This is a genomic window from Aeromonas bivalvium, assembly GCF_046078285.1.
GTDB lineage: Bacteria > Pseudomonadota > Gammaproteobacteria > Enterobacterales > Aeromonadaceae > Aeromonas > Aeromonas bivalvium.
Genome location: NZ_JBGXBV010000004.1, coordinates 1 through 57,671, shown reverse-complemented (window position 1 = coordinate 57,671; position 57,671 = coordinate 1). Strand labels below are relative to the sequence as shown.

The 57,671-nt window shown below is 62.7% G+C and carries 55 protein-coding genes (1 of these 55 running past the window's edge); 8 read left to right on the top strand and 47 right to left on the bottom strand.

Annotated elements, in window-relative coordinates; translation table 11 throughout:
* Nucleotides 1–492: the beginning of a reprolysin-like metallopeptidase gene (locus ACEUCR_RS11290; RefSeq protein WP_408790178.1), read on the bottom strand. Its footprint begins 1,518 nt before the window's first position; the window shows 492 of its 2,010 coding nt (coding positions 1–492); the start codon lies at nt 490–492; its stop codon lies off the left edge, out of view.
* Nucleotides 493–670: 178 nt separating this feature from the next.
* Here ACEUCR_RS11290 and ACEUCR_RS11285 point away from each other — a divergent pair, with 178 nt between their 5' ends.
* A complete protein-coding gene (locus ACEUCR_RS11285; protein WP_041993917.1) occupies nt 671–1,882 on the top strand; it encodes an RsmB/NOP family class I SAM-dependent RNA methyltransferase in 1,212 nt (403 codons plus the stop codon).
* Between the two features lie 114 nt (nt 1,883–1,996).
* On the opposite strand, the gene ACEUCR_RS11280 is transcribed toward ACEUCR_RS11285, so the two are convergent.
* Nucleotides 1,997–2,338 carry a Grx4 family monothiol glutaredoxin gene (locus ACEUCR_RS11280; protein ID WP_041993920.1) on the bottom strand — a complete coding sequence of 114 codons (342 nt, stop codon included), beginning with the start codon at nt 2,336–2,338 and terminating at the stop codon, nt 1,997–1,999.
* A 307-nt stretch (nt 2,339–2,645) separates the two neighbouring features.
* Between ACEUCR_RS11280 and sodB the strand changes: the two genes are divergently transcribed.
* Complete coding sequence (gene sodB, locus ACEUCR_RS11275; RefSeq protein WP_041993924.1) at nt 2,646–3,230, top strand: superoxide dismutase [Fe]; 585 nt, start codon at nt 2,646–2,648, stop codon at nt 3,228–3,230.
* Between the two features lie 120 nt (nt 3,231–3,350).
* On the opposite strand, the gene ACEUCR_RS11270 is transcribed toward sodB, so the two are convergent.
* The 41 genes from ACEUCR_RS11270 to befA form a co-directional block, all read right to left on the bottom strand.
* Nucleotides 3,351–4,175 (bottom strand): MlaA family lipoprotein, encoded by an 825-nt coding sequence (locus tag ACEUCR_RS11270; RefSeq protein ID WP_408790177.1) that lies wholly within the window; start codon nt 4,173–4,175, stop codon nt 3,351–3,353.
* A gap of 84 nt (nt 4,176–4,259) precedes the next feature.
* Nucleotides 4,260–5,507 carry a c-type cytochrome biogenesis protein CcmI gene (gene ccmI, locus ACEUCR_RS11265; RefSeq protein WP_408774468.1) on the bottom strand — a complete coding sequence of 416 codons (1,248 nt, stop codon included), beginning with the start codon at nt 5,505–5,507 and terminating at the stop codon, nt 4,260–4,262.
* Entirely contained in the window at nt 5,504–5,983 is a 480-nt protein-coding gene (locus ACEUCR_RS11260) for a cytochrome c-type biogenesis protein (RefSeq protein ID WP_111873053.1), read from the bottom strand. The genes ccmI and ACEUCR_RS11260 overlap by 4 nt, the downstream gene beginning before the upstream one ends.
* A complete protein-coding gene (locus ACEUCR_RS11255) occupies nt 5,983–6,513 on the bottom strand; it encodes a DsbE family thiol:disulfide interchange protein (RefSeq protein ID WP_111872858.1) in 531 nt (176 codons plus the stop codon). Before ACEUCR_RS11255 ends, ACEUCR_RS11260 begins: the two co-directional genes overlap by 1 nt.
* Nucleotides 6,510–8,465 (bottom strand): heme lyase CcmF/NrfE family subunit, encoded by a 1,956-nt coding sequence (locus ACEUCR_RS11250; protein WP_111872857.1) that lies wholly within the window; start codon nt 8,463–8,465, stop codon nt 6,510–6,512. Before ACEUCR_RS11250 ends, ACEUCR_RS11255 begins: the two co-directional genes overlap by 4 nt.
* 55 nt (nt 8,466–8,520) lie before the next feature.
* The gene (gene ccmE / locus ACEUCR_RS11245) at nt 8,521–9,015 is read right to left on the bottom strand and encodes a cytochrome c maturation protein CcmE (RefSeq protein WP_041993939.1); all 495 of its coding nucleotides are present in this window, start codon (nt 9,013–9,015) and stop codon (nt 8,521–8,523) included.
* A 46-nt stretch (nt 9,016–9,061) separates the two neighbouring features.
* Nucleotides 9,062–9,268 (bottom strand): heme exporter protein CcmD, encoded by a 207-nt coding sequence (gene ccmD, locus ACEUCR_RS11240; protein WP_408790174.1) that lies wholly within the window; start codon nt 9,266–9,268, stop codon nt 9,062–9,064.
* Nucleotide 9,269: 1 nt separating this feature from the next.
* Nucleotides 9,270–10,010: a heme ABC transporter permease gene (locus ACEUCR_RS11235; RefSeq protein ID WP_041993945.1), complete on the bottom strand. Its 741-nt coding sequence runs from the start codon at nt 10,008–10,010 to the stop codon at nt 9,270–9,272.
* 229 nt (nt 10,011–10,239) lie between these two features.
* Nucleotides 10,240–10,908: a heme exporter protein CcmB gene (gene ccmB / locus ACEUCR_RS11230; RefSeq protein ID WP_041993947.1), complete on the bottom strand. Its 669-nt coding sequence runs from the start codon at nt 10,906–10,908 to the stop codon at nt 10,240–10,242.
* Entirely contained in the window at nt 10,902–11,546 is a 645-nt protein-coding gene (ccmA, locus tag ACEUCR_RS11225) for a cytochrome c biogenesis heme-transporting ATPase CcmA (protein ID WP_111872856.1), read from the bottom strand. Before ccmA ends, ccmB begins: the two co-directional genes overlap by 7 nt.
* A gap of 192 nt (nt 11,547–11,738) precedes the next feature.
* Nucleotides 11,739–12,125: a DUF2802 domain-containing protein gene (locus tag ACEUCR_RS11220; protein WP_084205269.1), complete on the bottom strand. Its 387-nt coding sequence runs from the start codon at nt 12,123–12,125 to the stop codon at nt 11,739–11,741.
* A 102-nt stretch (nt 12,126–12,227) separates the two neighbouring features.
* Nucleotides 12,228–12,716, bottom strand: a complete 489-nt coding sequence (locus ACEUCR_RS11215) for a chemotaxis protein CheW (protein ID WP_041993956.1) — start codon at nt 12,714–12,716, stop codon at nt 12,228–12,230.
* Between the two features lie 47 nt (nt 12,717–12,763).
* The gene (locus tag ACEUCR_RS11210) at nt 12,764–13,663 is read right to left on the bottom strand and encodes a chemotaxis protein CheW (RefSeq protein WP_408790171.1); all 900 of its coding nucleotides are present in this window, start codon (nt 13,661–13,663) and stop codon (nt 12,764–12,766) included.
* Nucleotides 13,660–14,454: a ParA family protein gene (locus ACEUCR_RS11205; RefSeq protein ID WP_111872854.1), complete on the bottom strand. Its 795-nt coding sequence runs from the start codon at nt 14,452–14,454 to the stop codon at nt 13,660–13,662. The genes ACEUCR_RS11210 and ACEUCR_RS11205 overlap by 4 nt, the downstream gene beginning before the upstream one ends.
* 4 nt (nt 14,455–14,458) lie before the next feature.
* On the bottom strand, nt 14,459–15,376 hold the full coding sequence (locus tag ACEUCR_RS11200; RefSeq protein ID WP_408790169.1) for an OmpA family protein: 918 nt from the start codon (nt 15,374–15,376) through the stop codon (nt 14,459–14,461).
* Nucleotides 15,377–15,378: 2 nt separating this feature from the next.
* Complete coding sequence (locus ACEUCR_RS11195) at nt 15,379–16,116, bottom strand: flagellar motor protein (protein ID WP_041993967.1); 738 nt, start codon at nt 16,114–16,116, stop codon at nt 15,379–15,381.
* Nucleotides 16,117–17,244 (bottom strand): protein-glutamate methylesterase/protein-glutamine glutaminase, encoded by a 1,128-nt coding sequence (locus ACEUCR_RS11190; RefSeq protein WP_408790166.1) that lies wholly within the window; start codon nt 17,242–17,244, stop codon nt 16,117–16,119. It lies immediately after the preceding gene.
* Between the two features lie 32 nt (nt 17,245–17,276).
* Entirely contained in the window at nt 17,277–19,463 is a 2,187-nt protein-coding gene (locus ACEUCR_RS11185; RefSeq protein WP_408790163.1) for a chemotaxis protein CheA, read from the bottom strand.
* 148 nt (nt 19,464–19,611) lie between these two features.
* A complete protein-coding gene (locus ACEUCR_RS11180) occupies nt 19,612–20,352 on the bottom strand; it encodes a protein phosphatase CheZ (RefSeq protein ID WP_111872850.1) in 741 nt (246 codons plus the stop codon).
* A 10-nt stretch (nt 20,353–20,362) separates the two neighbouring features.
* Complete coding sequence (cheY, locus tag ACEUCR_RS11175; RefSeq protein WP_425320766.1) at nt 20,363–20,734, bottom strand: chemotaxis response regulator CheY; 372 nt, start codon at nt 20,732–20,734, stop codon at nt 20,363–20,365.
* A gap of 122 nt (nt 20,735–20,856) precedes the next feature.
* Nucleotides 20,857–21,573, bottom strand: a complete 717-nt coding sequence (locus ACEUCR_RS11170) for an RNA polymerase sigma factor FliA (RefSeq protein ID WP_041993981.1) — start codon at nt 21,571–21,573, stop codon at nt 20,857–20,859.
* Nucleotides 21,566–22,450: a MinD/ParA family protein gene (locus ACEUCR_RS11165; RefSeq protein ID WP_041993984.1), complete on the bottom strand. Its 885-nt coding sequence runs from the start codon at nt 22,448–22,450 to the stop codon at nt 21,566–21,568. Before ACEUCR_RS11165 ends, ACEUCR_RS11170 begins: the two co-directional genes overlap by 8 nt.
* Entirely contained in the window at nt 22,443–23,870 is a 1,428-nt protein-coding gene (flhF, locus tag ACEUCR_RS11160; protein WP_041993987.1) for a flagellar biosynthesis protein FlhF, read from the bottom strand. Before flhF ends, ACEUCR_RS11165 begins: the two co-directional genes overlap by 8 nt.
* 16 nt (nt 23,871–23,886) lie before the next feature.
* Entirely contained in the window at nt 23,887–25,989 is a 2,103-nt protein-coding gene (flhA, locus tag ACEUCR_RS11155) for a flagellar biosynthesis protein FlhA (RefSeq protein WP_408790160.1), read from the bottom strand.
* 239 nt (nt 25,990–26,228) lie between these two features.
* Complete coding sequence (flhB, locus tag ACEUCR_RS11150) at nt 26,229–27,359, bottom strand: flagellar biosynthesis protein FlhB (protein ID WP_041993993.1); 1,131 nt, start codon at nt 27,357–27,359, stop codon at nt 26,229–26,231.
* Between the two features lie 56 nt (nt 27,360–27,415).
* Entirely contained in the window at nt 27,416–28,213 is a 798-nt protein-coding gene (gene fliR, locus ACEUCR_RS11145; protein WP_111872847.1) for a flagellar biosynthetic protein FliR, read from the bottom strand.
* A 19-nt stretch (nt 28,214–28,232) separates the two neighbouring features.
* Nucleotides 28,233–28,502, bottom strand: coding sequence for a flagellar biosynthesis protein FliQ (gene fliQ / locus ACEUCR_RS11140; protein ID WP_041993999.1), 270 nt, complete (start codon nt 28,500–28,502; stop codon nt 28,233–28,235).
* 10 nt (nt 28,503–28,512) lie between these two features.
* Nucleotides 28,513–29,286 (bottom strand): flagellar type III secretion system pore protein FliP, encoded by a 774-nt coding sequence (gene fliP, locus ACEUCR_RS11135; protein WP_041994004.1) that lies wholly within the window; start codon nt 29,284–29,286, stop codon nt 28,513–28,515.
* Nucleotides 29,273–29,650, bottom strand: a complete 378-nt coding sequence (fliO, locus tag ACEUCR_RS11130) for a flagellar biosynthetic protein FliO (RefSeq protein WP_041994007.1) — start codon at nt 29,648–29,650, stop codon at nt 29,273–29,275. Before fliO ends, fliP begins: the two co-directional genes overlap by 14 nt.
* Nucleotides 29,647–30,042 (bottom strand): flagellar motor switch protein FliN, encoded by a 396-nt coding sequence (fliN, locus tag ACEUCR_RS11125; protein ID WP_041994010.1) that lies wholly within the window; start codon nt 30,040–30,042, stop codon nt 29,647–29,649. The genes fliO and fliN overlap by 4 nt, the downstream gene beginning before the upstream one ends.
* A 42-nt stretch (nt 30,043–30,084) precedes the next feature.
* Nucleotides 30,085–31,155: a flagellar motor switch protein FliM gene (gene fliM, locus ACEUCR_RS11120; protein ID WP_041994013.1), complete on the bottom strand. Its 1,071-nt coding sequence runs from the start codon at nt 31,153–31,155 to the stop codon at nt 30,085–30,087.
* Nucleotides 31,156–31,162: 7 nt separating this feature from the next.
* Nucleotides 31,163–31,681: a flagellar basal body-associated protein FliL gene (gene fliL, locus ACEUCR_RS11115; RefSeq protein ID WP_111872846.1), complete on the bottom strand. Its 519-nt coding sequence runs from the start codon at nt 31,679–31,681 to the stop codon at nt 31,163–31,165.
* 56 nt (nt 31,682–31,737) lie between these two features.
* The gene (locus ACEUCR_RS11110) at nt 31,738–33,522 is read right to left on the bottom strand and encodes a flagellar hook-length control protein FliK (RefSeq protein WP_408790157.1); all 1,785 of its coding nucleotides are present in this window, start codon (nt 33,520–33,522) and stop codon (nt 31,738–31,740) included.
* 89 nt (nt 33,523–33,611) lie between these two features.
* On the bottom strand, nt 33,612–34,052 hold the full coding sequence (gene fliJ / locus ACEUCR_RS11105; protein WP_111872844.1) for a flagellar export protein FliJ: 441 nt from the start codon (nt 34,050–34,052) through the stop codon (nt 33,612–33,614).
* 40 nt (nt 34,053–34,092) lie between these two features.
* The gene (fliI, locus tag ACEUCR_RS11100; protein ID WP_392444400.1) at nt 34,093–35,424 is read right to left on the bottom strand and encodes a flagellar protein export ATPase FliI; all 1,332 of its coding nucleotides are present in this window, start codon (nt 35,422–35,424) and stop codon (nt 34,093–34,095) included.
* Nucleotides 35,425–35,451: 27 nt separating this feature from the next.
* A complete protein-coding gene (gene fliH, locus ACEUCR_RS11095; RefSeq protein WP_408790154.1) occupies nt 35,452–36,252 on the bottom strand; it encodes a flagellar assembly protein FliH in 801 nt (266 codons plus the stop codon).
* 119 nt (nt 36,253–36,371) lie between these two features.
* Nucleotides 36,372–37,433 carry a flagellar motor switch protein FliG gene (gene fliG / locus ACEUCR_RS11090; protein WP_111872842.1) on the bottom strand — a complete coding sequence of 354 codons (1,062 nt, stop codon included), beginning with the start codon at nt 37,431–37,433 and terminating at the stop codon, nt 36,372–36,374.
* The gene (gene fliF, locus ACEUCR_RS11085; protein WP_408790151.1) at nt 37,426–39,126 is read right to left on the bottom strand and encodes a flagellar basal-body MS-ring/collar protein FliF; all 1,701 of its coding nucleotides are present in this window, start codon (nt 39,124–39,126) and stop codon (nt 37,426–37,428) included. Before fliF ends, fliG begins: the two co-directional genes overlap by 8 nt.
* A gap of 44 nt (nt 39,127–39,170) precedes the next feature.
* Nucleotides 39,171–39,488, bottom strand: a complete 318-nt coding sequence (gene fliE, locus ACEUCR_RS11080) for a flagellar hook-basal body complex protein FliE (RefSeq protein WP_041997821.1) — start codon at nt 39,486–39,488, stop codon at nt 39,171–39,173.
* Between the two features lie 158 nt (nt 39,489–39,646).
* Nucleotides 39,647–40,021, bottom strand: coding sequence for a hypothetical protein (locus tag ACEUCR_RS11075; RefSeq protein ID WP_041997809.1), 375 nt, complete (start codon nt 40,019–40,021; stop codon nt 39,647–39,649).
* Nucleotides 40,022–40,154: 133 nt separating this feature from the next.
* Nucleotides 40,155–40,934: a beta cell expansion factor BefA gene (befA, locus tag ACEUCR_RS11070; RefSeq protein ID WP_408790148.1), complete on the bottom strand. Its 780-nt coding sequence runs from the start codon at nt 40,932–40,934 to the stop codon at nt 40,155–40,157.
* 224 nt (nt 40,935–41,158) lie between these two features.
* Here befA and rimO point away from each other — a divergent pair, with 224 nt between their 5' ends.
* Entirely contained in the window at nt 41,159–42,487 is a 1,329-nt protein-coding gene (rimO, locus tag ACEUCR_RS11065; RefSeq protein ID WP_392444398.1) for a 30S ribosomal protein S12 methylthiotransferase RimO, read from the top strand.
* Nucleotides 42,488–42,643: 156 nt separating this feature from the next.
* Here the strand turns inward: rimO and ACEUCR_RS11060 are convergent, their stop codons facing one another.
* Together ACEUCR_RS11060 and ACEUCR_RS11055 are read right to left on the bottom strand one after the other, a co-directional pair.
* A complete protein-coding gene (locus tag ACEUCR_RS11060; protein ID WP_111873876.1) occupies nt 42,644–43,135 on the bottom strand; it encodes a TIGR00645 family protein in 492 nt (163 codons plus the stop codon).
* A gap of 66 nt (nt 43,136–43,201) precedes the next feature.
* Entirely contained in the window at nt 43,202–44,224 is a 1,023-nt protein-coding gene (locus ACEUCR_RS11055) for a CNNM domain-containing protein (protein ID WP_392444396.1), read from the bottom strand.
* 297 nt (nt 44,225–44,521) lie between these two features.
* Between ACEUCR_RS11055 and ACEUCR_RS11050 the strand changes: the two genes are divergently transcribed.
* Complete coding sequence (locus ACEUCR_RS11050) at nt 44,522–45,319, top strand: undecaprenyl-diphosphate phosphatase (RefSeq protein ID WP_392444394.1); 798 nt, start codon at nt 44,522–44,524, stop codon at nt 45,317–45,319.
* A gap of 15 nt (nt 45,320–45,334) precedes the next feature.
* Nucleotides 45,335–46,408, top strand: coding sequence for an AI-2E family transporter (locus ACEUCR_RS11045; protein ID WP_408790143.1), 1,074 nt, complete (start codon nt 45,335–45,337; stop codon nt 46,406–46,408).
* A gap of 363 nt (nt 46,409–46,771) precedes the next feature.
* Here ACEUCR_RS11045 and ACEUCR_RS11040 read toward each other — a convergent pair whose 3' ends face one another.
* Together ACEUCR_RS11040 and ACEUCR_RS11035 are read right to left on the bottom strand one after the other, a co-directional pair.
* On the bottom strand, nt 46,772–46,990 hold the full coding sequence (locus tag ACEUCR_RS11040; protein WP_041997794.1) for a DUF6500 family protein: 219 nt from the start codon (nt 46,988–46,990) through the stop codon (nt 46,772–46,774).
* A 95-nt stretch (nt 46,991–47,085) separates the two neighbouring features.
* Complete coding sequence (locus ACEUCR_RS11035) at nt 47,086–47,628, bottom strand: AAA family ATPase (RefSeq protein ID WP_408790140.1); 543 nt, start codon at nt 47,626–47,628, stop codon at nt 47,086–47,088.
* A gap of 532 nt (nt 47,629–48,160) precedes the next feature.
* On the opposite strand from ACEUCR_RS11035, the gene ACEUCR_RS11030 reads away from it, so the two are divergent.
* From ACEUCR_RS11030 to ACEUCR_RS11020, 3 genes are all read left to right on the top strand, one after another.
* Nucleotides 48,161–48,835, top strand: coding sequence for a response regulator transcription factor (locus tag ACEUCR_RS11030; RefSeq protein WP_041997790.1), 675 nt, complete (start codon nt 48,161–48,163; stop codon nt 48,833–48,835).
* Nucleotides 48,836–48,879: 44 nt separating this feature from the next.
* Nucleotides 48,880–50,241, top strand: coding sequence for an ATP-binding protein (locus ACEUCR_RS11025; RefSeq protein WP_392444391.1), 1,362 nt, complete (start codon nt 48,880–48,882; stop codon nt 50,239–50,241).
* 139 nt (nt 50,242–50,380) lie between these two features.
* The coding region (locus ACEUCR_RS11020; RefSeq protein ID WP_408790138.1) for a DUF4347 domain-containing protein at nt 50,381–57,671 on the top strand (7,291 nt) is incomplete at its 3' end.

The window sequence follows — 57,671 nt, the reverse complement described above, 5'->3', positions numbered from 1 at the left end:
GGCGGCCAGGGGCTGGCCCAGCACCTCGTCGGCCTGCTGATCCAGCGGGGTCAGGGCATCGCGCTGATCGTACACCACATAGCCAGCACCATCGGCCAGGGGGTCGACGAAGATGAGCCGGCCCTGGTGCCGGAACATGCCGTGAAAGCCGAGGGGGCCCAGCTCGAAGCGGCCGGTATCGCGCCCATCCTGCAGGCTCTGGCCGCTGAAGGTGAGGATCTCGGGATACTTGGCCGCCAGCGCCGCCGGCAGCAGATCATTGGCCGTCAGGGTGAAACCGACCTCTCCCCCCTCCGGCAGAGGCAACATCAGGGTGCGGGCGCCATCGGCCAGCGCCGTCAGCTGACCGCCGATCTCGTCAACCTGGCGAAAGGCTCGGGCCCGTACCTGCACGCCGGCGTCCTCCTGACCCCTGGCCGCCAGGGTATGCCAATGAGGCGTCGACTGGGCCCAGGCCTGCCCACCGAGCAGGGGCATGCATAACAGAAGCATTCGCATCGACATCATCTGGATATCCTTATCGTCTGTGCCATGGGCGGTCGCCAAAGGCGGTTGCGCCGACAAATAACGGGATCATGGCCGTTTATCAGGGGGGCGGCAAGCACCGCGGTTGCGCCAATCTGGTCTAACCCCTATCATTGCGCGGATTTCTTCGGCCAAGGTTAATCTCATGCTCAAGTCCCCACTGTTGCCCCGTTTCGGGGATCTGGTTGATGCCATTCTTGACGACGTTCTGACTCAGGGACTCACCCTGGACAGAGCCTACGCCCGTCATTTTTCCGGCATCGAACTCAAACCCCAAGAACAGGCAAGGATTGCCCTGGTCACCGGCGATCTGCTGCGTCGCCTCAGCCTCTACTGCAACCTGTCCGGCATTCAGGTGCGGCAGGCGGCGAAGAACGTCTGGCCGCTGCTGCTGGCCTGGCATGCGTTTCACAAGATTAGTATGCCCAACCACCCCAGTCTGGATCGCTTCAATGAAGAGGCATTTCGTCGCCGTCTGACCGAGGCCAAGAAGAATCCTGTGCTGATGGATGGTTGCCCCAGCTGGCTGGAGAAGCTGGGCAGCGAGCAGCTGGGAGAGAGCTGGCCCGCCGAGCGCGCCGCCCTCGCCTGGATGCCCAAGCGCTACCTGAGGGTCAATACCCTCAAGTGCACCCGGGAGCAACTGCAAGCCGCCCTGGCCAAGGAGCAGGTCAGCACCATCCCGGTCGAGGGGGTAGCCTCCGCTCTGCAGGTCACCTCTGACGCCGCCCTGTTTCGTACCAAGGCCTTCGCCGATGGCTGGTTCGAGCAGCAGGATGCCGGCTCCCAGCTGGTGGCCGCGGCCCTCGACGTCAAGCCCGGGATGCGGGTCATCGACGCCTGTGCCGGTGCCGGCGGCAAGACGCTGCACATCAGCGCCCTGATGGAGGGCAAGGGTCGCCTGCTCGCCATGGACGTGGAAGAGTGGAAACTGGAGAACCTCAAGCAGCGCGCCCGCCGCGCCGGTGCCCACAACGTGGAGACCCGGGTCATCACCAGCAGCAAGACGGTCAAGCGCCTGAAAGAGAGTGCGGATCGGGTGCTGCTTGACGTGCCCTGCTCAGGCCTGGGCGTGCTCAAGCGCAACCCGGACGCCAAGTGGCGCGACACCGCCGAGCGTCTGCCCGTGCTGATGGCGCTGCAAGAAGAGATTCTGCAACGCTACAGCCAGATGACCAAGGTCGGCGGCATGCTGGTCTATGCCACCTGCTCCATACTGCCGGCGGAAAACCGTCAGCAGGTAGACAAGTTCCTGGCTGCCAACGAGCACTTCCGCCTGCTGGATGACCATAACGTCAGCCCGAGCCAGACCGGCTTCGACGGCTTCTATATGGCCCGCCTGGAGCGCATCGCCTGAGGCTGAGCCCAGGGCGCAGCAACAGCCGCAAAAAAGGAGGGGAGCCACTGGCTCCCCTCCTTTTTTATGCTGGCAAACTGCGCCGCCTGACGGCCGCGCCAGGGATCGTCTCCCTTATTCGGCCGCGTCGTCCTGCTTGTGCTTCGCCGCCACTTCCTTGATCAGGGTCTGCAGCTCGCCCGCCTGGAACATCTCGATCATGATGTCACAGCCGCCGACCAGCTCGCCTTCGACCCACAGTTGGGGGAAGGTGGGCCAGTTGGCAAACTTGGGCAGCTCGGCGCGGATGTCCGGGTTCTGCAAGATGTCCACATAGGCGAACGGCTCGCCGCAGGACATCATGGCCTGGGAGGCCTGGGCAGAGAAACCGCAGCTCGGAAGCTTGGGGGACCCTTTCATGTAGAGAATGATGGGGTTCTCGGCCAGCTGCTGTTTAATCTTTTCAATAGTTTCCATAGGTGCCTCACTAGAGCGATTTCGGCGCTCATTCTACTGCAAAGTCCGCCGACCACAAACCGGCAAACCGCAAAGCCGCTGTTTATCTCTCCCTCAATACCGGGCGATTTGATCTCGATCATGGCAAGAATCAAGAGTTGTGACGCCATCTTTGATGCTGTTACAATCGTTCGGCCCATTGGGCGCCCGTCCTGGTCATGCGAGGACGCTTGCCCAATTACGTAAAATGATGCTTTTCGCCTGAGAAAAGCCGATGCAATGTCTTGCAACCGTCGCTTTCGCACGGCCAGCCAATGGAGAGTAGAAAATGGCTTTCGAACTTCCCGCTCTGCCCTACGCAATCAATGCTCTGGAACCGCACATCTCCCAGGAAACCCTGGAATACCACCACGGCAAGCACCACAACACCTATGTGGTCAACCTGAACAACCTGGTGCCGGGTACCGAGTTTGAAGGCAAGTCTCTGGAAGAGATCATCAAGACCTCCACTGGCGGCATCTTCAACAACGCCGCCCAGATCTGGAACCACACCTTCTACTGGCACTGCCTCTCCCCGAACGGTGGCAACGAGCCGACTGGCGCCCTGGCCGACGCCATCGCCAAGCAATTCGGCTCCTTCGCCGAATTCAAGGATGCGTTCACCAAGTCTGCCATCGGCAACTTCGGTTCCAGCTGGACCTGGTTGGTGAAGAAAGCCGACGGCTCCCTGGCCATCGTCAACACCTCCAACGCCGGCTGCCCGCTGACCGAAGCCGGTACCACGCCGCTGCTGACCGTCGACCTGTGGGAGCACGCCTACTACATCGATTTCCGCAACCTGCGTCCCAAGTACATGGAAACCTTCTGGGCCCTGGTCAACTGGGAATTCGTGGCCAAGAACCTGGCTGCCTGAGTCGCCGAGTCTTGCTGACAACACCCCGCACTGCGGGGTGTTTTGTTATGGCAGGCCGGCACCCTAAGCTGAAAGAGGCGCCCGCGGGCGCCTCTTTCTATTTCTGGATGAAGGGGACAATCACTGGTCGATCTCGTCCAGATACTCATCCAGGTTGCCCTCGTCCTGACGGCCGGTCTGGGGTCTGGCACCATCGCCAAACGGCACGTTACGCCCCTCGATCTTGCTCTGATCGTATTGCAGGTAGAGACCCTTGGTGAAGGCGTAGGGGTCGAGGGAGTTGTCCACCACCCGCTCCTGATCGATGAGCTTGGAGCGAGTCCCCACTCCGTCCAGGGCCCAGTGCACCACCTTCATCGGGAAGGTCAGCAGGGCATAGGGGAAGTAGAGGGTGTCGATGGTGTCACCAATCAAGTCACGGGTGGTGGTGGGACCATAGACGGGGAACATCAGATAGCCCCCCTCGCCGATGTCGGCACGGCCGATAAGGGTGCTCATCTCCAGCATGTTGCGCTCCAGCCCCAGGTGCTTTGCCACGTCGAAGATGCCGAGCAGACCCAGGGTGGTGTTGAGAGTGAAACGGCCCAGGTTGTTGCCGGCACCGGACAGATCGCCACTGATCAGGTGGTTGACCATGCTGCTCGGCTCATCGAAGTTGTTGACGAAGTTGTCTACCCCCTCCTTGACGCTGTCCGGCACATAGTCCGCATAGCTGTGGATCACGGGACGGGCGACATAGGGCTCCAGCACGTCGAAGTTGACCGCCCACATGGCGCGGTTGACGCCCTGGAAGGGATCCAGGGGATCATCGGCCGTGCTGGTTGCCCCGGGGGCGCTGTGGTTGCTGAGCCCCAGATCCAGGCTCTTTGGACCCGGTTTGGGAGGGCCGCCGGCGCAGCCACCGAGCAGCAGTGCCAGGATCCAGGCTCCAAATCGTATTGGCATACTGATTTACCTTGAAAAAATCACTTTGGACAGTGTGATGATTATAAGCGGCTCGGCCCCATGGGGGCCGAGCAAAGATGACTATTAGAGGGCGCGATCGATACGGATGTCAATCGGCACTGTCGGAATTGTCGCTGTTGATACCGGGGTCGATAAGCCTTCGAAGGCCCCCTCCCGGTTCATGACGTTGCCCCCCTCGGAGAGCCGCGCCTTGAACTGCAGCTCAGGATTGGCCCCCAGCTTGCTGCCTTCGATCATGGCATCCCCATCCCCGAGGGAGAGGGTGAGCGGCAGCCTGGGATCCTGAATGCGTTTGACCGCGATCGGCATGGGTGAGCCATTGGGCACCACGGCAAACACGAACAGATAGGGATCCTTGGGCATCTGGATGCCGGGCGCCAGTGTGATATGGAGGGGAAACTCACCCGGTTTCACCGCCGGTGCCGCTTCATCCTGAGCGCGGGTCGCACTCGGCGCACGCTTGGCCAGCTGCTGCTGCGCATACTCGATGGAGCGCTGGATCATCACCTCGCGGTTCGATCCCTTCTCCATCAGAGGCAGCATGGCCTGCCAGCGGGCGATGGCCGTCTCGAAGTCCTCTTTTTGCAGCGCCATGAAGGCATAGGTGGAGCGCGCCTCCAGATCCTGGGGGTCGCTGGCGATGGCCTGCTGCAACAGGGTATCGGCCTTGGCCTCGTCGCCGCTCATCATCAGCGCCTGGGCATAGGGTACCGTCACCAGGTGTTTGTCCGGCGCCATCTTGTAGGCGCGCTCAAGGGCACCGAGGGCCGTGTCGGGATCATTGCCATCCAGGGCCAGACGCCCCAGCAACAGCCAGCCGCGGTAGTCACCCGGCTCCTCGGCAAGCCGGGTACGCAGCCCCAGCATGAACTCCTGCAGATCCTGCTCGGTCACCTCGCTGTCCCGCTCGATCAGGATGCGGTTGCTGAGCTCGGGCAGGCGGGCACTGACCGACTGCCAGTGCTGCACCTCCTGCCAGGCGCCGAGCTTGGCGTAGAGCCCGAGGCTCACCACCACCAATACCAGAACGCCGGGGATCCAGAGCAGGCTGCGCCCGGCGCGGGCGGTCTGCTCCACATCCGGGATGTCGTCGAGCAGGCTGCGCTGCAGCTCCACCAGGGACTCTCCCTCCTCGGCCAGGATCCCCTGCTCCCGCTCCTCGCCAATTTCCAGCACCCGCTGGCGATAGAGCGCCTTGTTGAGGTCGGAGCGGCTGATGGTGTGATGGCTGCTCGTTTGCAGCAGCGGCAGGGCCAGGGTCAGGCTCACCAGTGCCAGCAGGGCAATGATGGCAATCCAGAATGCGATCATGGTTTCTCTTCCTCTTTGAGCAGCGCCGCCAGACGGTTGCGCTCCTCCTCATTCAATCCTTGCGGGGCGGCCTGTCTGGCCCTGGGCACCTTGCGGGCCCGCGCCAGCATCACCCCGAGGCCAATCACTATCACGCCGAGCGGACCCAGCCAGAGGATCAGGGTGGAGGCCATCATGGGCGGGTCATAGAGGATGAAGTTGCCGTAGCGCGCCACCATGTAATCGATGACCTCCTGCTTCTCCTTGCCCTGATGCACCATCTGGTAGGTCTTGTCCCGCAGATCCTTGGCCAGCCCCGCATTGGAGTCGGCGATGTCCTGGTTCTGACACTTGGGGCAGCGCAGCTCGCGGGTCAGCTCGCGAAAGGTCTGCTCCTGCTGTTCATTGTCGAACTGGTAGACGTCGATGGCCGCCAGGCTCAAGGCAGGGGTGAGCAGCGCCAGGGCCAGCAGCAGGGGAGTCAGGGTGGATCGCATCATTTCATCGCCTCATAGATGGGCTTGAGGGTGGACTGCCACACCTGGGGGTTGACGTCCCCCACGTGGCGATAGCGAATGATGCCACGGGAGTCGATGAAGAAGGTCTCGGGGGCGCCGTAGACCCCGAGATCCAGCCCCAGCATGCCGTCCGGATCGTAGAGGTTGACCTGATAGGGGTCCCCCAGCTCGGCGAGCCATTTCAGGGCCTTGTCGCGCTCGTCCTTGTAGTTCATGCCGACGATGGCCACCCCCTGCCCCGCCAGCTCCTTGAGATAGGTGTGCTCGGCGTAACAGGTGGGACACCAGGTGGCCCAGACGTTGAGCAGCATGGGGCGCCCCTTGAACAGCTTGCTGTCATGCTGCTTGTCGAGATCCTGCAGATCCTGCAGGGTGAACAGGGGTACCTCCTTGCCGACCATCACGGACTCCAGCTTGCGAGGGTCGGAATAGAGCCCCTTGAACAGAAACAGGGCCCCCAGCATGAAGATGATGAAGGGGATCAGAAACAACCAGGTCTTCTTGCTCATGGCTTGGCCTCCTCCTCGCGACGGCCGAAACGATAGCGCTTGTCCAGCATGGCGAGCACGCCGCCGATGGCCATGAAGACGCCGCCAAACCAGATCCAGCGCACGAACGGCTTGTAGTAGATGCGGACCGCCCAGGCACCGTTATCCAGAGGCTCCCCCAGCGCCGCATAGAGATCCCGGGTGAAGCCGGCATCGATGGCCGCCTCCGTCATCGGCATGCGACTGACGATATAGTTGCGCTTCTCCGGCTTGAGCAGGGCCACCTGCTTGCCGCCGCGATGGACCTCCAATATGCCCTTGAAGCCTTCGTAGTTGGGGCCGTTCTTCTCCTGGATGCCGGCGAAGACGAACTCGTAATCGGCGAAGTGCACCCGATCGCCAGCCTGCATGCGCAGGTCCTTCTCGATGCTGTAGTTCTGGGTGCAGGCGATGCCTATGATGCTGACCGCCAGCCCCACGTGCCCCAGGATCATGGCCCAGTGGCTGTTGCCAAGGCGGCGCACCCCGGTGGCGAAGCCGTGCTTGTGGGTGGCCCGCACCCAGGTCTCCTGCAGGCTGGTGATGATGATCCAGCTGCCAAGACCGATGCCGAGCGCGGCCCAGGGCTTGAACGCCTCGGCGAAGAGCCAGGGTAGCAGCAGGGCGGCGGCCAGACTCAGCACCAGGGCGAGGATCACCTTGCCCTTGAGCTCCCCCAGGGCCTGACGGCGCCAGCGGAACAGGGGTCCCAGCCCCAGCAGGGCGGCAAACGGGATGATGAGCCAGCTGTAGATGTGGTTGAAGAAGGGGGTACCGATGGAGATGCTGCCCAGCCCCAGCTCCTTGTGCACCAGGGGCAGCAGGGTGCCCAGCAGCACGGCGAGCAGGCCCGCCACCAGCAGGACGTTGTTGCCAAGGAGCAGGGTCTCCCTGCTCCACAGCTCGTGCTTGCCGTGGCTCTTGACCTGGGAACCCTTGAAGGCAAACAGCAGCAAGGAGCTGCCTATCACCGCCAGCAGGAAGCCCAGGATGAAGAGGCCCCGGGTCGGGTCCGAGGCAAACGCATGGACCGAGACCAGCACCCCGGAGCGCACCAGGAAGGTACCGAGCAGGCTCAGGGAAAACGCCGAGAGCGCCAGCAGCACTGTCCAGGCCTTGAAGGTGGCCCGCTTCTCGCTCACCGCCAGGGAGTGGAGCAGGGCCGTGCCCGCCAGCCAGGGCATGAAGGAGGCGTTTTCCACCGGATCCCAGAACCACCAGCCACCCCAGCCGAGCTCGTAATAGGCCCACCAGGAGCCGAGCACGATTCCCAGGGTCAGGAAGACCCAGGCCGCCATGGTCCAGGGGCGGGACCAGCGCGCCCAGGTGGCGTCCAGACGCCCCGTCATCAGGGAGGCGATGGCAAAGGCGAAGGCCACCGAGAAGCCCACATAGCCCATGTAGAGCATGGGGGGGTGGAAGATGAGACCCGGATCCTGCAACAGGGGGTTGAGGTCACGGCCATCCACCGGGAAGTACGGCAGGGTGCGGGTGAAGGGATCCGAGGTAAACAGCACGAAGGCGGTGAAGCCCACCGCGATGAGACCGAGCACCCCCAGCACCCGCGCCACCGCATCGAGCGGCAGGCTGCGGCTGAACAGGGCCACCGCCGCGGTCCAGCCCCCCAGGGTCAGCACCCAGAGCAGCAGCGAGCCCTCATGGGCACCCCACACCGCCGAAATGCGGTATTGCAGCGGCAGCAGGCTGTTGGAGTTGGTGGCCACATACTGCACTGTGAAGTCGTTGTCGATGAAGGCCCAGGTCAGGCAGAGGAAGGAGAGCAGCAGCAGCAGGAACTGGGCATAGGCGAGCGGACGGGCCGCCTGCATCATGCCAATGCGTCCCCACTTGGCGCCGATCAAGGGGTAGCTGCCGAGCAGCAGCGAGGTGGCGAAGGCCAGGATCAGAGAGAACTGACCCAGTTCCGGGATCATTGACTATTTCCTTTCGATGGCAGAGTGAAACGAGGTGAACACTGGGACGACGGGATCATGACTTGCTCCCCTGCAACTGCGCCTCTGTGTATTCCGGCTTGTAGTGCTGCATCCCCTTGAGGGCATCGGCCACTTCCGGCGGCATATAGTTCTCGTCGTGCTTGGCGAGCACCTCGAACGCCGCCACCGTCCTGGCATCCTCCAGGGTGCCCTGGGCCACTATGCCCTGCCCCTCGCGAAACAGATCCGGCAGTATGCCGTCATAGGTGACGGTGACCCGCTCGCCGCTGGCGTCGATGAGATCGAAGGCGACCCGCAGGCTCTGGGCGTCCCGCTTGACCGAGCCCGGCACCACCATGCCGCCGATGCGCAGCCGCTGGCCCTCCTCGGGTTTGACCTTGTCGGGCCCCTTGCCCTGCACCAGCTCCCCCGGGGTGTAGAAGAGGTCTATGTTCTGGCTCAGGGCATAGAGCATCAGGCCGATGGCGGCGGCAACGCCGGTGCTGATGGCCAGTATGATGGTCAGACGCTTCTTGCGGCGCGGGTTCATATCAGGATCTCCGTCGAAGATGAGGCGGGGAAAGGGGCCGGGAGGCTCACAGGGTATTCTCCATCTGCCGGGCCGCCTGACGGCGGGACTCGCGAGCCTGCTTGTTGCGCAGCTCCTCCAGCAGGCTGCGCCGCTTGAGGAGCGTGCTCACTATGATGCCGATGAGGCTGAGCCAGGAGAGGCCGAAGGAGAGCCAGACATAGAAGCCGTAACCGCCCATAGCCAGAAAATCGCTCAAAGAAGAGAAGTGCATGTCATTGCTCCCGCTCGGCCAGGGCCTTGACCCAGGGTCTGTGCCACTCGCGCATGATCAATTCGTTGCGAAAACGCATCAGGGTCAGGGCACCGAGGAAGGTGGCGAACGCCACTATCATCACCAGCAGGGGCCAGAGCATGCTGGGGGCGATGGAGGGCTTGGCCAGCTTGGTGATGCTGGCGCCCTGATGCAGGGTGTTCCACCACTCCACCGAGTAGTGGATGATGGGCAGATTGATGACGCCGACCAGGGCCAGGATACCGGCGGCGCGGCCCGCCACCACCTTGTCGCTGAAGGCGTTGTAGAGGGCGATGACCCCCAGGTAGAGAAACAGCAGAATGAGCTCGGAGGTGAGCCTGGCATCCCATACCCACCAGGCGCCCCACATGGGCTTGCCCCAGGCGGCGCCGGTGAGCAGGGCGATGAAGGTGAACACGGCGCCGACCGGGGCGATGGCGGCCACCGTCATGTCCGCCATGCGCAGTTGCCACACCATGCCGATGAAGGCGGCGATGGCCATGGTGGAGTAGGCCCCCATGGAGAGAATGGCGGCGGGCACATGGAGATAGATGATCCGGAAGGAGTCACCCTGCTGGTAGTCGGCGGGGGCGAAGGCCAACCCCCAGACGGTGCCTATGATGAAGGCGAGCAGGCTGATCACGGCAAACCAGGGCAGTAGCCGGCCCGCCAGGCGATAGGCCTGCTCCGGTTTGGCATAGGGGTGCAACCATTTCCACATAGCTCACAAAACCTTTCTGTTATTGATATCGTCGGCGCCGCCTACCTTACTCACTGCTCCCGGCGTGCAAATACCCCGAAAGAAATAAGCGGCACTCTCCTTGATCCATCGCAACCTATTGGCCCGCAAAGGGCAGCGTCGGGCCGGGCAGGCGCGCGCATTATCCCCGACCAATGCCAACCCAGGGTGAACAGGGACGGCGAAGGTGGTCAATATTCCCTCACCCCCGTCAGTTCACACTCACCCGCAGCGCCGCCGAGACGGCGAACGGCGTCATGGTCAGGGCCCCCGCCAGCATGGCCCCCAGGATGGCGAGCTGGCCGCTGTAGGGCAACCCCATGCTCGCCGCCTCGATGGCCGAGGTGGCGAAGATGAGCACAGGGATATAGAGCGGCAGTATGAGCAGGCTGAGCAGCACGCCCCCCTTGCGCAGGGCCACCGTCAGGGCAACACCAATCGACCCCAGCAGGCTGAGGATGGGGGTGCCCAGGGCCAGGGTCGCCGCCATGGCGAGCCAGGTGTTCAGGTCCAGGGAGAGCAGCACGGCGATGAGGGGCGAGATGAGCAACAAGGGCAGCCCGGTCAGCAGCCAGTGGGCCGTCACCTTGGCCAGGGCCAGCAGGCCCAGGGGATGGGGCATCAGCATCATCTGCTCCAGGGCGCCGTCGGCAAAATCATCCCGAAACAGCCGCTCCAGGGAGAGCATGGCCGCCAGCAGGGCCGCCACCCAGATGATGCCGGGGGCGATGCGCGCCAGCAGCTGGGGCTCTGGGCCTATCCCCAGGGGGAAGAGGGTGATGACGATGAGGAAGAACCAGAGCGGATTGAGGATGTCGGCCCGCTGGCGAAACGCCATCAGCAGCTCGCGCCGGATCAGGGTCAGCACGGCGTTCAGCATGCGGCCTCCATGGGGCGAGACGCGAGGGAGAGGGTCTTGATCCGCCCCTGCATCAGGCTCATCTCCTGGTGGGTGGTGAGCACCACCATACCGCCGCGATCGGCATGGTCCAGCATCAGCCGCTCCAGCACCTTGACCCCCTGCTTGTCGATGGCGGTGAAGGGTTCATCGAGCACCCAGAGTGCCGGACGCTCGCTCAGCCAGAGCCGGGCCAGGGCCACGCGCCGCTGCTGCCCCGCCGAGAGCTGGGCGCTGGGGTAATCCTCGAAGCCGGCCAGCCCGACCCGGGCCAGGATCTGCCACAGATCCGCGCCGTCGGCATCGCTCTGATGCAGCTTCTGGTAGAAACCGAGGTTCTCGAGGGGGGTGAGCCCCCCCTTGACCCCGGGTTGATGGCCCAGGTAGAGCAACTGATCATGGTAGTCGTCGCGGCAGTGGCGAATGTTCTCGCCATTCCAGCGTACCTCGCCGGCAAAGGGCTGGGAGAGGCCGATGAGCAGACGCAGCAGGCTGGTCTTGCCCACCCCGTTCGGGCCCTCGATTTGCAGCAGATCGCCGGGGGAGACGGAGAAGGAGAGGTGCTCAAACAGGGTGCGATCTTCACGCACGCAGCTCAGATTGTGAACGTCAAGCAGCATGGGGACGGGTTCAGATGAAAAAGGAGCGGCCTGCATCTTAACACAGTATTGGAATGGGTCTTTTCAAAGATGGGCAGCCGGCGTCGGTTTTGTGGGAGAGATCCCGCTGCGGGCTCGTCCGTTGCCGGCAAGCGCCGGCCGAGGGGTCATGGGAGGGAAAATGCAACGGGAAGGCCGCAGCCTTCCCGGGGATCAGGGTCGACCCTTTCGCAATGAGATCAACAACTCGGCTTCCGCCTTTGGCAGTTCGCACTCGTTCATCACCTCGTCCAGATCCGCTCCCAGCTCCACCATCTTGGCGGCGCGGCTGTAGAGCCGGCGATCCGGATCCTGCAGGGTCAGCTCCTGCTGGCGATCCCCCAGCTGCTGCGCCAGGGTCTCGACCCCTTGCAGTCGCTGGCCCATGCCGATGGCCCCGCTGTGCAGCTCCATCATCTGCTTGCGCAGACTCTCGAGCTGCCCCTGCAGGGCCGCCGCCTTCGCCTCGGACTCCTGCCCCGCCCGGCGCGCCTGGCGCCATCCGGCCAGTGCCACCCCCAGCGCCAGCAGGGACAACCCCAAGGCAATCGCTTCAACTATCAATCTGTCATCCTCATCTGCTCGCGCCAGGTTCAACCCGGCGCACGGGCCGGCATCGCCCCGGCAAAGGGGCAAACCCGGCCTCATCCATTGGCCGCAGCCTTAGAGGGAGCCGATATCGTCCCACTCTTCGTCTGACAGCAGCTTGTTGAGATCCACCAGGATCAGCAGTTGGCCATCGCGATTGCTGACCCCCTGAATGAACTTGGCGCTCTCCTCTGTGCCCACGGCGGGCGCCGCGTCTATCTCGGAGGAACGAAGGTAAACCACCTCGGCCACGCTGTCGACCATGATGCCGATCACCTGCTTCTCCGCCTCTATGATGACGATGCGGGAGTTTTCGCTCACCTCACCGCCGGGCAGGCCGAAACGGGAGCGGGTGTCGATGACGGTCACCACGTTGCCGCGCAGGTTGATGATGCCGAGCACATAGTCGGGCGCGCCGGGCACAGGGGCTATCTCGGTGTAGCGCAACACCTCCTGCACCTGCATCACATTGATGCCATATGTCTCGTTCTCGAGCTGGAAGGTGACCCACTGCAACACTTCGTCTTCCGCCAGGTTCTGGGCAATATTGCGCTTTTCTGTCATGTCTTGTTCCTTGTATGAAAACGTCTCGTTCCGGCGAAGGGTGGCGATCAGCGCCCTGTGATATTGACGCCCCGCGCCAGCAGTACCAGCAACTCCCTGACGTGAAGCAGGGCACACATCTTCTCTTTGACCATGCCGGCGAGCCAGGGGCGCTTGCCCTCCTGGTGGCGCCACTTGACCTGATCCCGATGCAACAGTTCGGTCCCTTTCAGGTGGTGGCAGGCCAGTCCCCAGTTGGACTCACCCAGCATGATCAGATATTGATAATCGGTTACCTCGAGCTCCTGATCCGGCATCACCCAGAGGGCAGTATCCACCACGCTCATCTGCTGCTCCCGCTGGGTCATGATGCCACGATACCACTTGGGCTGACCAAACAGGGCGCTGACCTCCCCCAGTTGATGAATGCCGCCAAGCTCCATCAGGGGCACGGCGAAGGTGACCCCGGCCACCTCGAAGAAGAGGGCCTGAAACTCGTTGCCCACCTCGATATTCTGCCAGGCCTCCGGCGCCGGGGCGACGACGGCGGCCTCAAGGCTGGCGGTCTGCACCTCGGGAAGCGCGAGCGGCGCCGCCACCTCGACCTGCGCCTGGGGGAGCACAGTCTCAGTCTCGATCTCCACCCTGAGTTCGGGCTCGGCCGCCAGCGCACTCGGCACTGGGTTGACCTCGCTCGCCAGGGCGAAGGCGTCGCACTGCGGCTCCTGGCCCAGGGCATCCATGTCGACCCGCACCTTGCTCACCTGGGCCAGCAGCTCGCTCAGCTGGGCCCTGCGCTCGGGCTCCACCTCCGCATAGGGGACAGCACGCTGGCGGATCGCCAGGGGCTGACGGGCCGGAACCAGGGTCGGCGCCTCCTCTTGCAGCAGCTCATCTTGCAACAAATCATCGATCAGCAGGGAATGGAAATAGTCATCCATCGCCCGGGTCTGGGTGATCTCACTCATACCACCACCTCCTGCACCCGTTTACGCTCCAGGGCGTCCAGGTGGGTCAATAACGTCTGATAGGCATAACAACCCCGGCTGCCGGGGGCAAAGATCGAGGGCGGCATGTGTTGCAGGCTGGCATCCCGAAACTTGGTGTCGATGGGGATGACGGCATTCCACACCGCCTCGCCATACTGCTCCTTGATGGACTGCAACGTCATCAGGGAGGCCCGGGTCCGCTTGTCAAACATGGTCGGGATCACGGTGAAGCGGAACTTGTCCCGCTTGGAACGCTGCATGATCTCGAAGGTCTTCATCATCCGCTCCAGCCCCTTCAGGGCCAGGAATTCGGTCTGCACCGGCACCAGGATGCGATCGCAGGCGGCCAGGGCGTTGACCATCATGACCCCGAGCACGGGGGGACAATCGATCAGCACATAATCATAGCTGTCCTGGATGCGCAGCAGCGCCCGTTTGAGCACCAACCCCATCCCCTCCCGGTTGCCCATGACCCTGTCCAGGGTGGCGAGGGTGATGGAGGCCGGCAGCAGGCTGATGTTGTCGAACCGGGTCTTGAGGGTCACCTTGTTGACCAGCTCGGCGCTGGGCTTGACCGCCTGGAACAGCTCGTAGAGGGTCCCCTCGAGCCGATCCGAGTCATAGTCGAAATAGGAGGTGAGGGAGGCATGGGGATCCGTGTCGATCAGCAACACCCTGTGCCCCTTCTGGGCGAGGATCCCGGCCAGTGAGACGACTGTGGTGGTTTTACCTACCCCACCCTTTTGATTGGCAACCGCCCAGACAATCACAGTGTTAATCCTGTCTCGTGGTAATTCGTATGCCGCCGCCCGGTAAGGCAATGACGTTGATGTCCTGTGCGTCCGGCCGAGGCGCCGCCGCTTCGCGCCTGGCCATGACGGGCTCGGGGGCCGGGGTGACCGGGGCCACCCAGCGCAGGCGGGAGATGGCGACCACCACCTGACGATTCTTGGCCCTGCCGGCCTCGGTTTCATTGCTGGCGAAGGGGGAAAACTCGCCATACGCCTCGAAGGCCAGCCGCTCAGGCCGCACGCCCTCGGCAATGAGGGCGCCGAGCACCGCCTCTGCCCTGGCCGCAGACAGCGCCCAGTTGGAGCTGAAAATCTCATTATGGATCTGCTGGTTATCGGTATAGCCCCTCACCCTCACATAGTTATCGACCGGTTTGAGAATACTTGAGAGGCTATTGAGCAGGGGCGAGGCATTGGGCCCCATGAAGGCGCTGCCGCTCGAGAACAGCAGCGCCGAATCCAGGGCGATATTGAGCCACTCCTCGTCCCGCTTGATGTCGATGAGACCGGCATCCTGCAAGGGGGCCAGCGCCTTGCGCAATCGATCGTCCAGCTCGGCCAGGGGCTCTCCCTCCTGGGCGATGGGAACCCCAGAGATGGGGGCCAGGGCGCTCGCCTGGGCCTGGGCGGCCTCGGCGAGCAGGGGCTTGCCCGAGGCCCCTGCCGGGGGCAGGATGGCGGGGCCTTCCCGCTCCAGCAGCTCCTCCCCTTGCAGGGGGCGCCCCTCGAACGCCTGGGTCATCCCCTCGATCACCGCCCGGTACTTGTCCTTGTCGACCATGGCCACCGAATAGAGCACCACGAACAGGGCGAAGATCAGGGTCATGTAATCGGCATAGGAGACCAGCCAGCGGTCCAGCTGTTCATGGCCCCTCAGGTGAAGACGATAGCGCCTGCGCATGCTCACTCCCCCTTGAGGTAACTCTTGAGCCGCCGCTCCAGCTGCAGGCTGTTGTCGCCATGGGCGATGGCCAGCAGCCCCTCCAGGGTCATCTCCTGATAGAGGCCATAGTGGTAATGAAAGGCACGCAGTCTGTTGCCCAGGGGCAGGTAGATCAGGTTGGCAAAGCCCACCCCGTAGATGGTCGCCACGAAGGCCACCGCGATGCCGGCGCCGAGCGCCGCCGGATCCTCCAGGTGGAACATGGCCTGGATAAGGCCCAGCACCGCCCCTATGATGCCGATGGTCGGGCTATAGCCCCCCATGGCCTCGAACACCCTTGCCGCGTGCTCGTTGCGCTCCTGACTGAGGTCGATGTCGGACTCGAGCAGCTGGCGGATCTGTTCCACCGGCACTCCGTCCACCAGCATGGCCAGCCCCTGGCGGGTGAAGGGGTCCGTCTCCTCGTCCGCCGACTCCTCCAGGGCCAGCAGCCCCTGCTGGCGAGCCAGCTGGGCCCAGCGTTGCAGCCGCTCCCCCTGACGGGCCAGATCCCAGGCCGGGGGATTGAACACCCAGCCTAGCTGGGCACAGGCCTGCAACAGGTATTGGCGCGGGGTCTGCAATATGACGGCCCCCAGGGTCCCCCCCACCACGATGAGGAAGGCGGGGCCGTCGAGCAGGGTCTGCAAGCTGCCCCCATGCCACCACTGGGCGAGGGCGATGGCCACCAGGGCCAGCAGGAGACCGAGCCATCCCATCTAGCGGCCCAACTCGACCAGAATGCGCTGGGCGACCCTGTCCAGAGGCAGGGATTCGGAGGCGATGCCCGCCTTGGCGACCGCCTGGGGCATGCCGTAGACCACGCAGGAGGCCTCGTCCTGAGCCCAGATGGTGGCCCCCTGCTCCTTGAGCAGGCGAGCCCCGTCACGGCCATCGGCCCCCATGCCGGTCAGCACGATGGCCAGCACCTTGTCGCCATAGGTCTTGGCGGCAGAGGCGAAGGTGATGTCGACACAGGGCTTGTAGTTGACCTTGTCGTTGCCGTCGATGATGCGAAGACGGGCGCCGGCGCCGCGTCCCTCCAGCAGCATCTGCTTGCCCCCCGGCGCCAGATAGGCGTGACCGGGCTTGAGCACGTCGCCATCCTGCGCCTCCTTGACCCCGATCTGACACAGGCCATTGAGGCGAGCCGCAAAGGCGGCAGTGAAGGTGGCCGGCATGTGCTGGATCAGCAGGATCGGATGGGGGAAATCCAGGGGCAGCTTGGTCAGCACGTTTTGCAGTGCCACCGGGCCGCCTGTGGAGGTGCCGATGGCCACCAGCTGATAGCTCTTGCCGCTGCGCTTGAAGCTGGCGACAGGCTGAGGCCGCTCCGCCAGCGCGGGTCGTTCGGCCAGCAGGGGACGCTCGCGCAGGGAGGCGGCCCCGGACGCCGCCTTGGCGACGGGGGCGCTCGCCACCGGTTGCGGGCGGGCGGACATCAGGAAGCGCTTGCGGGCTATCTCCTTGACCCGCTGCTGCAACAGGCGCACCGCCTCGTCCTTGTCACGGGCGATGTCTTCGAATTTCTTGGGTAAAAAGTCCAGGGCCCCGGCGTCCAGGGCATCCAGGGTGGAGCGCGCTCCCTCATGGGTCAGGGAGGAGAACATCAGTATGGGGGTGGGGCACTTGGCCATGATCTCCCGCACCGCACTGATGCCATCGAGCACGGGCATCTCTATGTCCATGGTGATGACATCGGGGCGCAGGGCGATGGCCTTGTCCACCGCCTCACGGCCGTTCTGGGCCGTGTCGATGACGGTCAGCTGGGGATCCTGATTGATGATCTCGCTGACCCGGCGGCGGAAGAAGCTCGAATCGTCGACGACTAATACCTTGACTGCCATTGTTATTTTTCTAACTCCTTGGACCCGAAGGATTATTGTCTGCGCGCATAGGCCTTGAGCAGACTGGGAACATCGAGAATGAGCGCGATGCCGCCATCACTGGTGATGGTGGCGCCCGCCATGCCCGGCGTGCCCTGGAGCAGGTTGTCCAGCGGCTTGATCACCACCTCTTCCTGCCCGATGAGATTGTCGACCACGAAGCCGACCTGCTGGGTCCCGATCTGGACGATGACCACATGACCCGACTCCTGATTGCCCTGGCGTCTGGCGCCGCGCATCAGCCACTTGTGCAGGTAGAACAGGGGGATCGCCTTGTCCCGCACTATGATGGTGAGCTGGCCGTCCACCACATTGGCTTTCTTCAGGTCCAGGTGGAAGATCTCGTTGACGCAGCCGAGCGGCAGCGCGAAGGTCTGCTCCCCCACTTCGACCATCAGGGTCGGCAAGATGGCCAGGGTCAGCGGCACCTTGATCTCGAGGCGGGTGCCCTTGCCGAAGGTGGAATCGATGTGCACCGAGCCATTGAGGCTGACGATGCTGGTCTTCACCACATCCATCCCGACGCCACGGCCGGAGATATCGGAGATCTCTGACTTGGTCGAGAAGCCGGGAGCAAAGATCAGGTTGTAGGCATCGTTGTCGCTCATGCGCGCCGCGCTGTCGGCATCGAGTACGCCACGGCTGATGGCGATGGACTTGAGCTTCTCCGGATCCATGCCGGCGCCGTCATCCTCGATGCAGAGCAGTATGTGATCCCCCTGCTGGGAGGCACTCAGGGTGATGGTGCCCTGACGGGGCTTGCCCGCCTTCTCCCGCACGTCCGGCATCTCGACGCCGTGGTCGCAGGAGTTGCGCACCAGGTGAACCAGGGGATCGGCCAGGGCCTCTACTAGGTTCTTGTCAAGGTCGGTCTCCTCCCCCACCATGACCAGTTCAATCTCTTTTTTCAGGCTGCGGGCGAGGTCGCGCACCACCCGGGGGAAGCGGCCAAACACCTTCTTGATGGGCTGCATCCGGGTCTTCATGACCGCCCCTTGCAGATCCGCCGTCACCACATCCAGGTTGGCGACCGCCTTGGACATCTCTTCGTCGTTGCTGGCGATGCCGAGGCTCACCAGGCGGTTACGCACCAGCACCAGCTCGCCCACCATGTTCATGATGACGTCCAGGGTCTTGGTGTCGACCCGCACCGTGCTGTCGCTCTGGACGGCGGCGGCGGCGTTCTCGGGCGCAGCGGGCTTGGGTGCGGCCTTGCCGGCCACGGGAGCCGAAGCGGCAGGAGACGAGGGCTGGGCGGCAATCTTGCCAGCCAGAGGGGCCGGGGCGGCGGGAGACGATGGTTGCGCCGCCTTGGCGACCACCGGCTCGGCTGGCGTCGGAGTCGGGGCCGATGCCGGGGTGGCCGGCGCCGCCGACTTCATGGTGACGGCGGGGCCCTGGCCACGGCCATGGAGCTCGTCGAGCAGGCGCTCGAACTCGTCATCATCGATGAGGGCATCCACTTCGCTTTGCACCGACTGCAGCGGGTTGGGCGCCGGAGCCCCCAGATGCTGGCCCTGACCATGGAGCTGGTCGAGCAGGGCTTCGAATTCGTCGTCCGTGATGTCGCCACTGGCGGCGGGGGCCGGGGCGGGAGAAGGCGCGGCCTGGGTCGGCGCGCCGCCGGCCCCGTGCAGTTCGTCGAGCAGGCGCTCGAACTCGTCGTCGGAGATCTCGTCTATGGTGCCGCCATTGCCGGCCAGGGGCGCAGGGGCGCTCTCGGGCTCGGGTTCGGGGGCGACCACGGGCTCCGGACTGGTGCTGGAAACGCTCAGCAGCTGCTCCTCCCCCTGGGGCTTGCACAGCTCATGGAGATCGTGCAGCAGCTCGGGGGCGGCGGCGCTGATCGGCTCACGGTTCTGGACCTGGGCGAACATGACATTGATGGCATCGAGGGCCTGCAGGATCACGTCCATCAGCTCGGCGCTGAGGGTTCGCTTGCCGTTGCGCAACATGTCGAACAGGTTCTCGGCCCCATGGCAGACGTCCACCAGCTCGGTCAGCGACAGGAAGCCGGCGCCCCCCTTGACGGTGTGAAAACCGCGAAAGATGGCGTTGAGCAGGTTCTTGTCGTCGGGGCGCTTCTCGAGTTCGACCAGTTGTTCAGACAACTGTTCCAAAATTTCGGATGCTTCGACCAGAAAGTCTTGCAGTATGTCTTCATCAACTTCGAAGGCCATTCGTCACTCCATTAGAATCCGGGGTTGAACAACTGATCCGTCCCTGTCACAGGGGCCCTGGGCAGAGGCTGTCTGCCCGTCTCGCAGCGGGCGCGGCGGCACGACGGAACCACTTATCTCATCGAGCGCGAGCCCGGGCGGCAGACCGTTAAAATCCGAGGCTGGACAGCAGATCGTCCACATCATCCTGACCGTTGACCACGTCGCTGCGGGTATGCGGATTCATGATGGGCCCTTCCGCTTCAATACCCTTGATGGCGGCCTTGGGGGCACTCGGTTCGGCCGAGGCGTCCCCGAACATGGTCAGCATCTCGATCAGCTTGGTCTCGACCTCCTGCACCAGGGTGATCACCCGGCGGATCATTTGGCCGGTCAAATCCTGGAAATCCTGAGCCATCAGGATATCGGTCAGCAGTTGTCGTAATTTATCGGCATCGGATTCGGAAGCCTTAATAAAATCATCCAGTTGATGGCAGAGCGCCTTGAACTGCCCCAGGCCGAGTTCCCGCGACATCAGGGCCTGCCAGTTCGGCAGTACCAACTGGATATTGTCATTGAGGCGATCGGCGATGGGCAGGCTGGCCTCGACGGCATCCATGGTGCGATTGGCCGCCTTGTCCGTCATGTCGATGACATAGTTGAGCCGCTCGCGGGCATCGGGGATCTCCTCATTGGCGAGGGAGGGCAGCCTGGGGTCGAGCTGGAAGTCACGCAGGGAGTCATGCAACTGACGGGTCAGCTGGCCGACCTTGTCGAACAGGGCCGCCGCATTGGGGGCGCAGATGTCGGCGAGCAGATCGTCGGCCGACTCGAACTCGCCCTGTTCCAGGTGGGCGACCAGCCTTCTCGCCTGCTCGAGGGAGATAATGGCACTCGTTTTGGCCGTCATGGCGGGCCCCTTAGCCGATCCGCTCGAAGATCTTGTCGAGTTTCTCTTTGAGGGTGGCGGCGGTGAACGGCTTGACGATGTAACCGTTGACGCCGGCCTGGGCCGCTTCGATGATCTGCTCGCGCTTGGCTTCGGCGGTGACCATCAGCACCGGCAGGTGCTTGAGCTTGTCGTCGAGACGGATCGCCTTGAGCAGGTCGATGCCCTGCATGCCGGGCATGTTCCAGTCGGTGACCACGAACTGGTAGTCGCCATTCTTGAGCATGGGCAGCGCCGTGTTGCCATCGTCCGCCTCATGGGTGTTATTGAAGCCGAGATCGCGCAGCAAGTTCTTGATAATCCGGCGCATTGTCGAGAAGTCATCGACGATGAGGATTTTCATGTTCTTGTCCAAATTTTCCTCCTAGATAGCCGCCAGGGCGGCTCACTCATATGATGCGTTAGCGCAGGTTGCAGGGTGCGGATTATGCCTGAGAGTCGGGGGCCAGTGTAGCCATGACTCGCTTATGCGTGCCAATCTCGCAGGCGAGCACGCAATCTGTGCATCGCCTGGCTGTGGATCTGGCTCACCCGAGACTCACTTACGTTCAATACTTCACCAATCTCGCGCAGGTTCAACTCTTCGTCGTAGTAGAGGGAGAGCACCAGGGCTTCCCGCTCCGGCAGCCGGCCTATGTTCTCGGCCAGGGCCGCCTGGAAGCGTTCCGCCGCCAGCTCGTCGAAACCGAGGTTGTTGCCCGCCTCGGGCCCGCCGATGACGTCTTCACTCACCCCCAGATCCTCGATGCCGATGATCTTGCCGCAGGAGACATCCTGCAGCATGGCGTGATACTCGCCAAGGCCCACCCCCATGTAGGCGGCCACCTCGGTGTCGCGGGCATCGCGGCCATGGGCCTGCTCCACGTTCTCGATGGCATCCGCTATGGTGCGGCTGTTGCGGTGAACCGAACGGGGCACCCAGTCGCCACGGCGGATCTCGTCGAGCATGGCACCGCGAATGCGGATGCCGGCATAGGTCTCGAAACTGGCCCCCTTGCTGCCATCGAAGTTGCGAGAGGCCTCGAGCAGCCCAATCATACCTGCCTGGATCAGGTCATCCAGCAAGACACTGCTCGGCAAACGAGCCAACAGATGCTGGGCGATCCGTTTCACCAGCGGAGCGTGGCGCTCCACCAGCACATAGGCATCCTGATGACGCAGGTAGGCTTGGGCTTTATTCACGAGATCCTTCCTCTGTGATGGCCGGTTTTTGCAGCAGATTTTCCAGGAAGAACTCCAGGTGACCGCCCGGCTGGTGCGGGATGGGCCAGCTGGCCGCCTTGTTGGCCAGGGCGCGGAACGCCAAGGCGGCAGGCGACTTGGGGAAGGCCTCGACGATCAGTTTCTGCTTGCGCACCGCGGCACGCAAGTTGGTGTCATAGGGAATGCAGGCGACCAGCTCGAGGGAGGTATCGAGGAAACGGTCGGTCACCCGGGTCAGCTTGGCATAGAGCTCCTGCCCTTCTCGCAGGGAACGCACCATGTTCGCCACCACCTTGAAGCGGAACACGCCGTGATCCTTGGAGAGGATCTTGATGAGGGCGTAGGCATCCGTGATGGAGGTGGGCTCGTCGCACACCACCACCATGATGTCCTGGGCGGCGCGGGTAAAGCTCAGCACCATGTCGGAGATGCCGGCGGCCGTGTCCACCAGCAGGATGTCGACCTGGGTCTTCATCTCGCTGAAGGCGCGGATCAGCCCCACGTGCTGGGCCGGCGACAGCTCGACCATGGACTGGGTGCCCGAGGTGGCCGGCACTATCATCATGCCGTAGGGCCCCTCGACGATGATGTCGTCCAGGGTGCACTCCCCCGCCAGCACGTGGGAGAGGTTGCGGTGCACCCTCAGTCCCAGCATGACGTCGACGTTGGCCAGCCCCAGGTCGGCATCCAGCACCATCACCCGCTTGCCCTGGGCCGCCATGGCACCGGCCACGTTCAGGGTGACGTTGGTCTTGCCGACGCCCCCCTTGCCACCGGAGACGGCGATCACTTTCACTCGGTTATTTGAACGCATTTTGCGCAGACCACTCGCCTGATCCATAGGTATGTTACTCATAAGAATCTAAATCCTCGCCCTCACCAAACCCAGCGCCCCAGAAATAGGGCTCTTCGCTCTCCCGGTCCAGCGACCCCATGGCCGCGCCGACGAGCTGGGCTGCGTTGGCTATCTGAATATCTTCCGGAACCCGCTGACCATCTGTGATGTAGCTGATGGGCAACGCATTCTGGATGCACACATTGATCACTTCCCCCAGATTGATGCTCTCGTCCAGCTTGGTGAGGATGCAGCCGGAGAGGGGAATGCGACGAAAGTGATCCATGGCCTCCTGCATGACCCGGCGCTGGGATGTCGCCGACATCACCAGGTAGCTGCGGATCTGCACCTTGGCACTCTTGACCAGGGTGTCGAGCTGCTCGGTCAGCCTGACATCCCGCTGCCCCATGCCGGCGGTATCGATCAATACCAGGCGGCGGTGGCGGAATTGATAGAGGGCACTGGCCAGCTCTTCGGCATCGCGCACCTGGCGCACCGGGCAACCCATGATGCGCCCATAGGTTTGCAGCTGTTCGTGGGCGCCGATCCGGTAGTTGTCCGTGGTGATGAGCGCCACCTGCTCGGCGCCATATTTCATGGCAAAACGGGCCGCCAGCTTGGCGATGGTGGTGGTCTTGCCCACCCCGGTCGGCCCGAGCAGCGCCACCGCGCCCCCCTGGCGCAGGATCTCGTCCTCGCTCACCTTAAGCTGGGCGGTCAGCACCTCGGCCAGCTGGGCCAGGGCCTGATGAATGGACATCTCTTCCGGGATGAGACCCGCCAGCTGATCGGCGAAGGCGTCATCGAACCCTATCTTCTTGAGCTCCTTGATGAGCAGGGCCCGCATCGGCTCGCGACGTTCCACCTCCTGCCACATCAGGCCGGAGATCTGGTGCTCCAGCAGCTTGCGGATGGAGGCCATCTCCTGGCGCATCCCTTCCATCTCCTGGTCGCGCTGGGGCTGGGGTGCCCGCGCCGGCGCGGGTCTGGCCCTCGGCTTGGCCGGCTGCGGGGCGGCCCAGTTACCCTGTTCCGCCAGGGTACGGGGCGCCTCGGCCGCCTGGGGCGCCGGGCGCCCTGCCCCCAGTCCGCTCGACTGGTTCGGAGCCAGCTGCTGCTGACGGGCCAGCAGGGCGGCCAGGGTATCGGCATACTGCTCATTGCGGCTCTGGCCGCCGGTGGGCGCCTCGCCGCGTCCACTTGCCGGTCGCGCCACCTGACGCGCCGCAGACGAAATATTGACGCTCTCTTCGTTCAACTGGCGGCGAACCGGCACATCCCTCGGTACCGTGACCTGGGATTGGTAGTCGATGGCGGCGACGATCTCGACCCCGCCCGTGACCTTTTTGTTGGACATGATGACGGCGTCCGGCCCGAGAGTCTCTTTGACCTCGGCCAGGGCCGTGCGCATATCCTTGGCAAAAAACCGCTTAATCTTCACCCGTCATCTCCGCTAACTAGTGCTGCCCTACCGCGCTGACAATACGGATCTGCTTGTCATCCGGTACTTCCTGATAGGACAGGACGCGCAATCCTGGAATGGCATTCTTGACAAACTTGGCCAGGGTATTTCTCAGGATCCCCGATGTCAGAAGCACCGCCGGTTGACCTTCCAATTCTTGCCGCTGGGTGGCCTCGAGCAGGGAGCGTTGCATCCGCTCCGCCAGGCCCGGTTCTATGCCGGCCCCTTCGCCCCCACCCGCCTGCAAGGATTGATGCAATATACGTTCCAACTCTGGCGCCAAGGTGATGACGGGCAACTCGGGCTCCGGACCCGCTATCTCCTGCACGATGAGGCGACGCAGGGCGATGCGGCAGGCCGCAGTCAACACCTCGGGATCCGGGCTGCGGGGCCCGTATTCCACCAGGGTCTGCAGTATGGTGCGCATGTCGCGGATAGGCACGCCCTCGTTGAGGAGATTCTGCAATACCTTCACCAGGTTGCCCATGCTGATCACCTCGGGAACCAGCCCTTCCACCAGCTTGCTCTGATGTTTTCCTATCATGTCCAGCAACTGCTGCACCTCGTCATGGCCGAGCAGCAGGGCCGCCTGGTTGGAGAGGATCTGGCTCAGGTGAGTGGCGACCACGGTGGCGGCATCCACCACCGTATAGCCCAGGGTCTGGGCCTGGGAGACCTGATCCTTGCCGACCCAGACCGCCTCCAGCCCGAAGGCGGGGTCCTGGGTGGGGATGCCCTGGATCTGGCCGAACACCTGGCCCGGGTTGATGGCCATCTCCTTGTCGTGGTAGACGTTCGCCTCCCCCGTGCTCACCCCCATCAGGGTGATGCGGTACTGGTTGGGGGCCAGATCCAGGTTGTCGCGGATATGCACCGCCGGCACCAGGAAACCCAGCTCCTGGGAGAGCTTCTTGCGCACCCCCTTGATCCGGTTGAGCAGCTCCCCGCCCTGGCTCTTGTCCACCAGGGGAATGAGCTGATAGCCGACCTCGAGGCCTATGATGTCCACCGGCATGACGTCGTCCCAGCTCAAGTCCTTCTGCTCCACGGGCGCATCCCCGTTGGCCGGCAAGAGTTCACCGCTGGCCGCCTTGGCCTGGTTCTGTTTCTCCCGGCGCAGCAGCCACCAGGCCCCGGCCGCGGCCACACCGCCCAGGCTCAGGAAGGCCAGGTGCGGCATGCCGGGCACCAGCCCCATCATCAGCAGGATGCTGGCGGAGATGACCAGGGCCTTGGGATTGTCGAACAGCTGGCCCAGCATGGCGGTGCCCATGTCCTGATCCGTGTTCTGGCGGGTCACTATGATGGCGGCGGCGATGGAGAGCAGCAGGGAGGGGATCTGGGCCACCAGGCCGTCACCGATGGCGAGCAGGGTATAGACCTCTGCCGCCTCGCCGAAGCTGAGCTGGTGCTGCATCATGCCGATGATGAAGCCGCCGATGATGTTGATGAAGAGGATCATGATGCCGGCGATGGCATCCCCCTTGACGAACTTGGAGGCACCGTCCATGGAGCCGTAGAAGTCCGCCTCCTGGGTCACATCGGCGCGGCGCTTGCGCGCCTCCTCCTGGTTGATGAGGCCGGCGTTCAGGTCCGCATCGATGGCCATCTGCTTGCCGGGCATGGCGTCCAGGGTGAAGCGGGCGCTGACTTCAGAAATCCGCCCGGCCCCCTTGGTGACCACCACGAAGTTGATGATGACCAGGATGAGGAAGACGATGATGCCCACCGCATAGTTGCCACCGATCACCACGTTGCCGAACGCCTCGATCACATGGCCGGCGGCGTCGCCGCCGTTGTGGCCTTCCAGCAGCACCACCCGGGTCGAGGCGACGTTGAGGGCCAGACGCAACAGGGTCGCAATCAGCAGCACGGTCGGGAAGGCGGCGAATTCCAGGGGGCGGCGGGTATAGACGGCCACCAGCAGCACCACGATGGAGAGGGCGATATTGAAGGAGAAGAGGGTATCGAGCATCAGGGGCGGGATGGGCAGCACCACCATGCCGAGGGAGGCCAACACCAGCAGCGGTGTGCCGAGCCCCTTGCCCACTATCCCGCGGTACGCTTTCAATCGGCCCAATGATGCCCGCACTGTCATGTCGATTCTCAGTTCTTGATCCCAGATGAGAGGGATTAAAGCAAACATCGAGCCAATAAAGCAATTTGCTGATTTATAATGCTTTTATTTTGACTGTGTCAGAAGTTTGTCAGCTGCGGCCTGATGGGGCGCTTGCGGGGGATGCCAAGAGGCTGCGGGCAGCGGCCCCGGCGTGACTTGCGGTATGCCGGCGAAATGAGCAGGTCCTTGCCAAGAGGCTGCGGGCTGCGGCCCTGGCGTTACTTGCGGTATTCCGGAGGAATGGGCAGGTCCTTGCCCAGGGGCTGCGGGCGACGGCCCCGGCCACGGCGGAACTTCTTGAGCTGATAGACATAGGCCAGCACCTGGGCCACGGCGGCAAACAGCCCCTCGGGGATCTCCTGGCCAATCTCGGCGCTGTGGTAGATGGCGCGGGTCAGCGCCGGGGACGGCAGTATGGGGATCTCGTACTCCCGGCCTATCTCGCGGATCTTGAGCGCGACCTCGTCCACCCCCTTGGCCAGCACCTTGGGCGCCGCCCCGGGCTTGCCCTGATCGTATTGCAGGGCCACCGAATAGTGGGTCGGGTTGGTGATGATGACATCGGCCTTGGGCACGTCTCCCATCATGCGGCGCGCCGCCATCTCCATCTGCAGGCGCCGGATGCGCCCCTTCACCTCGGGCTTGCCCTCGGAGTCCTTGTACTCGTCCTTGACCTCCTGCTTGGTCATCTTGAGCTGGCGGGCATGGTTCCAGCTCTGGAAGGGGACATCGATGGCGACGATGGGCAGCAGGGCGCAGCAGAGGATGATCAGCATCCACAGAAACAGCTCGAGGGCATCTATGATGCCGCCGGGGAAGGCCTCCAGGGAGAGGTTGAGCAGGTGATCGAACTGGCTCGACAACATCCACCAGGCAAACAGGGTGATGAACAGGACCTTGGCGATGGACTTGACCAGCTCCACCAGGGACTGCACCCCGAACATCCGCTTGAGACCGGCGAGGGGGCTGAGCTTGCTCCACTTGGGCATCATGGCCTGACTGGAGAAGTTGAGGCCCCCGAGCAGGGTATTGCCGATGAAGGCCGCCAGGGCCACCAGGGCGAACAGCAGACCGAGGGGAAACACCACCTCGCCGACCAGGGTCGGCACCATGGTCCACATGGCGCTGGGGTCGAACGCCTGCTCCCGCTCCAGGGTAAAGCCCATGGTCATCACCTTGAGCATGGCGGTGGCCAGGGACTCCTTGACCATCAGCAGCCCGAACACGGCGGCCAGCAGCACGCTGGCGGTGCCCAGCTCCTTGGATCGGGCGATCTGCCCCTTCTCCCGGGCCTGCTGTAATCGCTTGCCCGTCGCCTGTTCGGTACGTTCCTGATCGGAATCAGCCATGGTGGCCTGCCTCCCGTGAGCAGGGGGCCGTCAGGGCCAAGGTCAATGCCCGCCCTTCAACCATGGGCCCCTCCCAGGCACTGGGTCTCGATGAGCTGGCAGCTGGTCTCCTGCACCCGCTGCCAGAGGGCATCGAAGTGGCCGAGGAAGCCGCCTATGGTCAGCCAGAGGATGAAGAGCCCCGAGATCATGCTGACCGCAAAGCCGATGCTGAAGATGTTGAGCTGGGGGGCGGCCCGGGTCATGACCCCGAAGGCGAAGTTGATGAGCAGCAGGGCGACGATGGCGGAGAGAGACATCACCAGGGCCGCCTGGAACATGACGCCGAGAAAACCCGCCAGGGTGCGCAGGGAGGCGACCGAGAGGCCACCGTCGCCCACCGGCAGGGTATCGAAGCTCAGGATCACCATGCGCAGCATGATGAGGTGACCGTCCAGGGCGAGGAACACCAGGGTCGCCAGCATCAGGTAGAACTGGCCCACCACGGGGGCGGACTGGCCGTTCATGGGATCCACCAGGGAGGCGAACCCCAGGCTGGTCTGCATGGAGATCACCTGGCCCGCCATCACGAAGCTCTCCATCAGGAACTGGGTCATCAGGCCGAGGGCCACGCCGATCAGGATCTGCTGGCCGAGGATCAGGAAACTGCCCAGGGAGAAGAGCGCCACCTGGGGCATGGGGGGCAACAGGGGGGCGATCAGGAAGCTGATGGCAAGCGAGAGCCCCATGCGCACATGCATGGGGGCCAGCTTGCTGCCAAACACCGCCATCACCATCAGCAGGCTGCTGATGCGGGCCAGGGGCCAGAGCACGGAGGCGAGCCACTCCAGGATGAGCTGGCTGGAGAAGGTCACGACCCCTGCCCCGCGCCGCTCATCCCACCACCTCGGGGATCTGGCTCACCATGAGCACGAAGAAGTCCATCAGGCTCTGCAAACCCCAGTGGGCCCCGGCCCCCAGGGCCAGCAGGGTCACCACCAGCCGGGGCAGGAAGCTCAGGGTCTGCTCGTTGATGGAGGTGGCCGCCTGGAAGATGGCGACCACCAGCCCCACCATCAGGCTGGGCAGGATCACGGCACACACCATGATGGTGACCAGCCAGAGCGCCTCTCGAAACACATCGACGAAGGTTTCCGGTGACATGGCGCCTCCCTTATCCCGCGCCCAGGCCGAAGCTGTTGGCCAGGGATCCCAGAATGAGGTTCCAGCCATCCACCATGACGAAAAGCATCAGCTTGAACGGCAGGGAGACCAGCATGGGGGAGAGCATCATCATGCCCATGGCCATCAGGATACTGGCCACCACCAGGTCGATGACCAGGAAGGGCAGAAACAGCATGAAGCCTATCTGGAAGGCGGTCTTGAGCTCGCTGGTGACAAACGCCGGGATCAGCACCCGCAGCGGCACCTCGGCAGGGGTCTCCACCTGCACGTCGGCGATCTCCATGAAGGTGTTGAGATCCTTGACCCGGGTCTGGGCCAGCATGAACTGATGCAGGGGGAGCTGAGCCTTGGCCAGCGCCTCCTGGGTGCTGATGGTCTCGGCCAGATAGGGTTGCAGCGCCTCCTCGTTGATGCGATCCAGCACGGGGGACATGATGAAGAACGACATGAACAACGCGATGCCGATCAGCACCTGGTTGGAGGGGCTCTGCTGCAGGCCGATGGCCTGTCTGAGGATCCCGAGCACCACTATGATGCGGGTGAAGGAGGTCATCATGATGACCACGGCCGGCAGGAAGGAGAGGGCCGTCATCAGCGCCAGCACCTGCAGGGTCAGGCTGTACTCCTGACTGCCGTCGGCCAGGGTGGTGACGGTCACCGCCGACATGCCATCCTGGGCCAGGGCCAGGGGCGAGAGCAGCAGCAACAGCCAGGGCCAGCGTCTCGTCCCGGAGAGGAAGTGGGTCCCGTTACTCTTTGTCATGGCGTGCCATCAGCTTGCCCAGTTGCTGGGCGAAGGCCTGAGGCTGACGCTCATCGAGCGGCTCCTCCAGGCGATAGAGGAAATTGACCTGCTGGGGGGTGACGCCGATCAGCAGCTGCTGCTCCCCCACCTTGACCACCAGCAGCTTCTCCTTGTAACCGAGGGGCAGGCTGGCGATCACCTTCATCTGGCCACCTCCGAGCTGGGCGGTCAGCTTGCTCTTCTTGAGCAAAAACCCCAGCACCAGGATGAGGCCGATGACCATCAGGCTCGACAGCAGCCAGGAGGTGAGGCTCGGCGCCGCGGCACTGGCCTGCGCCAGCGCGGGCAGCGGCAACATCAGCAGGATAGCGACCCGGATCATTTGAGTTTCTTGATCCTTTCAATCTGGCTGATGACATCGGTCAGCCGGATCCCGAACTTGTCGTTGACCACCACCACCTCGCCGTGGGCGATCAGGGTGCCGTTGACCAGCACGTCCAGGGGCTCGCCCGCTACCCTGTCCAGCTCCACCACTGAGCCCTGGTTCAGCTGCAGCAGGTTGCGGATGCTGATCTGGCTGCGGCCCACTTCCATGGCGATGGTCACAGGGATGTCGAGTATGGTGTCGAGCTTGCGGCGCTCCTCGGCACTGATGGGGGCATCGTCCCTCAGCTCCTCGAGGGGAGCCGGCTTGACCTCGGCGGTGACCTGCTCTTCCAGGGCCGCGGCCCAGGCATCGGCCATCAGATCCTGCTCGTCTTCGGGTGTGCTCATCTTACTTCCTTACTGTTCATGATTGGACGGGCCCCTGGCCTGTCATCGGTTTGGATCATCGATGCTGCGCTCGAGCTCTTCGAGCTCGGCCTCGCCATCGATGCGCACGCCGCCACGGGTGACCAGGTGCATCTCGGTCTTGACCCCGTCCGGTCGCTTGAGTTTGTCGACAATCTTGAGCGCCACATTCTCCTTGGTGCGCCCCATCTTGGCGTGGAACGTAGGCAGGTCTTCCACGTAGACCAGCAGGTTCTCGGGCATCTCCACCGGAATGATGTCGCCGGGTTGCAGCTCCATCAGCTCCCGCAGGGAGAGTTCTGTCTCCAGCAGCTTGGCCTTGAGCTCCACCTTGACGTCCATGATCTCGTCGCGCAGGGCCTTGCTCCAGCGCACGTCCGTGTCCCCCTTGTCGCTCTGCACCCCGGCATCGAGCAGCTCGCGGATGGGTTCGAGCATGGAGTAGGGCATGGCCACGTGGAAGTCGCCGCCGCCGCCGTCCAGTTCGATGTGGAAGGAGCTCACCACGATCACCTCGGTGGGGCTGACGATGTTGGCCATGGCCGGGTTCACCTCGGAGTCGAGATACTCGAAGCCCACATCCATCACAGGCGCCCAGGCATCCTTGTAATCCTCGAACACCAGCTTGAGCAACATCTGTATGATGCGCCGCTCGGTGGGGGTGAACTCGCGCCCCTCTATCTTGGCGTGGTAGCGGCCGTCGCCGCCGAAGAAGTTCTCCACCAGGATGAAGACGAGACGGGCCTCCATGGTGATGAGGGCCGTCCCCTTGAGGGGGCGAAAGCGCACCATGTTCAGGCTGGTGGGCACGAACAGGGTGTGGACGTACTCGCCGAATTTCAGCATCTGCACGCCGTTGATCGACACCTCGGCGGTGCGCCGCATCATGTTGAACAGGCTGATGCGCATGTGGCGGGCGAAACGCTCGTTCACCAGCTCCAGGGTGGGCATGCGGCCCCGGACGATGCGATCCTGGGAAGAGAAGTCGAACTGGGTGATGCCAGGATCCCCGGCCGCCCCTATCTCCTCCTCTTCGACATCGTCGACCCCGTGCAACAGGGCATCAATTTCGTCCTGACTTAACAGATCGCTCACGCTTCACCTACTGCATTACAAAGCCGGTAAACAGCACTTGTTCGATTACGGGGGAAGAGGTCAGGTCCTTGAGGACCCGACGGCACTCTTCCAATGAGTCATTGCGCAATTTTTCCTTGCCCTCGAAGGTGACCAGCTGCTCGGCGCTGGCGGCGCTGAACACCCGCAGCAATGTTCCCTCGATCAGGGGCACATGCTGCTTGGCGAGAGCCTCGTCCTTGGCACCGCGCACCATCAGTTGCACCTTGATCTGCACCAGCCGATCCCGGCTATGGCCCGTCACGTTGAACACGAAGGGGCGCGGCATCCCCACATAGAGGGCAGGCTGGCTGGCCGGATCCTGGGGCTGGCCGTCGGCCTGGGCGCTGGTCTGGGCCTTGGCGGCCTCGTCGCCACCAGAGAGCAGCAGCCAGGTCGCCACCCCGCCGCCGATGAGCAGCACCAGCAGGATGGCAGCCATGATGACCATCTTCTTTTTCCTGGCCGCCGCCGGATCCTGGAGCGTCAGTTCGCTATCGTCTGCCATCTCTTGTCCACCCTCAATCAAACTTGTTCGATATCATAAACTTAACTTGGGGCGCATCAAGCATAGAAATCAATTCCGCTCTCGTTTGCCGCATCCATGGACAAAGTGAGCCGGGTGACACCGGTTTCCCCCTCATGCCGGCCTGGCTGGCGACCCTCGCCCCCCTGGCCCTGGCCCCCCTGTTCGGAGAAGCCTCCCCCCTGGGCCTGCTGCTGTGATCCGGGCTGGGAGTGCTGCTGGGACTGCTGTTGCACCGAGGTCTGACCGAGGGAGAGCCCCTGCCCCGCCAGCATCTCCCTGAGCCTGGGCATGGCCTGCTCCAGCATCTCCCGGGTCTGGCCATGTTGTACCACGAAGTTGACGCTGGCCTGGTTGTCCTGACCAAGCTGGATCTGGATCTTCATCTTGCCAAGGCCGAGGGGATCGAGCTGGATCTCCGCCTGCTGCAACTTGTCGGCCAGCATGACGTTGACCCTCTGCTGCAGCTCGGCCGGGGCATCCTGGCTCGCCAGCTTCAGATGGGGCAAGGAGGCCGCCTCGGCCCTGGGTTGGCCGGTGGCCACAGTACCAGTGCGGGCGTCGCCCACCGCGGCCTGGGTCGGCTGCTGGCCGGTGCTCTGGGCCTCCTCTTCCCGTTTCGGCTCGGCGGCGGCCTGGACCTCGCTCTTGGTCAGGCTCGCCAACCGGCCCCTGGCCCCCAGGGGGGACCCCTTCTGAGTCTGGGTGGCAACGCCATCGATGGCCGCGGCCGCGCCGCCCTGGGGCAGGCTGGCCAGGGGGGCCTGGCTACCCTGGGACTGGGCCTGGGCCAGCACCTGCTGGGGCGCCACCAGGGTCGGCGCCACCGCCGGCTGCGCCCCGGAGGCCGCCGGAGCCTGGGCTGCCATCTGGGGCGCGGCCCGCTCCTTGCCTGCCGTCTCCTGGCGAGGGGCCGCCTCGGTCTGGGTCAGGGCCTGCTCACCGTCGGCGGCAGGCTGCCCCTGGTCCGACTGCCGGGCGAGGCGATTGCCGGCGGCATAGGCATCGGCCGGGGTGCTCACCGCCCCATCAGGGCCCGCTTTGGGCCCCGAGCCGGGAAGCGGATCCCGGGGATTGCTCTGCTCGGCCCCCTTGTCTGTCACGGGTGCTGTGGTCATGGCGCCGCCCGGCCGGGTGGCAGGATCCGCGTCAACGGTCTCGTCCCCTTCGCCGGCCAGGGCCTCATGGTCCCCTGCTGCCGCGAGCAGGGCAGAGGCCAGGGTCTCCTTGGCGCCCTGGCGCTCCTTGCCCCCCTGGGTCTGTTTGACCGCCTCATCGGCGCCCTCGTCCTGGCCATGGGATTTGGGCTCATTGGACACGCCAACAGCCTGGGCAGCCCCCTTGGCTGCGGGGATCTCTGCACCGGGCGGCAAGGAATTGCCATCCCCCGAGCTCGCGGACTCGCCCGGGGCGACCAGACGGGTGTCCTGCTTGAGAGAGTCTTGCAGGTGAACGAGGAAGGGATTGCCAGCCATGATGGCAGAGGCGTCGTCCCCGGGCAGGCCCGGGGTGGGCCCGTCATCGTCGTCGGCCTGGCCCTCGGGCACCACCTGCGCGGCGTCAGTCTCTTGACGCCCGGCCACTGCCGGCAAACTGCCCGGCTCCCCTTGGGTGTCCGCTGCGGCCTGGGGGATCTCGCCCTCCCTGGCGTGCGTCTTGACCGGGGCGGCGTCGCCCCCGTGCCGATACTGACTCATCAGCTCGGCAAAGTCGGCCTTGTCACCGTCCAGCACGGCGCCGTCAGCGGGCCCCGCCAGCCCTGGCGCGGTACGCTTGTCACCGCCGATCGGCGGGGAAGTGGGGGTCAACAGTGTCTGCATCATCCTGGGTTCCGGGGTCTGGGCGCCGATAAGGCCTGGTTGCATCGAGATGGGGTCGCGCCTGGGCGCGCCATCGGACAAGAGAAAGCAAGTTACAGGCCAGAATGCAGGGTTCGACTGCGCAGGGCGAACTCATCCAGCATCTTCTGCTCCTGGCGCTGGGCCTGCTGCCGGGCCCGATCGGCCTGCTTGTCCAGCAGCAGGGCCACCGCCTTGCGCCTCTGCTGAGCCGCCAGCCACTCCTCCCGCCGCTGGCCCAGGGCCTCGCGGATCTGCAGCACCCCTTCGTACTGCTGGGTCGCTGCCTGTTCCAGCTTGTTGATGAAGGCGTGATACTGGGCGTTCTGCTGGGCCTTGATCCCCTGCAGGCCGCGGTCGGTCCACTGCTGGTGATAGATCTGGCGGTACTGGTTGAGGGCATCCTGCTGCTGCATGAACAGCTTGAGATCCTGCTGGGCCTTGGCCAGGGCCATGGCGGCCTGCTGCTCGGCCGCCTCGAGGCGTTCGGCCAATAACATCAATCCCTTGCTCATCGACTACCTCATGCGGCGCTAAGCGGGGCGGGTCCCCGGATTACTGCATCAGGGGCATGGCCACCAGTTGCAGGGCTTGCAGGCCATCGTCGTAGTGGATGACCTCGCGCATGCCTTGCTGCAAGAAGCGATCCAGATAAGGTTTCTGATTGATGGCCCGATCGATGCGCGGATCCGCCCCCTGGCTGTAGGCGCCTATGGTGATGAGATCCCGGTTCTGCTGATAGAGGGAGTAGTACTGCTTGAGGGCACGTGCCAGCCCCTGATGCTCCGCCGAGGTGACCTGAGGCATGACCCGGCTGATGGATTTCTCGATGTCGATGGCCGGATAGTGGCCCGAATCGGCGAGTTCCCGCGACAGCACTATGTGGCCATCCAGGATGGCCCGGGCGGCATCGGCGATGGGGTCTTGCAGATCGTCCCCCTCGGTCAGCACGGTGAAAAAGGCGGTGATGGAGCCCTGGCCGTCGTTGCCGTTGCCGGCCCGCTCCACCAGCGCCGGTAATTTGGCAAACACCGAAGGCGGGTAGCCCTTGGTGGCGGGGGGCTCGCCCACCGCCAGGGCGATCTCCCGCTGGGCCTGGGCATAGCGGGTGAGAGAGTCCATCAGCAGCAGCACGTTGAGCCCCTGATCCCGGAAATACTCGGCGATGGCCAGCGCCGTCTCGCATCCCTTGAGCCGCATCAGGGGGGAGGCATCCGCCGGGGCGGCCACCACCACGGCGCGCTCGCGCCCCTCGGCGCCGAGGATCTCCTCGATGAACTCCTTCACCTCCCGGCCCCGTTCGCCGATGAGGCCGACCACCACCACGTCCGCCACCGAGCCCCGGGTCATCATGCCAAGCAGGACCGACTTGCCGACCCCGGAGCCGGCGAACAGCCCCATGCGCTGGCCCTGACCCACGGTGAGCACCGCATTGATGGCGCGCACCCCCACGTCCATCGGCCTGTGAATGGGGCGACGGGCCAGGGGGTTGATGCGGGTCTGGGCAAATTGCACCGTCTGGGCGGCGAGGATGGGACCCAGGCCGTCCAGGGGCTGGCCTATGCCGTCGATGACCCGGCCGAGCAGATTCATGCCCACCGGGATGCCATGCTCCTCGGTGACCGGCACCACACGGGCGCCGGGAATGACCCCCTTGAGCTGTTCGCTCGGCATCAGGTAGAGGCGATCGCCGGAGAAGCCGACCACCTCCGCCTCCAGGGTGCCATCCTGGGTGTCGATGCGGCACAGGGCGCCAATGGCGGCGCGGCACCCCACCGCCTCCAGGGTCAGGCCCACCACCCGCGTCAACTTTCCGGCGACCGGGGTCTTGGGGGCGATCTCGCCGACCCGATATCGTTGCAGTCGTTGGGAAAGGCTGTTGCTCATCACTCGATCCTCATGAAGGGGCCCAGGCTAGTCGTGCTGGTTTTCCCGCAGGAAGTTGCGCAGCAGCTGGTCGATGCGCCCCGAGAGGGTCAGATCCACGCTGGAGAGTTCGGTGGCAAGCTGAAGATCGCCGGGCAGCAGGGTGGGATCGCTCTCGAAGCGCCACTGGCGCCGCTCGCACTCCTCCTCGCCAAAGGCCGCCACCACCCGCTGGATGTCGTCCGGGTGCAGGGAAAGGGTGACCCCCTGGCGCACGGCGGGCAGCAGGGCCAATCCCTCCTTGAGGGCGCCCAGCAGCAGGGCCGGCGAGGTCACCGCCTCCTGCTTGATCAGGGCCCGGGCCAGCTGCATCACCAGGGCGATGAGCTGCTGCTCCACCCCGGTATCCAGCTCGGCCAGGGGCTCGGCCAGGCGGGAGGCGAGCAGGCGCCAGTGGGCCTGCTCCTGCTCCACCTGCTCGCGGCCCAGAGCCAGCCCCTCCTCCTTGCCCTGGGCCATGCCCGCCTCGTGACCCTGCTTGAGACCCTCGAGCTTGCCCTCCTCCAGCCCCTTGGCAAAACCGGCGGCCTGGCCCTCGGCCATGCCCTCCTCCCAGGCGGCCTGGCGGATCGCCTCCAGCTCCTCGGCGGTGAGGCTGGGGGCGGGCTCGGGCGCCGGCTCCTCGGGCACCGTCTCCTCCTCCTGGCGATACCAGTCCGGCGTCAGGCCAAGGGCATTGGTCTCGACCTCGGCGGCCACCTCCATCTCCGGCCAGCCCCAGGTCTCGATCTGGGTGCCCGCCGTATCCGGCCGCATGTAGCCGCGCAGCTTGCTGTTCTTGTCATTCATGCTCTAGAGGCACTCCCATCTGACACCCTTCATCGGGACGGGCGATCTCTGCATCACGCCGTCGTCACCCCATCCCCGCCTGGCCTCGGCGCAGGCCAGCCCCGCTTGCGGACACAGGCTTAGAGGAACTCCTCGCCGCCACCGGCCCCCAGCATGATCTCGCCGGCATCCGCCAGACGGCGGGCGGTGGAGAGGATCTCCTTCTGGGCCGCCTCCACCTCGGAGACGCGGATCGGGCCCATGGCCTCCAGATCGTCCGCCAGCATCTCGGCGGCCCGCTTGGACATGTTCTTGAAAATCTTCTCGCGCATCTGGTCGTCCGAGCCCTTGAGGGCCCGTTGCAGCAGATCCCCCGGCACTTCCCGCAGCAGGGTCTGGATGCCCCGATCGTCCACGTCGATCAGGTTCTCGAACACGAACATCAGGTCCTGGATCTGCTGGCTCATCTCCTCGTCGGAGTCGCGGATGGCATCCATCAGCTGGCCTTCGACGTTGGTGTCCAGGTAGTTCATGATGTTGGCCGCCGCCTTCAGGCCGCCCATCTTGGCCGCCTGAGCACCGGCGGCGCCGGCGAACTGCTTCTCCATGATGTCGTTGAGCTCTTGCAGTGCCGCCGGTTGCACCTCTTCTAGGTTGGCGATGCGCATCACCAGATCCAGGCGCACCTGCTCCGGGAACTGGCTCAGGATCTCGGCGGACTGCTCCGGCTCCAGATAGGAGAGCACTATGGTCTGGATCTGGGGGTGTTCGTTCTGGATGATGCTGGCCACCTGGCGGGCATCCATCCACTTGAGGGAGTCCAGACCCCGGGCGCCTGACCCCAGGATGATCTGATCCACCAGGTTGCTGGCCTTGTCTTCCCCGAGCGCCGCCACCAGGGCCTTGCGCACGAAGTCTTCGCTGCCGATGCCGATGTTGGTGTACTTCTGGATGTCGTCGATAAATTGACGATGCACCGCCGCCACCCTGTCGTGACTGAAATCCGACATGGAGGCCATGGACATGCCAAGCCGCTGCACCTGCTTGGGTTCGAGGTGGCGGAAGATCTGGGCGGCATCCTCCTCGTTGAGGCTGAGCATCAGCACGGCGGCCATCTCTATCCCCGACATCTGGTCGAGGATCTGGCGCTGACCGTCGCTGATGTCGTTGCCGGTCACTTGGTTCTTATTCTCTTCAGGCATCTTTGGTTACCCATTCTTTAATGACCTGAGCGGCCAAGTCCGGTTCGTTCGCCACCAGGGCACGCACTGCCTTGAGCAGGTCTTCATCCCGATGGAGATCCGGCAGTTTCAGATGACCATCGCGCACCCCGAAGATGGGCTCGGCCTCGGCCTGGGCCGCCAGCAGACTCAGTTCGTCGTCGCCACCCAGCACTATGCTGTTGTCCAGATCCAGCTCGCTCTCGGGTTTGACATCCGGGTAGAGCAGGCGCTTGAGCATGGGTCGCACCACGGTGACGATGAGCACTATGATGACCAGCACGGAGGCGGCGATGCGCACCGCGCGCCAGAACCAGGGCTGCTCGTAGATGGGCAGGTCCGGCATCACGTCCAGCTCGGGGCGGTTGAACGGGATGGCGACCACCTCCAGGCTGTCGCCCCGGGTCACGTCAAATCCCAGGCCGCCACTGATGAGGCGGCGCAAGGTGTCTATCTCGGCCTGGCTGCGCGGCTCGCGACTGACGGCGCCATCGGCGCCGGTCACCGACTTGTAATCCACCGCCACCGACACCGTCATGCGGCGAATGCCCCCCATCTGACGACGGGTGTGGCTGACCGTGGTGTCCAGCTCATAGTTGCGGGTCGCCTCCTTGCGGGAGCGGCCGGCGCTGGTGCTGCCCTCGCCCCCTTCCGCCTTCTCCGGAATACCGGACGCGGCGGGAGGCTGGTTGGAGAGGGAGCCGGGCACGCCGCCATTGGCGCCGCTGGCACTGTTCTCCTCCAGGGTCATCTCGGAGCGCACCGCGGGCAGGTCGGGGTTGTAGGTCTTGCGGGTCTGCTCCTGCTGGGAGAAGTCCAGGGCGAGATCCACCTCGGCGGTGTAGTTGTCCATGCCGAGCACGGGGATCAGGATGGCGTCTATCTTCTGCTTGTACTCCAGCTCCTGCTTCTGCTGCATGGCAAATTCTTTGCGGGTCTGGGCGGAGACGGGATCCTGGGAGCCGGAGTTGAGCAGACGGCCGCTCTGATCCGTGACCGTCACCCGGGTCGGCTCCAGGCCATGGACCGCGGAGGCGACCATGTCGACGATGGAGTCCACCTCTCCCTGTCCCAGGGCGCTGCCCTTGAGGGTCAGCACCACGGTGGCACTGGGCTTGCGCTCGTTGCGGGCGAACACATTGTCCTTGGGAATGGCCAGCAGCACCTGGGCCTTGCCCACGTTCTGGAACTGTTCGATGGCGCTCGCCAGCTGACGCTCGCGGCTGAGCTTGAGGCGTTCGGCCTCCATGCGCTGGCTGACCCCGAAGCTGGAGTCCTTGAGCAGGATGGATTCACCGTCATTGCTGCTGACGCTGCTGGTGCCGAGCCCGGCCCGGGTCAGGCGCAAGCGGATGTCGCCGTAATTCTCGGCGCTGACCAGTACGCTCCGGCCCTCGACCTGATAAGGGATCTTCTGCTGATCCAGGTAATCCAGGGTCGCGACCAGCTCTTCGGTGTTGTAGGTGCCAAGGGGCCGCATCTCCGGCTCCTTGCCCCACAACAGGATGAAGACGGCGATGGCCAGGCAGATGGCCAGCCCCAGGATCAGGGTGATCTGACGCAGCACATCGCTGTTGGAGAGGAACCCCAGAGCGGAACTCTTCTGTTCATGCTCATCGAGGGCGCTGGTCCCCTCGTGATTGATCAGCAGGTCGCCATTTTGTTCGTTCGCCACAGGTCAGGTCCTTATCTTCTGGTCGGGTCGCGGCATGCGCACCCTTATACCGGCATGTTCATGATGGTCTTGTAGGCATCGACCATCTTGTTGCGCACCTGCACCGTTGCCTCGAAGGCGATGGAGGCTTTCTGGCCGGCGATCATCACATCGGAGAGATCCACCGACTTGTCGCCCATGTCGAGCCGGGTGCGCAGATCGTTGGCATTCCCCTGCAGGCCGTTGACGTGGCCGAGGGCCTGCTGCAGCAGCTGGCCAAAATCCGAGCTGACCTGACCGGCCGGCTGGCTGATGGCCGGGATCCCCGCTTCAACCTTGAGGGCCTGCATCTCTTGCATCAGGCTGCTTGCACTTATTTCCATCATCCTTCCCCAGACAAATCATTGACGCTGGCATCACTTAAGCAAATAAGGTGCCAACCAGGAGTGATGAGGGCGTCAACCAGTCTCAGATGGGCGCCAGGCAGGGCGAGCAGAGGGGTCGCCCCGGCCCCACGGCCATCGCCGGCATGGGTGGGGCTCTAGCCCAGCAGCAGCCTCAGATAGCTGAGGTGCAGATCCCTGGGTTCGTCGGCGGGCAGCTTGGCCAGCACCTCGTGGTGGAGATAGCGGCCCTTGGCATCCTGTTGCGCCGGGTCCACCAACCCCATCTCCACCAGTCTGGCGACGATGGCGACCGCCAGGGCCATGCAGTCGTCACTCTCCCGGCCCCAGCCAAAACCCCCTTCATGGTCAAACAGATCGGGGCGGGGCTGGAGGGGAACGGCTTCTTCTCCCCGGACCCAGAAGACGGTGGGGCTTCCCTCCTGCAGGCGCAGGTAGATGCTCTGCCTGTCCCACTCTGTCTGCTGTCCCGAGGTGGCATCCCGTCCGGTCGATGCGGGTTCCTGTGCCATCTTGCTCTCCTTGTCTTGTCGACCCCGCCCATGAAAAAGAGGGCGCAAGGCCCTCTTCTACTGCGAGTCGCGTCATTTAAACAGACCGCATTTCAATATGATACAAGAAAAATTTCCCGCAAAGCCCGGGCGGTTACTCCTTGTTCAGATCGTCATCGAGCCAGTACTTGGAGCCGGAGATATTGGCATCGAGCAGCAGCCCCTTTTCGCCGATCTGATAGATGGCCATGCCACCATTGTATTTGGCCGTCAGCTCGGCGCTCTCGCTGCCCGCCACGGCCCCCACCTCGGAGGTGGCCTCCCAGCCCTGATTGACGAAGGCATCGAACCTGGCCTTGTCCTCGAACAGGATCACCTGCTGGTAGAACTTGCCCCCCAGCCCGGCGGCCAGGCCGGCGCCAAACATCTTCATATAGGTACGGCTATCGTCCTGACGGTTGACCGCTACCCCGGACCCCTGATTGGTGTGGATCATCAGGGAGAACTTGCGCGAGTCAAACACCGCATAGCCATAAGCCTGGTCAAACAACAACTTGGCAGAGGGCTGCTCGTTGAACAGCCGCACCAGGGCGGTGTCGGCCATGGTATCGAGGGCGGTTCTCGCCTCGGCCGGCGTCTTGGGTTCGAGCATGGTATCGAGCTTCTTGTCGGCGGTCTCCAGCCACGCCTTGCCGGTCGTCACGCTCTTGTCGGTCCACTCCCCGGCGGTATTGAGGGTCTCCTCTCCCCACCGGGAGACGGAGTCCCAGGTCTGCTTGGAGAAATCCGTGACGTCTTGCCACGCCTCCTTGCTGGTCTCGCTCACCGCGCTGCCGAGCTCGGCGGCAGCCTCCTTCACCTTGGCCCAATCCGCCAGCGTTGGGGTCGAGGCCAATGCCAGTGCCGTTGTCATGACCAGGAGTCGAATCTTCATCTTGCTCTCCATCACCCGTGATAAGCCCTGGGTCACAGTAGCAGATTTGACTGAAACCGGAAAAGCCCGGGCTCATGGTGCCGACCCGAGGGACGCGCCAGGTCGTCATGCTGGCCCCACCACAAAGTTTGTTCTGCGCAGGTGCGCCCGCTGTATAGTTTTTGGTTAGCCATTCCGGTAAAATCCGCGCCCTTATAAGAGAGCCACCTAAGAGTGATTGAGCGATGTCCAACACAAAACAGGCCCCCAAAGTAGGATTCGTCTCCTTGGGTTGCCCCAAAAACCTGGTCGATTCCGAGCGCATCCTGACCCAGCTGCGTACCGAAGGGTACGACGTGGTGCCCAGCTATGACGATGCGGAGCTGGTGGTGGTCAACACCTGCGGCTTCATCGACAGCGCGGTACAGGAGTCCCTGGAAGCCATCGGCGAGGCCCTGGCCGAAAACGGCAAGGTGATCGTCACCGGCTGCCTCGGCGCCAAAGAGAACCAGATCCGCGAGATCCACCCCAAGGTGCTCGAGATCACCGGTCCCCACGCCTATGAAGAGGTGCTGGGCCACGTCCACAAATACGTGGAAAAACCCACCCACAACCCCTTCACCAGCCTGGTGCCGGCCCAGGGCGTCAAGCTGACCCCCCGTCACTACGCCTATCTGAAGATTTCCGAAGGCTGCAACCACCGCTGCACCTTCTGCATCATCCCCTCCATGCGCGGGGATCTGGTGAGCCGCCCCATCGGCGAGGTGCTGGCCGAGGCCAAGCGCCTGAAAGAGGCCGGCGTGAAGGAGATCCTGGTGATCTCCCAGGACACCTCCGCCTACGGCGTCGACGTCAAGCACCGCACCGGTTTCTACGACGGCATGCCGGTCAAGACCAGCATGGTGGCCCTGTGCGAAGAGCTGGCCAAGCTCGGCATGTGGGTGCGCCTGCACTACGTCTACCCCTACCCCCACGTGGATGACGTCATCCCCCTGATGCGCGACGGCAAGGTACTGCCTTACCTCGACATCCCGCTGCAGCACGCCAGCCCGCGCATTCTGAAACTGATGAAGCGCCCAGGCACCGTCGAGCGCACCCTGGAGCGGATCCAGAAGTGGCGCGAGATCTGCCCCGAGATCACCCTGCGCTCCACCTTCATCGTCGGCTTCCCCGGCGAGACCGAAGAAGAGTTCCAGATGCTGCTGGACTTCATCGACAAGGCGGAACTGGACAGGGTTGGCTGCTTCAAATACAGCCCGGTCGAGGGTGCCAAGGCCAACGAGCTGCCGGATCCTGTGCCGGAAGACGTCCAGGAAGAGCGTTTCCAGCGCTTCATGGAGCTGCAACAGCAGGTTTCCATCCGCAAGCTCGCCCGCAAGGTGGGCAAGGAGATGCTGGTGCTGATCGACGAGGTGGACGAAGAGGGTGCCACCGGCCGCTCCGCCGCCGATGCTCCCGAGATCGACGGCCTGGTCTACCTGAACGGCGAGACCGGCCTCAAGCCCGGCGACATGGTCAAGGTCCGCATCGACGAGGCGGACGAGTACGATCTGTGGGCCAGCCTGGTAGGCTGAGACCACTGACGCCCCTGCCCGGCAGGGGAGAGCAAAAAAGCCAGCCCGTGAAAACGGGCTGGCTTTTTCAATGCATGTCGATTGACCTCAAGGCGCTGCATTGGCGAAGGGGCAAACCGGCTCAGCCCCACTGCCGACGGCATGAGCCCGCCGCCATCATTTTCCCTTGGTGATCTTGTCCAGGTAGCCCATGGCAAAGGCTGACAGGACGAAGGTGACATGGATCAGCAGATACCACTTTATTTTGTCATTCGGGATGTTCTCGGTATTCATGAACACCTTCAGCAGATGAATGGATGAGATGGCAACGATCGAAGCGGCCACCTTGTTCTTGAGGGAACCCGCATCCAGTTTTCCGAGCCAGCCCAGCTTGTCCTCTCCCTCCCCCACATCCAGTCGGGAAACAAAGTTCTCGTAGCCCGAGAACATGACCATGACGATGAGCCCGCCCACCAGGGCGATATCGATAAGCGACAGGGTGACCAGCACCAGGTCAACCTCGCGGATCGTCAGAATATTGGGCAGGACATGCAGTATCTCCTGAAAGAATTTGATACCCAATGCCAGCAGGATCAGGCTCAGGCCAAGATAGATGGGGGCCATGATCCAGCGTGAGGAATACATCAGCTTTTCAAAAATACGTTCCATAAATAAATATCTATAACCTGTCAGATGATACAAGTGGGTGATACATCATTGGGATCTGAGTGCCCATTAATCTTCATTGATATGCTTCATTCTGTGTTGCCAGCGCCGCTTGGCAAAACGCCTCATATTGGGGATTTCATCCGTCTCGTCCATAATGGGTTTGCCAATGATGGTCTCGATAACATCTTCCATCGTCACCAAGCCCAGCCAGGTACCGTATTCGTCATACACAAGAAACATATGCTGTCTCTCTTGCATGAACTGGCTCATGACACTTTCAACACTCACCTTGTCCGTCACTATGGTAACCGGCTTGACCAGGCTGGATACCGTCTCTGCATGGTCTGCGTTTATCACGTCATAACGAAATACCAACCCTAGCGGATTTTCATCTTTATCAATCACGGGGTAACGAGAAAAACGACTGGCATGAGCATGATTGGCAAAATCGGCCACCGTCATGTCCGGGCTGACAATCTGACACACGGTACGCGGCGTCATAATATCTCGGACACTGGTTTCATGAAGGTCCAGAATATTGGCAATTGTGCGCTGCTCATCTTCATCGAGTTTATCCATCTCACGGCCAAGCATCGCAAGTGCCTTTATTTCTTGCCGTATGTCATGTTCCGGAGTATGGGCACCGAACAATTTCATCACCTGATCGGAAATCCAGATGAACGGTTTCAGCAAGAAAATCATGCCATTCAACAATCCAGGCAAGATCGGCGCCAATGTACGCCAATGGCGAGCGCCAATGGATTTGGGCATTATTTCTGACAACACCAGGATCAGCACAGTCATGACAGCAGACGCAATCCCCAGATAACCATCGCCAAAAACAATGGTCACTTGCGCGCCGACCCCGGTGGCGCCAACGGTATGAGCAACCGTATTAAGGGTCAAAATGGCAGCCAATGGCTGATCTATCTTGTCTTTCAGCAGGCGCATGCGCTCATAAAGCCTGGGATTGGACAGCTTCAATTGGGCTATGTAGCTGGGGGTAATCGAGAGGAGGGCTGCCTCCAGGATGGAACATAGAAAGGAAACGCCAATAGACAATACAGCGAATGCTATAAGTAGACTCATGAAACGGGAATGGACCTCGCGTAGTTTTAATTGACAAGATTCTAGCGACATTCAAGGGGGCGACGCAACGAATATCTCGGTTGGAAAAAATTAAAAAGAAATTTATTTTCAACCAGTTATGAAAATCAAGTCTGTTTACTCCCTTTTTTCAATCGCCGTTGTTATTGATACTGCCATTGCACAAAACACGATGTGAATATCACATGAACAATACCGCTGAATTCACATAAAAGTTGCCTTGGCACCAATAAGGCAAGGGTGATAAATTCTGCCCTAAAAATAGAGGTTTGCTATCTAATGGACGTTTTTCAATCCATTTTCCTGGCCTTGATCCAGGGATTGACAGAGTTCCTGCCCATCTCCAGCTCTGCACACTTGATATTACCCTCCAGGATCTTCGGCTGGCAGGATCAGGGGTTGGCATTTGATGTCGCCGTCCATGTCGGCACCCTGTCTGCGGTCGTCATCTATTTTCACCGCGATGTCAGTGGCCTCATGCAGGGCTGGCTACTCTCATTGCGCGGCCAGCGAACGGAGCAGGGCCGTCTCGCCTGGCTGCTGATCCTGGCTACCATACCCGCGGCTGTCATGGGCCTTGTCGGTAAGGGGATCATTGAAGGCAGTGCACGTTCGACCCTGGTGATATCCATCAGCACCATCCTCTTTGGCCTGTTGCTCTGGTATGCGGACCGCAAGTCCGCCCTCACCAGGGAGATGAAGGACATCAGGGTCAGGGATGCATTGAAAATTGGCCTGGCACAGGCCATCGCCCTCATCCCTGGCACCTCCCGTTCCGGCATCACGATGACAATGGCGCTCTTGCTGGGTTTCGATCGCCGGACGGCCGCGACCTTCTCCTTTCTGCTGTCCATTCCCATCATCACCCTCGCCGGTCTATATCTGGGGTGGCAATTGATGACGAGTCCTGCCGACATAGACATGGGTGAGTTATTGATTGGTATTGGCGTCAGCTTTGTCTCCGCCTATGCCTGCATTCATTATTTCTTGAAGATCATAGAGCGTATGGGGATGCTGCCATTTGTCGTTTATCGCCTGGCACTCGGCGTACTGTTGCTGACCTTCAGCCTGCAATAATCAGGAGACTGAATCATGATTGCATCATTGGAAAATAGATCCTTCATGCTTGCCCTGGCCATCATCAGTGGCTTTTTCATCTGGATGCTGATGCCATTCTTCTCTGCTATTTTCTGGGCTTGCATGATTGGTGTGCTCTTCCTGCCCATCAATGAGAAGATCCGGCATCGATTCAAGCTGGGGAAAAATGCGGCATCGCTGCTGACCCTGCTGCTGTGCGTGGTGGTGCTGATAGTGCCTGTTCTCTTCCTTGGTTGGTCTTTCATGAAAGAGATCAATGGTCTTTATCAGACCATGCAGGCGGGCAAGATTAACTTTGGTGAATATCTGGACACCATCAAGGCCTCCTTTCCCGCACTGCACGACATCATGAATTACCTCGGGATAGATTATGGCGAGGTCAGGAATCATTTGACCAATGCGGCGGTATTTATTACGCGCTATATAGCGCAACACGCCTTCAGCGTGGGGCAAGGGGCATTCAGCTTGATACTCGATATCTGCATCATGCTGTATGTCGCCTTCTTCATGATCAGAGACGGCCAGCATCTGGTCGAGAAGATCATTGAGGCCCTCCCCCTGGGCAATCGCCGGGAAAGGTTGATGCTTGCCAAATTTTCCGAAGTGGCCAGGGCCACCATGAAGGGGAATTTTGCCGTCGCCATCTTGCAGGGTCTGCTGGGCGGGATAATCTTTGCGGTCCTGGGCATCCAGGGCCCGATAATATGGGGCGTGGTCATGACGCTGTTATCCATGATCCCCGTCGTGGGGGCCGGCCTGATCTGGGGACCGGTTGCCGTCTATCTGTTCGCATCAGGCAACCTGGTGGATGCGGTCATACTGACCCTCTTTGGCGCCTTCGTGATCGGCCTGGTCGACAACATACTCAGACCCATCCTGGTTGGCAGGGACACCAAGATGCCGGATTATCTGATCCTGCTCTCCACCCTGGGAGGGATCATCGTATTTGGGATCAATGGCTTTGTGCTGGGGCCCATCATTGCCGCACTCTTCATCACCACCTGGTTGATCTTCGCCGATGAACTGGGCCGTGACAGCCAGCTCAATGACAGCAATAGCCAGCCATAGGCTCAGGCATCGAGAGGGAGGAGCAGCCAGCCTCGTCCCTCTCTCGTTTCGGGGCGACCTCAGGCACCGAGCAAGGGCAGATGTTGCAGGCTGGCCGCGCAGCGCCAAGGCAAGGCAATGGGCCAGCGCCAAGACATAGAGGGATGCTGGCCAGGGGGACAGTGATTGCCCTGTTTCCCTGATGGTGGAAGGCGTGCGGATATAGCTCCTTGCAGATATCCAGCTGCCGGGTCTGGCAGTGCAAGAAGACCTTGATGACATCCGGGACGCCCCCGGCAGCCAATCAATCCCAATGGTGGTACCGCCTTTGACAAGCTGGCTGGCCCTACTTCAGACACGCTTCGGCATGGCTGAGCATGGGTGCTATGAGCCTGAGCCGACCAGCGCCTTTATCTTGGTGGCTTTCTCAAAGTGATCGAGCCTGTGCGTCATGATCCACCAGGTGGCCGCCTCCATGAGCAACTCAGGATCGTCATTCTTGTTTGCGAAAAAAGCATAGAATGACAGGCCCACCTCAGGTCCCTTGCTGGCAATCTTTTTGTCACACACGTCAATGAACTTTCTCTTCAAACTTTCCCGCATTCAGCCTCCATCTATTAATTCCTGTCTTAGCGCACCACGATATCTTTAAACGGTAATGCCATGGTTCATCGGTATGATACCGGCTAACGTGGCCACTATGAGCTGGCCGCCAGTGACTGTAAAATAAATCCCGCGCGTTCAGACACTGATGCCTTTGGCACTTCAATTAAAGAATAACCAAACATCTGATATGCAGAGATCATCTCCAGGTAAGTATCAACCGCTTCGGCATAACTCTGTTTACGTTCCGTATCATTGGCGTAAATGGCCTCCCAAGGTGGGAAAATAAACACATCAGTGTGGTATCTGACAAGATGGCATGCTGTCAGCAATGCACTGGGTATCGGCAGCCCTTCGAGTCGAGAATAGGCATAGGAGTCGATAATGCCCCTGTCAAAGAACACCAGACCCTGGTTGCCTTGATGGTGGCTGAAAGCCTCCAGCTCTTCTCGTACCATCTCATCGCGAAAGGCGGTTTTATCCATCCAGGGCAACGCGCGACCATTTATCGCCCCTTGTTGCAGGATTACCTTGCGGCCAACTTCATCCGCACACCGATAACCAAGTGCCTTCAAATAATCCAGCGTCGTTGTTTTTCCTGACCCTGGCCCACCGGTAAAAACGATGCAATGATTCAATCATGCCTCCATTATCGCCAACAAGACCTCGATTGCCATGAGAGAATAAAAACCCATCGACATAAACACAGTGAATTTAATGAAAATATCTGTCTGGCAATATATTCCACTTGCATGTCATGAAAATATTTCGTGCACTATCATCACCCCGTATCGCTTTTATTGATGACCTGTTTCAGAGGTTGAATGATTTGCCCATTGACCATGCAAACGGATAGCCTCTTGCCTGAACATGGGTCACCGGATGGCTATCATAACGCCCTGCCTCACGGAGGAAAGCGGGGAGAGGGGAAAATCCGGGCCGGATCAAGGCCTGATTGATCGTTCAGCGTGCATTGACGCACCCGATGACGGGGCCCGGGCCATCACATGGCGCGCTGGCGGATCGGGATCCCCCCCTCCCAGCCCCGTTATCCAGTCCAGAATCAGTGTCGATTCAGTCCCAATACAGGGCCGATCGGCTAGCATCGAATTGACTCTCCTGGCTGAAACCCCTCTAATTGGCGTCTCGTATCTCATGCACGAACATATTATGAAAATTCTGTTGGTCGAAGACGACAAGCTGCTCAACCACCATCTCACCACCCTGCTCGGCGAGGCGCAGAATCAGGTGCATGGCACCGACAGCGCCCAGGTGGCGCTGCACTATGCCGAGGATTATCCCATAGACGTGGCCATCATAGATCTCGGCCTGCCGGACATGGATGGTCTGCAGCTCATCAGGCAGTTGCGAGAGCGGCAGATTGCCTTCCCCATCATAGTGCTGACCGCCCGTGGCAACTGGCAGGACAAGGTCGAGGGACTGGAAGCGGGCGCCGATGACTATCTGGTCAAACCGTTCCAGAAAGACGAGCTGCTGGCCCGTCTCAACGCCCTGGTTCGACGCAGCGCCGGCTTCATCTCCCCCAGGGTGCAGGCCGGGGAGTATGTGCTGGATCTGTCGCGCAAGGAGCTGACCATTGCCGATGAGGTGGTGGTGCTGACCAGCTTTGAATACCTGATCCTCGAGTATCTGATGCGCAACGCCCGCCAGGTGGTCTCCAAGCAGCAGTTGCTTGACCAGCTCTATGGCGACGGCGAAGGAGACCCCAACACCATAGAGGTCATGGTGAGCCGGCTGCGCAAGAAACTGGATCCACAGGGGACCATACAGCCCATCTCCACCATCCGCCGCCAGGGCTACATCTTCAACCTCTCCTGCAGCTGACCCGGGAGAGAGATCCCTTGCCCCGCCCCCATGGAGGGAGCCCCATGACGTTCATTCGCCGCTCGCTGCTGAGCAAGCTGATGCTGAGCACCATGCTGGTCATCGCCCTCATCCTGGCCTTCTCCGTCTACGCCCTCTATCTGGCCAAGCAGGAGGAGCTCGCCAAGGAGACCAGCACCCAGATGCAGGAGAACCTCTCCAAGCTGTTCTCCTCCAAGCTCCCCAACCGGCCCGGTCAGTCCGGGTTCGATGACCTCAGCACCACGGCGGTCGATCCCGCCCTCGACACCCTGATCTGCCGCGCCGACGGCCAGATGAGCTGGTCCAGCCTGCACAAGCCCGAGGTGATCGAGGCCAAGCCCACCCTGTGCCCGGATCTGATGAACTACCTAGGCAAGATGGACCACGACTACGTCTTCAGGCAGATCACCATAGAGAGCGGCGACAGCTATTTCATCTACAGCCTGAGGTTCATGCGCAACATGGGCCAGGGCCCCGTCACCTACTACGTGGTGATGATAGATTCTGCCAAGGGCTACCTGCAGAAGATGCAAGACTACCTCTATCAGTGCATCCGGCTGGCTCTGCTCGCCTATGCCCTGCTCGGCGCCCTCCTGCTGCTCACCAGCTTCTGGAGCCTCTCCTCCCTGCGCACCATGGCACGCCAGATCGACGAGATCCGGGCGGGCAAGCGCGATGCCCTCTCCCAGGACTATGAGCGCGAGCTGACCCCCCTGACCGGCTCGGTCAACCAGTTGCTGGAGAACGAGCGCCAGCAGACCCAGCGCTACCAGCACGCCTTGAACGATCTGGCCCACAGCCTGAAAACCCGGTTGGCGCTGATCCAGATGACGACACAGGATGTCGCCATGGGGCGGGAGCTGCACGACAACATCAACGAACAGATCCTGACCATGGATCAGATGATCCAGTATCAGCTGCGCCGGGCCGTGACCGGGCGCAAGCGCCTCGCGGGCAAGGGCACCGAACCCGTGCCCCTCATCGAGAAGCTGCTGGCCAGCCTCGCCAAGGTCTATCGCCACAAGAAGTTGCAGACCCGCTTCCTGTTTGACGATGACGTCTTCTTCCATGGGGAACAGGGGGATCTGATGGAGCTGATGGGCAACCTGCTCGACAACGCCTGCAAGTTCGCCATCAGCGAGATCCGGGTCCAGGTGCGTCATCAGGGCAATGGCCTGCTGATCGAGGTGGAAGACGACGGCCCCGGCATAGATCCCAGCAAGTCCCAGCAAATCTTTCAACGCGGGGTGCGCGCCGATACCTCTCCGGGTCAGGGCATCGGCCTGGCGGTGGTCACTGAGATAGTCCACAGCTATGGCGGCGACATACGGGTGGATGAGTCATCTCTGGGCGGGGCCAGATTTCAGTTGATACTGCCCCAATGACCAAACATGCAGAACTTATGACATTAAACCAAGGGGTTAGGTCGATACGCCCTGCGGGCTCACGCCAGATGGAACATGGTAAAGATGCCTTTTATGTGACATAACTAGAGCCATTCTCTACCGCACGGAAGCGATAGTCATGGCCAAGCAATTCTCATCCGCCATTCTCAGGCCCCACCAGCAGATGCTGGCCCTGGAGCCCAGGATACTGTTTGATGGCGCGGCCGCGGTGGCCGTCGATCACCAGACCCAGGATAGTCAGGACGCCCCCCAGACGGCGCCCGAGCACGCCGAGCCGCTGCAGACGACCCCGCCCCGCCAGCTGCTGGTCATCGATGCCCGCATCGAACAGGCCAGCCAGCTGACCGACAAGCTCTCCCCCAATGTCAGTCTGCTGTTCATCGACGGCAACACGGATGCCATGAGTGCCATCGGCGCCAGACTGGCCGAGCTGGGGCAGGTCGATGCCATCCAGATCCTCTCCCACGGCGCCGCCGGCCAGTTCACCCTGGGGGACAGCACCTTCAACGCACAGACCCTGGCCAGCGTCGGCCAGCAGCTCCAGAGCTGGCAGGATCACTTGAGCGACCAGGCGGATATCCAGCTCTACGGTTGCCGGGTCGGCGCCGGCGACGCGGGACAGGCCCTGGTCAGCGCCCTGGCCAGCTGGACCGGTGCCGACGTGGCGGCCTCCAGCGATGACACTGGCGCCGCCAGCAAGGGGGGCGACTGGGATCTGGAGGTGAAGAGCGGCCTCATCGAGCAGCCCCTGGCCCTCAGCCGGGAAGCCGTGCAAGGCTTCGACAGCCTGCTCGCCAATGCCAGCCCCGAGACCAGCCTGAGTCAGAGCAGCATGGACGTGCTGCTCGGCGACACCTTCGACTTCACCGTCAACTTTCGCAACGGCGCCAGCCAGGTCGGTTATGCCCCCTATGTGGATCTCTATCTGCCCAGTACCGGCAAGGATGGCGACGACGGCATCAGCTTCGTCAAGGCCACCTACCTGGATCAGACCCTGAAGTTTCATCAGATCACCTTCGATTCGGCCGGCAATGCGACCCACCCCCTGGCGGTGGACAGCAATGGCAGTCCGCTCATCATACGGGCGGCGGATGTCGGACTCAGGGCGGGGGACACCCTGATCGTCCTCGAGATCCCCTTCGGCAGCATGAGCCAGGGCCAGCCCGACATCCCCATCCAGGTCACGGCGCGCCTGAGCAACCTGGCCGACACCAGCTTCTCCAATGGGGCACCAGTCCTGACCATAGGCACCCGCAGCGGCTTCCAGTTCGGCAATGACGCCCTCAACAATCCCCAGGACGACCCCAGCCTGATCGAGAGCGCCATTCACAGCCTGGCGGTGCGCCCGACCGTCATCAGCTTCGAACAAACCCTGGATATGGTGGAGGGCGAGACGGCCACCGGCCCCAACTACGGCCATACCCTGACCCTGACCGCCATCCCGGCCGAGGGCCAGTCCCTGACCAATGTGAGCATCAGCCAGACACTGCCGGCGGGCATCCAGGTCACTGCCATCATCCCGGGTGCCAATGGCACACTCACCTCCGTTACCCTCTCCGATGGCCGAGTCATCACCAATGACGCCCTGATCCAGGCCGCCATCAACAGCGACAGCCTCTTCATCAGCGCCTTCACCGTCGAGTACAGCCAGCTGAGCGCGGCCACCGACACCCGGGTCCAGTTTTACGTACCCGGCGTCGATGCCAATGGCGATCAGGTCATCGACCCCAACAGTGGCGCCCCTGTGCAGATAGTGATAGACGCACCGACCGCCAGTGGCGAGTGGGTACCCCTGGATCCCAGAGACCTCACGGCGCCGGACACCAGCATAGACTTTGCCGGCCAGGGGGAGACGGTCAGCTTTACCGCCCGGGCCATCGCCCTGCACAAGGAGGTTACCCTCGGCATCGATGGCGGCAAGGCGGGCATCAGCCCGGGAGATACCCTGGACTACAGCGTCAACATGACACTGTCTGACTACTTTGCCTTCGGCCAGAACCTCTTCGGCGAGGGCCAGTTTGTGGTGACGGATACCCTGAGCGACGGCCAGACCCTGACCGGCACTCCGACCCTGACCCTGATGCGCAATGGTGCCAGCGAGACCATCAACCTGATCTACACCTCCACGGTCAATGGCGATGGCAGCGTCAGCATCCGCTTCGACATCGGCGCCTCCCTGGCCGCCGCCTTCCCCCTGGCCAGCTGGCTGGCGGGCGATCTCGCCTTCGATGACGACCTGCAGGGTGCCACCCTGGCCGTGCTGAGCTACAGCGCCCTCATCGGCCAGAGCTACACACCGCCGAGCGGCAATCCCCAGAGCGAGATCAACGAGGGGGACGGCTTTGGCAACAGCGCCACCGTCACCGCCACCATAGTGGAGAGCAACATCAACCTGACCGGTGGCGAGGTCTCCGACGGTTCCCAGACCAGCAGCCAGATCCCCACCAGCCAGGTGGTCATCGACCTGGCCGAGGTCAATGGCAACCCTCCCCCCGGCACGGTCGAACTGCGCCCCGGCGACGAGGTTACCTTCCGGCTCAGTTACGATCTGGTGACCGGCGACTATGAACAGTTCAAGCTGACCGCCTACCTGCCCCTGCCGCTGTTTGACCTCAGCGGCATCAACTGGAGCGAGGGCACCGGGGTCGGCCAGTGGCATTTTGGCAGCGGTGATACCAATCTGGGCCCCCTCATCAGCGTCACCACGGGTCCCGGCAACGCCCTCATCTTCGACTTTGGCAGCTATGCCACCAGCGACCTCAATGGCAGCCGTATCGAGGTGGAATTCACCCTGACCGTCGGGGATCAACCCTTCGCCGACCAGCGCGAACTCGACGTTCTGGCCCAGTCGAGCCAGGTGACCACCCTCAACAAGACCCAGCTCAGCAGCTCGGACGTCACCGTCATCACCTCCGTCGCCGAACCGGATCTCGCCATCGGCCACGGGGTCGTCTCCTCCAGCAATGGTACCGTCAGCGGCACGACGGGCAGCTGGGCTGCCCCGGGCTCGGGCGGCGTTCCCTTCGCCGGCAGCGTGACCGACATAGGGGCAGTCGATGGGAATGTCAGCGACATAGACGGTGGCGATACCCTGCGCCTGGCTACCGCCATCGAGAACCGGGGCGGTGGCGGCGCCTTCGATGTGGTCACCAGCATCAACCTGCCGGCCGGCCTCTCCTTCCTGAACGGCTCCCTGGCGGCGGCCAACCTGCAGCTCTATCGCGGCGACGGTACCCCGCTGGTGCTGGGCACCGACTATCAGGTGAGCGATAACACCATCAGCTTCCTCGATGCGGGGGGGGTCGCCACCCTGCTGGCGGGGCGGGATGGCAGCTCCGCCGACGCGGCGGGCAGCAACCTCATCGTCATCAGCTACGAAGTGGTGGTGGCCGACGCCATCCAGGCCAGCAGCACCCTGGAAACCAGTGCCGTGCTCAGCCACTATGCCAGCGTCGACAACGGCCAGGACTTCACCCCCACGGACCTCACTGACAACGCAGGCCAGCAGGTCGCCGCCCCCACCATCAGCATCGACTTCACCGGCGGCGATGCCACCAATGCCTCCAGTGCGGGGCACACTTCCGGGACCAACCTGGTGGTCGGAGAGAGCATGGGGTACGACATAGTGGTGACCCTGCCGGAGGGGAGCACCCAGCAGCTGGACATAGACGACCTGATCCCCCCGGGATTCAGGCTCGATACCGGCTACAACGGCGGTCTGGGGTATGAGCTCATCACCACAGGATTCGCTGGCACCATCAGCACTCCCCTGCTCGCCGGTCTGGGGGGCACCCTGGACAATGACGGAGTGGATGCCCGCTTCAGCTTCAGTGTCAGCAGCGCCGATGCCGACAACGACGCGGGCAACAACAGCTTCACCATACGGCTGCGTCTGGTCGCCGACAACGTCATGATCAACCAGAATGGCACCCCCCTCAGCAATGGCGCCGCCCTGCATTATCAGGATCCCGATGGGGATCTCCCGGGCGGCAGCCCCCTGGTGCGCGATGTCACCGCGACCCCGGCCCCCGATGTCGTCATCCAGGAACCCAGGCTCACCATAGAGCAGAGCCTGCTCACCCCCCCGCCGCAATATGGTTTCGAGGAAGGGGATGCGGTCAGCTTCAACATAGTGATCAGCAACAACGGCCCCCTGGATGCCTTCGATATCCGCCTGAGCGATCTGCTGCCCAGCCAGCTCAGCAACTACAATCTGGTGTCGGTCATCTATGACGGCATAGATGTCAGCAGCCAGTTCGAGATAGTGGCGGGTCAGTTGCAAAGCAAGGCCGATGCCAATCTGGACATAGGGGTGGGCAAGCAGCTGACCCTGGTGATAAGCGGCCAGGTCAATGCCAGTGCCACCAACTTCGCCCAGCTGACCAACCAGGCCGAAGTGCAGTGGACCAGCCTCAATGGCACTGTCGGCACCGGGGCCGATCCGGCCGGTGAGCGCACCGGTGCCGACGGCCTCCTGATTGACAATGTCCTCAACGACTACAGAGCCGTTTCCCAAGGGGTCATCCCCATCGCCAGCGGCATTCTCATCTCCCGGGTGGGGGGGGTGGCCGAGACCGGTGGCGGCGCCACGGATGCCAGTATCGAGCAAGTCACCGTGGGCGAGATCATCCGCTACAAGGTGGTCGCCCTGATCCCGGAGGGGAACAACGACAACTATGAACTGAGGGTCAGCCTGCCCAAGGGGCTCAGCTTCCTCGACAAGGAGCAGGTACGGCTGGCATTGATCTCTGACGGCAGCCTCAACAACAGCCTGAGCGGCACGTTGATCACCGGGGCCGACGTCAATGGCGATCAAACCAGCACGGCGGCTCAATCCATCTCCCCGACCCTGGCCAATGGCCTGCAAGGCCTGCTGGCGGCCAGCCAGATCGAGGTGGTCACCGATGCCGATGGCAACCAGACCATCATTTTCCGATTGGGCAACATTGACAACTTCGACTTTGACAGCAACCTGGAAGGGGTCGCCATCGAATTCAACGTGCGGGTTGACAACGTCCTGAGCAACCAGGCGGGTACCCAGCTCGGGGTCATCGCCAAAGACTATGTCGGGGTCAACCCCTCCTTCCTCAGTCAGCGTGGCACCAGCACCACCGTCTTTCAGAGCGTCATAGAACCCGGTCTGGGAGGCCTTGACAAGACGGTCATCGATTTCGACCCCAGGGGCGTCAACAGCGACACGGGCACGGCCCTGGTTCAAATCGACTTCCAGCAAACCGGGGGCATCATCGCCTTCGAACCGCGCCTGACCGACGGTTTTCCCGGGGGCAGCAACTATGCGCTGACCAGCCTGACCATAGTGCAGGACGGCATCACTTATACCTATGACAGCGGCGACAGCGGCAACAACTATGGCCTGCCGCCCGGCGTCACCGTCATCGTTACCCAGGGCAGCAGCTTCGCGGTCGATTTCTCCCAGCTGGATGTGGGCGCCAAAGTGAGCCTTACCTACAGCGTGGACCTGCCCAACGGCACCACCATTGCCGGCACGGATGCCACCCTGACCTGGTCCAGCCTGCCGGAAGATTTCACCAGCTGGGGCGGCTCCAGCGTCGGGGCGGATGGGGATGTCGGTGGCGAACGCACCGGCCAGGATGGCACCGGCAATACGCTCAACAACTATGTGCTCACCAGCGCGGCGGGCCTTGGCATCATCAGCGGCACCCTGTGGAACGACACCGCCAGCGCAGACACTGATACCAGCCCCGATGGCCCGGGACTTGCCCACCAGGAGGTGACCCTGGTCTGGGGCGGGCTGGATGGCGATCTCGCCACCACGGTGGACAACAAGAGCTTCAATACCACCACGGATGGCGATGGCCGCTTCTCCTTCGGCATTCTGCCCTCCGGCGTCTATCGCCTCGATGGCCCGGCGGGCAGCACCATCACAGATGCAGGGGCCGGCACCTTGCAGGTACGCATCGACAGCGATGGCGGGGCACTGGGCCAGATCACCATGGAGCTCACCGAATCGGGGATAGATGCCGGTCAGTACGAGGAGGGGGCCAACATCGGCTATGTGGAACTCAACGACGCCCCCACCCTGGGCAATACCAGCCCGAGCCAGAGCGTGGATGAGGATCTGGATCTCAACATCATCGGCCTGTCGGTCGCCGACATAGACGCGGGCATCGGCAACCTCACCCTTACCCTGACGGTGGGCCATGGGGTGCTCGCCCTGGGCAGCGCCGTCGGCCTTGACGTCGTCAGCAACAACGGCGGTAGCCAGCTGGTACTGACCGGTAACCTGGCCGCCCTCAATGCCGCCCTGCTGACCCTCAGCTATCGGGGCAATCAGGACTACAACGGCAGCGACACCCTCTCGGTCCTGATCAATGACAACGGCCAGTTCGGGGACAAGCTCGATGGCGACGGGATCCCCGGCAACGCCGAGGATGCCCTGACCGCCACCACCAGCATCCTCATCACCATCAACCCGGTCAACGATGCTCCCATCGCCAACAACGACGACGCCATCGCCGTCGAGGCGGGCGGCACGGCCAACAACCTGCCGGGCAATGATCCCCAGGGCAACTTGATCGGCAATGACACGGACGTGGATATCGCCACCAATGGCGACGCTCTGCACCTGGGCCTGGTCACCAGCCAGGCCACCGGCAACCAGGCCACCCCGAACTCCGCCGATATCCCCGTCACGGTGGAGGGTCAGTACGGCACCCTCTATCTGCTGGCGGGAGGGGGTTATCGCTATGTGGTCGACAACGACAACCCGGATGTCGAGGCATTGCGCCTGAGCGGCGACACCCTGACCGAGCGGTTCGATTACCAGCTGCTCGATATCGCCGGCGCCAGCAGCAGCGCCAGTCTCGTCATCACCATCCAGGGCGCCAACGATGCCCCCGTGGCCAGCGATGATGCGGGCAGCGCCATCGAGCAAGGGGTTGGCCAGGCAGGCACGGACGCCATCGGCAATGTGCTCACCAACGACACCGACATCGATGGGGGAGACGGCAAGACGGTCAGCAAGGCGGCCCTGGGGCCGGTCACGGATCTGAGCCAGATAGTGGATGTGCCCACCGGCAGCACCAGCGCCAATGGCGCCGTGATTGTCGGCCTCTATGGCAGCCTGACCCTGGGGGCTGACGGCAGTTATCGCTATGTGATTGACAACAACAATGCCGCCGTCCAGGCCCTGAGGCAGGGAGACACCCTCACCGAGACCTTCAGCTACCGGGTCACGGACCTTGGCGAGCTGCACAACATCGCCGCCCTGGTGATCACCATCAATGGCAGCAATGACGCGCCGGTGGCGGTGGATGACACCGGCAGCGCCGTCGAGGCGGGAGGCGTCGACAACGCCACCCCGGGCAGCGATGCCAGCGGCAACGTCCTCGCCAACGATACCGACCCCGATTCGGCCAACGTCGCCG

Coding starts and splice junctions, on each gene's coding strand:
- ccmI (WP_408774468.1), bottom strand. CDS start 5,507: ATGATCGCATTCTGGATTGCCATCATTGCCCTGCTGGCACTGGTGAGC.
- ACEUCR_RS11110 (WP_408790157.1), bottom strand. CDS start 33,522: ATGATGCAGACACTGTTGACCCCCACTTCCCCGCCGATCGGCGGTGAC.
- ACEUCR_RS11060 (WP_111873876.1), bottom strand. CDS start 43,135: ATGGAACGTATTTTTGAAAAGCTGATGTATTCCTCACGCTGGATCATG.
- fliO (WP_041994007.1), bottom strand. CDS start 29,650: ATGATCCGGGTCGCTATCCTGCTGATGTTGCCGCTGCCCGCGCTGGCG.
- ACEUCR_RS11200 (WP_408790169.1), bottom strand. CDS start 15,376: ATGCGCAGGCGCTATCGTCTTCACCTGAGGGGCCATGAACAGCTGGAC.
- rimO (WP_392444398.1), top strand. CDS start 41,159: ATGTCCAACACAAAACAGGCCCCCAAAGTAGGATTCGTCTCCTTGGGT.
- ACEUCR_RS11025 (WP_392444391.1), top strand. CDS start 48,880: ATGACGTTCATTCGCCGCTCGCTGCTGAGCAAGCTGATGCTGAGCACC.
- fliQ (WP_041993999.1), bottom strand. CDS start 28,502: ATGTCACCGGAAACCTTCGTCGATGTGTTTCGAGAGGCGCTCTGGCTG.
- ACEUCR_RS11195 (WP_041993967.1), bottom strand. CDS start 16,116: ATGGGATGGCTCGGTCTCCTGCTGGCCCTGGTGGCCATCGCCCTCGCC.
- ACEUCR_RS11055 (WP_392444396.1), bottom strand. CDS start 44,224: ATGAGTCTACTTATAGCATTCGCTGTATTGTCTATTGGCGTTTCCTTT.
- ccmB (WP_041993947.1), bottom strand. CDS start 10,908: ATGCTGAACGCCGTGCTGACCCTGATCCGGCGCGAGCTGCTGATGGCG.
- ACEUCR_RS11030 (WP_041997790.1), top strand. CDS start 48,161: ATGAAAATTCTGTTGGTCGAAGACGACAAGCTGCTCAACCACCATCTC.
- ACEUCR_RS11185 (WP_408790163.1), bottom strand. CDS start 19,463: ATGGCCTTCGAAGTTGATGAAGACATACTGCAAGACTTTCTGGTCGAA.
- fliE (WP_041997821.1), bottom strand. CDS start 39,488: ATGGAAATAAGTGCAAGCAGCCTGATGCAAGAGATGCAGGCCCTCAAG.
- ACEUCR_RS11255 (WP_111872858.1), bottom strand. CDS start 6,513: ATGAGCAAGAAGACCTGGTTGTTTCTGATCCCCTTCATCATCTTCATG.
- fliP (WP_041994004.1), bottom strand. CDS start 29,286: ATGACAAAGAGTAACGGGACCCACTTCCTCTCCGGGACGAGACGCTGG.
- ACEUCR_RS11180 (WP_111872850.1), bottom strand. CDS start 20,352: ATGACGGCCAAAACGAGTGCCATTATCTCCCTCGAGCAGGCGAGAAGG.
- ACEUCR_RS11250 (WP_111872857.1), bottom strand. CDS start 8,465: ATGATCCCGGAACTGGGTCAGTTCTCTCTGATCCTGGCCTTCGCCACC.
- ACEUCR_RS11040 (WP_041997794.1), bottom strand. CDS start 46,990: ATGCGGGAAAGTTTGAAGAGAAAGTTCATTGACGTGTGTGACAAAAAG.
- ACEUCR_RS11165 (WP_041993984.1), bottom strand. CDS start 22,450: ATGAGTAACATACCTATGGATCAGGCGAGTGGTCTGCGCAAAATGCGT.
- fliG (WP_111872842.1), bottom strand. CDS start 37,433: ATGCCTGAAGAGAATAAGAACCAAGTGACCGGCAACGACATCAGCGAC.
- flhA (WP_408790160.1), bottom strand. CDS start 25,989: ATGACAGTGCGGGCATCATTGGGCCGATTGAAAGCGTACCGCGGGATA.
- fliJ (WP_111872844.1), bottom strand. CDS start 34,052: ATGAGCAAGGGATTGATGTTATTGGCCGAACGCCTCGAGGCGGCCGAG.
- ACEUCR_RS11235 (WP_041993945.1), bottom strand. CDS start 10,010: ATGTGGAAATGGTTGCACCCCTATGCCAAACCGGAGCAGGCCTATCGC.
- cheY (WP_425320766.1), bottom strand. CDS start 20,734: ATGAAAATCCTCATCGTCGATGACTTCTCGACAATGCGCCGGATTATC.
- fliI (WP_392444400.1), bottom strand. CDS start 35,424: ATGAGCAACAGCCTTTCCCAACGACTGCAACGATATCGGGTCGGCGAG.
- ccmD (WP_408790174.1), bottom strand. CDS start 9,268: ATGCACTTCTCTTCTTTGAGCGATTTTCTGGCTATGGGCGGTTACGGC.
- fliN (WP_041994010.1), bottom strand. CDS start 30,042: ATGAGCACACCCGAAGACGAGCAGGATCTGATGGCCGATGCCTGGGCC.
- ACEUCR_RS11190 (WP_408790166.1), bottom strand. CDS start 17,244: ATGGCAGTCAAGGTATTAGTCGTCGACGATTCGAGCTTCTTCCGCCGC.
- flhB (WP_041993993.1), bottom strand. CDS start 27,359: ATGGCTGATTCCGATCAGGAACGTACCGAACAGGCGACGGGCAAGCGA.
- ACEUCR_RS11285 (WP_041993917.1), top strand. CDS start 671: ATGCTCAAGTCCCCACTGTTGCCCCGTTTCGGGGATCTGGTTGATGCC.
- fliH (WP_408790154.1), bottom strand. CDS start 36,252: ATGAATGACAAGAACAGCAAGCTGCGCGGCTACATGCGGCCGGATACG.
- fliL (WP_111872846.1), bottom strand. CDS start 31,681: ATGGCAGACGATAGCGAACTGACGCTCCAGGATCCGGCGGCGGCCAGG.
- sodB (WP_041993924.1), top strand. CDS start 2,646: ATGGCTTTCGAACTTCCCGCTCTGCCCTACGCAATCAATGCTCTGGAA.
- ACEUCR_RS11270 (WP_408790177.1), bottom strand. CDS start 4,175: ATGCCAATACGATTTGGAGCCTGGATCCTGGCACTGCTGCTCGGTGGC.
- ACEUCR_RS11260 (WP_111873053.1), bottom strand. CDS start 5,983: ATGCGATCCACCCTGACTCCCCTGCTGCTGGCCCTGGCGCTGCTCACC.
- ACEUCR_RS11215 (WP_041993956.1), bottom strand. CDS start 12,716: ATGACAGAAAAGCGCAATATTGCCCAGAACCTGGCGGAAGACGAAGTG.
- befA (WP_408790148.1), bottom strand. CDS start 40,934: ATGAAGATTCGACTCCTGGTCATGACAACGGCACTGGCATTGGCCTCG.
- ccmA (WP_111872856.1), bottom strand. CDS start 11,546: ATGCTGCTTGACGTTCACAATCTGAGCTGCGTGCGTGAAGATCGCACC.
- ACEUCR_RS11045 (WP_408790143.1), top strand. CDS start 45,335: ATGATTGCATCATTGGAAAATAGATCCTTCATGCTTGCCCTGGCCATC.
- ccmE (WP_041993939.1), bottom strand. CDS start 9,015: ATGAACCCGCGCCGCAAGAAGCGTCTGACCATCATACTGGCCATCAGC.
- ACEUCR_RS11280 (WP_041993920.1), bottom strand. CDS start 2,338: ATGGAAACTATTGAAAAGATTAAACAGCAGCTGGCCGAGAACCCCATC.
- ACEUCR_RS11075 (WP_041997809.1), bottom strand. CDS start 40,021: ATGGCACAGGAACCCGCATCGACCGGACGGGATGCCACCTCGGGACAG.
- ACEUCR_RS11050 (WP_392444394.1), top strand. CDS start 44,522: ATGGACGTTTTTCAATCCATTTTCCTGGCCTTGATCCAGGGATTGACA.
- ACEUCR_RS11210 (WP_408790171.1), bottom strand. CDS start 13,663: ATGAGTGAGATCACCCAGACCCGGGCGATGGATGACTATTTCCATTCC.